54 protein-coding genes (1 of these 54 only partly in view) are annotated in these 57,671 nt (G+C 37.8%); 26 read left to right on the top strand and 28 right to left on the bottom strand.

Annotated elements, in window-relative coordinates:
- The 13 genes from ACVWYN_RS09880 to ACVWYN_RS09940 all read right to left on the bottom strand — a co-directional run.
- Nucleotides 1-128, bottom strand: the 5' portion of a protein-coding gene (locus ACVWYN_RS09880; protein WP_457288689.1) for a hypothetical protein. Its footprint begins 49 nt before the window's first position; the window shows 128 of its 177 coding nt (coding positions 1-128); it begins with the start codon at nucleotides 126-128; its stop codon lies off the left edge, out of view.
- Nucleotides 125-613, bottom strand: coding sequence for a hypothetical protein (locus ACVWYN_RS09885; protein ID WP_457288690.1), 489 nt, complete (start codon nucleotides 611-613; stop codon nucleotides 125-127). The genes ACVWYN_RS09880 and ACVWYN_RS09885 overlap by 4 nt, the downstream gene beginning before the upstream one ends.
- A 177-nt stretch (nucleotides 614-790) precedes the next feature.
- The gene (locus tag ACVWYN_RS09890; RefSeq protein WP_457288691.1) at nucleotides 791-1,462 is read right to left on the bottom strand and encodes an acyl carrier protein; all 672 of its coding nucleotides are present in this window, start codon (nucleotides 1,460-1,462) and stop codon (nucleotides 791-793) included.
- Between the two features lie 782 nt (nucleotides 1,463-2,244).
- On the bottom strand, nucleotides 2,245-4,194 hold the full coding sequence (locus ACVWYN_RS09895) for an LTA synthase family protein (RefSeq protein WP_457288692.1): 1,950 nt from the start codon (nucleotides 4,192-4,194) through the stop codon (nucleotides 2,245-2,247).
- 54 nt (nucleotides 4,195-4,248) lie between these two features.
- Complete coding sequence (locus ACVWYN_RS09900) at nucleotides 4,249-6,654, bottom strand: TonB-dependent receptor domain-containing protein (RefSeq protein ID WP_457288693.1); 2,406 nt, start codon at nucleotides 6,652-6,654, stop codon at nucleotides 4,249-4,251.
- 86 nt (nucleotides 6,655-6,740) lie between these two features.
- Nucleotides 6,741-8,015, bottom strand: coding sequence for a sensor histidine kinase (locus ACVWYN_RS09905; protein WP_457288694.1), 1,275 nt, complete (start codon nucleotides 8,013-8,015; stop codon nucleotides 6,741-6,743).
- Nucleotides 8,012-8,530: a response regulator transcription factor gene (locus tag ACVWYN_RS09910; RefSeq protein WP_457288695.1), complete on the bottom strand. Its 519-nt coding sequence runs from the start codon at nucleotides 8,528-8,530 to the stop codon at nucleotides 8,012-8,014. The genes ACVWYN_RS09905 and ACVWYN_RS09910 overlap by 4 nt, the downstream gene beginning before the upstream one ends.
- Nucleotides 8,506-8,685: a hypothetical protein gene (locus tag ACVWYN_RS09915; protein WP_457288696.1), complete on the bottom strand. Its 180-nt coding sequence runs from the start codon at nucleotides 8,683-8,685 to the stop codon at nucleotides 8,506-8,508. Before ACVWYN_RS09915 ends, ACVWYN_RS09910 begins: the two co-directional genes overlap by 25 nt.
- A gap of 3 nt (nucleotides 8,686-8,688) precedes the next feature.
- Nucleotides 8,689-9,459, bottom strand: a complete 771-nt coding sequence (locus ACVWYN_RS09920; RefSeq protein ID WP_457288697.1) for a phosphatase PAP2 family protein — start codon at nucleotides 9,457-9,459, stop codon at nucleotides 8,689-8,691.
- A 35-nt stretch (nucleotides 9,460-9,494) separates the two neighbouring features.
- Nucleotides 9,495-9,863: a hypothetical protein gene (locus ACVWYN_RS09925; protein ID WP_457288698.1), complete on the bottom strand. Its 369-nt coding sequence runs from the start codon at nucleotides 9,861-9,863 to the stop codon at nucleotides 9,495-9,497.
- A 21-nt stretch (nucleotides 9,864-9,884) separates the two neighbouring features.
- On the bottom strand, nucleotides 9,885-10,247 hold the full coding sequence (locus ACVWYN_RS09930) for a YtxH domain-containing protein (protein ID WP_457288699.1): 363 nt from the start codon (nucleotides 10,245-10,247) through the stop codon (nucleotides 9,885-9,887).
- A gap of 227 nt (nucleotides 10,248-10,474) precedes the next feature.
- Entirely contained in the window at nucleotides 10,475-11,605 is a 1,131-nt protein-coding gene (locus ACVWYN_RS09935) for a hypothetical protein (RefSeq protein ID WP_457288700.1), read from the bottom strand.
- A gap of 25 nt (nucleotides 11,606-11,630) precedes the next feature.
- Nucleotides 11,631-12,119 (bottom strand): RNA polymerase sigma factor, encoded by a 489-nt coding sequence (locus ACVWYN_RS09940; protein ID WP_457288701.1) that lies wholly within the window; start codon nucleotides 12,117-12,119, stop codon nucleotides 11,631-11,633.
- A gap of 315 nt (nucleotides 12,120-12,434) precedes the next feature.
- Between ACVWYN_RS09940 and ACVWYN_RS09945 the strand changes: the two genes are divergently transcribed.
- The 13 genes from ACVWYN_RS09945 to ACVWYN_RS10005 all read left to right on the top strand — a co-directional run bounded on the left by ACVWYN_RS09945 (nucleotide 12,435) and on the right by ACVWYN_RS10005 (nucleotide 21,759).
- Nucleotides 12,435-12,803, top strand: a complete 369-nt coding sequence (locus ACVWYN_RS09945) for a c-type cytochrome (RefSeq protein WP_457288702.1) — start codon at nucleotides 12,435-12,437, stop codon at nucleotides 12,801-12,803.
- 8 nt (nucleotides 12,804-12,811) lie between these two features.
- Nucleotides 12,812-13,363 (top strand): YceI family protein, encoded by a 552-nt coding sequence (locus tag ACVWYN_RS09950; protein ID WP_457288703.1) that lies wholly within the window; start codon nucleotides 12,812-12,814, stop codon nucleotides 13,361-13,363.
- Nucleotides 13,364-13,373: 10 nt separating this feature from the next.
- Nucleotides 13,374-14,312 (top strand): DUF5777 family beta-barrel protein, encoded by a 939-nt coding sequence (locus tag ACVWYN_RS09955; RefSeq protein WP_457288704.1) that lies wholly within the window; start codon nucleotides 13,374-13,376, stop codon nucleotides 14,310-14,312.
- A 46-nt stretch (nucleotides 14,313-14,358) separates the two neighbouring features.
- On the top strand, nucleotides 14,359-14,712 hold the full coding sequence (locus tag ACVWYN_RS09960) for a hypothetical protein (RefSeq protein ID WP_457288705.1): 354 nt from the start codon (nucleotides 14,359-14,361) through the stop codon (nucleotides 14,710-14,712).
- A gap of 256 nt (nucleotides 14,713-14,968) precedes the next feature.
- Nucleotides 14,969-15,949: a GTP 3',8-cyclase MoaA gene (moaA, locus tag ACVWYN_RS09965; RefSeq protein WP_457288706.1), complete on the top strand. Its 981-nt coding sequence runs from the start codon at nucleotides 14,969-14,971 to the stop codon at nucleotides 15,947-15,949.
- 6 nt (nucleotides 15,950-15,955) lie between these two features.
- Entirely contained in the window at nucleotides 15,956-17,134 is a 1,179-nt protein-coding gene (locus ACVWYN_RS09970; RefSeq protein WP_457288707.1) for a molybdopterin molybdotransferase MoeA, read from the top strand.
- Between the two features lie 2 nt (nucleotides 17,135-17,136).
- Entirely contained in the window at nucleotides 17,137-17,877 is a 741-nt protein-coding gene (locus ACVWYN_RS09975) for a sulfite exporter TauE/SafE family protein (RefSeq protein ID WP_457288708.1), read from the top strand.
- A 1-nt stretch (nucleotide 17,878) separates the two neighbouring features.
- Nucleotides 17,879-18,379 carry a molybdopterin-binding protein gene (locus ACVWYN_RS09980; protein ID WP_457288709.1) on the top strand — a complete coding sequence of 167 codons (501 nt, stop codon included), beginning with the start codon at nucleotides 17,879-17,881 and terminating at the stop codon, nucleotides 18,377-18,379.
- Between the two features lie 4 nt (nucleotides 18,380-18,383).
- On the top strand, nucleotides 18,384-18,617 hold the full coding sequence (locus tag ACVWYN_RS09985) for a MoaD/ThiS family protein (RefSeq protein WP_457288710.1): 234 nt from the start codon (nucleotides 18,384-18,386) through the stop codon (nucleotides 18,615-18,617).
- 3 nt (nucleotides 18,618-18,620) lie between these two features.
- Complete coding sequence (locus ACVWYN_RS09990) at nucleotides 18,621-19,736, top strand: ThiF family adenylyltransferase (protein ID WP_457288711.1); 1,116 nt, start codon at nucleotides 18,621-18,623, stop codon at nucleotides 19,734-19,736.
- Nucleotides 19,733-20,176 (top strand): molybdenum cofactor biosynthesis protein MoaE, encoded by a 444-nt coding sequence (locus ACVWYN_RS09995; RefSeq protein ID WP_457288712.1) that lies wholly within the window; start codon nucleotides 19,733-19,735, stop codon nucleotides 20,174-20,176. Before ACVWYN_RS09990 ends, ACVWYN_RS09995 begins: the two co-directional genes overlap by 4 nt.
- A gap of 1 nt (nucleotide 20,177) precedes the next feature.
- Nucleotides 20,178-21,086 carry a bifunctional molybdenum cofactor biosynthesis protein MoaC/MoaB gene (moaCB, locus tag ACVWYN_RS10000; protein WP_457288713.1) on the top strand — a complete coding sequence of 303 codons (909 nt, stop codon included), beginning with the start codon at nucleotides 20,178-20,180 and terminating at the stop codon, nucleotides 21,084-21,086.
- Nucleotides 21,087-21,174: 88 nt separating this feature from the next.
- Nucleotides 21,175-21,759 carry an RNA polymerase sigma factor gene (locus ACVWYN_RS10005; protein WP_457288714.1) on the top strand — a complete coding sequence of 195 codons (585 nt, stop codon included), beginning with the start codon at nucleotides 21,175-21,177 and terminating at the stop codon, nucleotides 21,757-21,759.
- A gap of 9 nt (nucleotides 21,760-21,768) precedes the next feature.
- On the opposite strand, the gene ACVWYN_RS10010 is transcribed toward ACVWYN_RS10005, so the two are convergent.
- The gene (locus ACVWYN_RS10010; protein ID WP_457288715.1) at nucleotides 21,769-22,140 is read right to left on the bottom strand and encodes a hypothetical protein; all 372 of its coding nucleotides are present in this window, start codon (nucleotides 22,138-22,140) and stop codon (nucleotides 21,769-21,771) included.
- 72 nt (nucleotides 22,141-22,212) lie between these two features.
- Between ACVWYN_RS10010 and ACVWYN_RS10015 the strand changes: the two genes are divergently transcribed.
- The gene (locus ACVWYN_RS10015; RefSeq protein WP_457288716.1) at nucleotides 22,213-24,126 is read left to right on the top strand and encodes an AAA domain-containing protein; all 1,914 of its coding nucleotides are present in this window, start codon (nucleotides 22,213-22,215) and stop codon (nucleotides 24,124-24,126) included.
- A 4-nt stretch (nucleotides 24,127-24,130) separates the two neighbouring features.
- Here ACVWYN_RS10015 and ACVWYN_RS10020 read toward each other — a convergent pair whose 3' ends face one another.
- Both ACVWYN_RS10020 and ACVWYN_RS10025 read right to left on the bottom strand, forming a co-directional pair.
- Nucleotides 24,131-25,963, bottom strand: a complete 1,833-nt coding sequence (locus tag ACVWYN_RS10020; RefSeq protein WP_457288717.1) for a glycoside hydrolase family 127 protein — start codon at nucleotides 25,961-25,963, stop codon at nucleotides 24,131-24,133.
- Complete coding sequence (locus ACVWYN_RS10025; protein WP_457288718.1) at nucleotides 25,963-26,811, bottom strand: dienelactone hydrolase family protein; 849 nt, start codon at nucleotides 26,809-26,811, stop codon at nucleotides 25,963-25,965. Before ACVWYN_RS10025 ends, ACVWYN_RS10020 begins: the two co-directional genes overlap by 1 nt.
- A gap of 637 nt (nucleotides 26,812-27,448) precedes the next feature.
- Between ACVWYN_RS10025 and spt the strand changes: the two genes are divergently transcribed.
- The 6 genes from spt to ACVWYN_RS10055 all read left to right on the top strand — a co-directional run bounded on the left by spt (nucleotide 27,449) and on the right by ACVWYN_RS10055 (nucleotide 34,797).
- Complete coding sequence (gene spt, locus ACVWYN_RS10030; RefSeq protein ID WP_457288719.1) at nucleotides 27,449-28,657, top strand: serine palmitoyltransferase; 1,209 nt, start codon at nucleotides 27,449-27,451, stop codon at nucleotides 28,655-28,657.
- The gene (locus ACVWYN_RS10035) at nucleotides 28,657-29,775 is read left to right on the top strand and encodes a hypothetical protein (protein WP_457288720.1); all 1,119 of its coding nucleotides are present in this window, start codon (nucleotides 28,657-28,659) and stop codon (nucleotides 29,773-29,775) included. The genes spt and ACVWYN_RS10035 overlap by 1 nt, the downstream gene beginning before the upstream one ends.
- Nucleotides 29,772-30,764, top strand: coding sequence for an NAD-dependent epimerase/dehydratase family protein (locus ACVWYN_RS10040; RefSeq protein ID WP_457288721.1), 993 nt, complete (start codon nucleotides 29,772-29,774; stop codon nucleotides 30,762-30,764). The genes ACVWYN_RS10035 and ACVWYN_RS10040 overlap by 4 nt, the downstream gene beginning before the upstream one ends.
- 253 nt (nucleotides 30,765-31,017) lie before the next feature.
- Entirely contained in the window at nucleotides 31,018-32,043 is a 1,026-nt protein-coding gene (locus ACVWYN_RS10045; protein ID WP_457288722.1) for a DUF6807 domain-containing protein, read from the top strand.
- Nucleotides 32,044-32,073: 30 nt separating this feature from the next.
- Nucleotides 32,074-33,417 carry a 3-keto-disaccharide hydrolase gene (locus tag ACVWYN_RS10050; protein ID WP_457288723.1) on the top strand — a complete coding sequence of 448 codons (1,344 nt, stop codon included), beginning with the start codon at nucleotides 32,074-32,076 and terminating at the stop codon, nucleotides 33,415-33,417.
- Between the two features lie 21 nt (nucleotides 33,418-33,438).
- Entirely contained in the window at nucleotides 33,439-34,797 is a 1,359-nt protein-coding gene (locus ACVWYN_RS10055; protein ID WP_457288724.1) for a Gfo/Idh/MocA family protein, read from the top strand.
- Between the two features lie 83 nt (nucleotides 34,798-34,880).
- Here ACVWYN_RS10055 and ACVWYN_RS10060 read toward each other — a convergent pair whose 3' ends face one another.
- The 3 genes from ACVWYN_RS10060 to ACVWYN_RS10070 form a co-directional block, all read right to left on the bottom strand.
- Nucleotides 34,881-36,566, bottom strand: coding sequence for a sodium:solute symporter family transporter (locus tag ACVWYN_RS10060; RefSeq protein ID WP_457288725.1), 1,686 nt, complete (start codon nucleotides 36,564-36,566; stop codon nucleotides 34,881-34,883).
- A gap of 117 nt (nucleotides 36,567-36,683) precedes the next feature.
- Nucleotides 36,684-38,657 carry a hypothetical protein gene (locus ACVWYN_RS10065; protein WP_457288726.1) on the bottom strand — a complete coding sequence of 658 codons (1,974 nt, stop codon included), beginning with the start codon at nucleotides 38,655-38,657 and terminating at the stop codon, nucleotides 36,684-36,686.
- Nucleotides 38,658-38,669: 12 nt separating this feature from the next.
- Nucleotides 38,670-40,103: a 3-keto-disaccharide hydrolase gene (locus ACVWYN_RS10070; protein ID WP_457288727.1), complete on the bottom strand. Its 1,434-nt coding sequence runs from the start codon at nucleotides 40,101-40,103 to the stop codon at nucleotides 38,670-38,672.
- A gap of 156 nt (nucleotides 40,104-40,259) precedes the next feature.
- Between ACVWYN_RS10070 and ACVWYN_RS10075 the strand changes: the two genes are divergently transcribed.
- Entirely contained in the window at nucleotides 40,260-42,050 is a 1,791-nt protein-coding gene (locus tag ACVWYN_RS10075) for a PQQ-dependent sugar dehydrogenase (RefSeq protein ID WP_457288728.1), read from the top strand.
- Here ACVWYN_RS10075 and ACVWYN_RS10080 read toward each other — a convergent pair whose 3' ends face one another.
- Complete coding sequence (locus ACVWYN_RS10080; RefSeq protein WP_457288729.1) at nucleotides 42,051-42,794, bottom strand: hypothetical protein; 744 nt, start codon at nucleotides 42,792-42,794, stop codon at nucleotides 42,051-42,053. It abuts the gene before it with no gap.
- Between the two features lie 72 nt (nucleotides 42,795-42,866).
- Between ACVWYN_RS10080 and ACVWYN_RS10085 the strand changes: the two genes are divergently transcribed.
- Nucleotides 42,867-45,053: a bifunctional alpha,alpha-trehalose-phosphate synthase (UDP-forming)/trehalose-phosphatase gene (locus ACVWYN_RS10085; RefSeq protein ID WP_457288730.1), complete on the top strand. Its 2,187-nt coding sequence runs from the start codon at nucleotides 42,867-42,869 to the stop codon at nucleotides 45,051-45,053.
- A gap of 17 nt (nucleotides 45,054-45,070) precedes the next feature.
- Nucleotides 45,071-46,855, top strand: coding sequence for a glycoside hydrolase family 15 protein (locus ACVWYN_RS10090; RefSeq protein WP_457288731.1), 1,785 nt, complete (start codon nucleotides 45,071-45,073; stop codon nucleotides 46,853-46,855).
- Here ACVWYN_RS10090 and ACVWYN_RS10095 read toward each other — a convergent pair.
- The 4 genes from ACVWYN_RS10095 to ACVWYN_RS10110 form a co-directional block, all read right to left on the bottom strand.
- Entirely contained in the window at nucleotides 46,842-49,706 is a 2,865-nt protein-coding gene (locus ACVWYN_RS10095; RefSeq protein WP_457288732.1) for a PVC-type heme-binding CxxCH protein, read from the bottom strand. The two genes, ACVWYN_RS10090 and ACVWYN_RS10095, sit on opposite strands and share 14 nt — an antisense overlap.
- A 102-nt stretch (nucleotides 49,707-49,808) precedes the next feature.
- Nucleotides 49,809-50,447: a 3-keto-disaccharide hydrolase gene (locus tag ACVWYN_RS10100; protein ID WP_457288733.1), complete on the bottom strand. Its 639-nt coding sequence runs from the start codon at nucleotides 50,445-50,447 to the stop codon at nucleotides 49,809-49,811.
- Between the two features lie 39 nt (nucleotides 50,448-50,486).
- Nucleotides 50,487-50,837: a hypothetical protein gene (locus ACVWYN_RS10105; RefSeq protein ID WP_457288734.1), complete on the bottom strand. Its 351-nt coding sequence runs from the start codon at nucleotides 50,835-50,837 to the stop codon at nucleotides 50,487-50,489.
- Between the two features lie 220 nt (nucleotides 50,838-51,057).
- On the bottom strand, nucleotides 51,058-51,684 hold the full coding sequence (locus ACVWYN_RS10110; protein WP_457288735.1) for a DUF6266 family protein: 627 nt from the start codon (nucleotides 51,682-51,684) through the stop codon (nucleotides 51,058-51,060).
- A 254-nt stretch (nucleotides 51,685-51,938) separates the two neighbouring features.
- On the opposite strand from ACVWYN_RS10110, the gene ACVWYN_RS10115 reads away from it, so the two are divergent.
- On the top strand, nucleotides 51,939-52,217 hold the full coding sequence (locus ACVWYN_RS10115) for a hypothetical protein (protein ID WP_457288736.1): 279 nt from the start codon (nucleotides 51,939-51,941) through the stop codon (nucleotides 52,215-52,217).
- 207 nt (nucleotides 52,218-52,424) lie between these two features.
- Complete coding sequence (locus tag ACVWYN_RS10120; RefSeq protein WP_457288737.1) at nucleotides 52,425-52,997, top strand: hypothetical protein; 573 nt, start codon at nucleotides 52,425-52,427, stop codon at nucleotides 52,995-52,997.
- 236 nt (nucleotides 52,998-53,233) lie between these two features.
- Here the strand turns inward: ACVWYN_RS10120 and ACVWYN_RS10125 are convergent, their stop codons facing one another.
- On the bottom strand, nucleotides 53,234-53,530 hold the full coding sequence (locus tag ACVWYN_RS10125; protein WP_457288738.1) for a hypothetical protein: 297 nt from the start codon (nucleotides 53,528-53,530) through the stop codon (nucleotides 53,234-53,236).
- Nucleotides 53,527-54,075 carry a hemerythrin domain-containing protein gene (locus ACVWYN_RS10130; protein WP_457288739.1) on the bottom strand — a complete coding sequence of 183 codons (549 nt, stop codon included), beginning with the start codon at nucleotides 54,073-54,075 and terminating at the stop codon, nucleotides 53,527-53,529. Before ACVWYN_RS10130 ends, ACVWYN_RS10125 begins: the two co-directional genes overlap by 4 nt.
- Nucleotides 54,076-54,848: 773 nt before the next feature.
- On the opposite strand from ACVWYN_RS10130, the gene ACVWYN_RS10135 reads away from it, so the two are divergent.
- Nucleotides 54,849-55,094 carry a hexameric tyrosine-coordinated heme protein gene (locus tag ACVWYN_RS10135; RefSeq protein ID WP_457288740.1) on the top strand — a complete coding sequence of 82 codons (246 nt, stop codon included), beginning with the start codon at nucleotides 54,849-54,851 and terminating at the stop codon, nucleotides 55,092-55,094.
- A 211-nt stretch (nucleotides 55,095-55,305) separates the two neighbouring features.
- On the opposite strand, the gene ACVWYN_RS10140 is transcribed toward ACVWYN_RS10135, so the two are convergent.
- Both ACVWYN_RS10140 and hmpA read right to left on the bottom strand, forming a co-directional pair.
- Complete coding sequence (locus tag ACVWYN_RS10140) at nucleotides 55,306-56,292, bottom strand: SLAC1 family transporter (RefSeq protein ID WP_457288741.1); 987 nt, start codon at nucleotides 56,290-56,292, stop codon at nucleotides 55,306-55,308.
- A 5-nt stretch (nucleotides 56,293-56,297) separates the two neighbouring features.
- On the bottom strand, nucleotides 56,298-57,509 hold the full coding sequence (gene hmpA, locus ACVWYN_RS10145) for an NO-inducible flavohemoprotein (protein WP_457288742.1): 1,212 nt from the start codon (nucleotides 57,507-57,509) through the stop codon (nucleotides 56,298-56,300).
- Between the last annotated feature and the right edge of the window lie 162 nt (nucleotides 57,510-57,671).

Here is a 57,671-nt window from a genome sequence, read left to right on the forward strand (position 1 = left end):
CCACTAAACTTCATTCGGAGAACTGAACTTTCGGCTACCACAAAACTGTCTGCGGAGCGCTGAACCGCCACTTTTGCCAAACGCCTGTTACCAGCTGCCCTTCTGTCTGTAACGTGAATTCCGCTCATTTTTTCGCAGTCATTTTAGTTGCCGAAACAAGTTTGAGTGAGTTGATGTAGTCCGTGTCAAACTCAATAACTCTGATGTCGCCAGTTTTAAATTTCATTTGTCCTTCCCATTTTCCTTTTGGGTTTAGGTCGTCCATTACAAGTTCTTTCTTGTCTATTGATTTTAATCGTCCTAAATAACAAGCTGTTTCTGATTTTGTATAAACTTGAAAAATGCCAAAATTGTCAGTTAGATATTTTAGAATTGTTTCAAGTTCAGTCAGAGGAATAATGTCTTTGTCAGTCGGTTGAAGTCCTTTTAAGTTGATAATTTTTTCTCTCCATTTTTCGTACGTGTCTCTGCGAAAACCTTCAATGTTTTTGTGTCGGAAAATAATGTAACCGTCAATTATGTAATCAACAGGATTATATTTCATTAAAGTCCAGTCGTCATTATAGTCAACAACATAACCATAAATGGGTGTTTTTCTGTCCGTGAATTTCACAGAAACTAATTGTCCGATATGTTTTTTCTTCTTCACTTACGTTGTCGTTTTGTAGTCTGTTAGGGTTGCTGGTAACGTTTACAGGTTTATATTGTGCCCGATTAAAAAGCACAACAGAACAAGAACCACGTCGCCCGGGCATAATTTAAACCTGATGTTACCAGATGTGCTTCTTTGTCAGACGAGCTTAGCACACCGTGTCAACTTTGTTTTTTCTAAGTCAAACTGGTCGGCAAACCAATCTGTTAAAACTGCTTCTACTTCCTTTTTATTGAATGTCTTGGGGTTTCGCCTAGATTTTATATAATTCTCTCGAGTCATTTTTTCTGCAAGTTGACCCAATGTTGTTAAGTCGATTTCTTTACCTACTTTATTTGCAAGCCAAAGTCCAATTACAGAAATAGAAAATCCTGAAGCACCAATCTTCCAATTGAAAAATACGCTTATAATTGAAGCAATTAAAATAAAAATTAATGAACCGTTTATTGAATGTCTAGGTCGTAAAATATTAAGTTTGAAACCCAAATGCTTTTCTAATTCCTTAACTTTTGAAATTCGAGTAGGTCTTGGTAAAATTTGAATTATTAAAGTCGTAGTCGTAAGGTCTGTTAGATTGAAAGATAATTCGGTCGCAATAGACTGGCGAAGTTTATAAAATGCCTGTTGAGTTGTACAATCTTCCGAGTTCTCTAGTTCAATTTTATTAGCAATACAGTCACAAAGTTCTCCGAAGGTTGTAACGTGTGAAAATTCAGTAGGTGCAAATTTGATGTCAAATGATTTTTCAACCTGTAAAAGCAGTTCGTCGATGTCGTATGAGTCGATATTGTTAAGCTGATGGTCATTCATTTTAGCATTTCTGGTAACAGTTGTTTATACGAAACCAATATATGGAGAATTTCTCAAAGACATCTCTATAGAGGCATTTCGTTTTTACATGCTAGCAATACAATTAAATCATATAAGCACTATGCTGGTTTATTTCTCGCACCTTTTGATGGTTACTCATTCTTAAAAGAAGTGGCCGTACCGGCTGTAGAATCTTTTACGAATACTGATATTCAAATCGTTCAGGAATTACCTAGTCATGAAATATTAAAACGACTATGTTTTCCACAGGGATCTTGTAGCACCTATAGCACCCTTAGAGGTACTATGGTGCGGAAAGGGGTACCTTTAGTGCTACAAGATACCTAGTAGCCTGCACGAAGCGTGCTAGAAACTACGTAGACGCCCATTGAAATAGTAGAGCGTAAATTATTAGCTCTAAAACAAGCAAAAAGTGGTGTGTAAAATCAGTAATTGTAGAGCTGTTAAAATCATATTTAACATGCTGTAAATCAACGAGTTTAATTAGTTAAAATCTCGTAATTTATTTGGAAATCTCGACTATTTTTCTTACATTTGCAGGTATAATTATACGAGCTTTGATAAGCCACAATTATATTGATCTTTCGGTTAAATCCGGTCGATTTATAAGCATCGGGAACGCCTCCGCCATCGCTGATCAGCAAAAATTAATAGGCAAGCGTTCCGGCTTCAATTTTTAATAAATCGATATTTAGATTTAAACTGCCAGCTGTGATAGCCGGCAGCAGATGTTCTTTGACGTATTAAAAGCCATTAGGGCTTTACTGATGCAAGCCGCCATTTTTAAATAGGTCGTATGCGGTTTGGTAATTGGATTTTGCCGCATTTATAACTCCTGGCGATAATGGACTTGGTTTTTGCTCGTTGCTTTGCTTGTTGTAAATGAATGTCTCTACTTTTTGTTGTGGACCCAATATCACCAGGCTATCCTTTTTTAAATAGGCCAGCTTTTGGTAGGTTCCCAATACTGCTCTTGGCTCGTAACCTGGTTCAAGTACATCTTTTCCGTAAAGACTGCTTTGATAGTTCCAGCCCAGCAGACCAAACAGTGTTGGATAAAGATCTATCTGTGAGCATATTTGATCTATAACCTTTGGTTTGTTGCCTGGAAGATTAATAACAATACAAGGAATGTGGTACTTCGAAATATCAATCTCATTTTTACCAGCACTACTGGCACAGTGGTCTGCTACAATGATAACCACCGTGTTTTTATACCATGGTCTGGTCTTTAGTTGTTCCAGAAAATGATGAATGGCATAGTCCGTGTATTTTACCGCAGCTTCCCTGTTTCCTTCCTTCCTGTCAATTTTTCCTTCGGGGAAGGTGAAAGGCCGGTGATTAGAAGTAGTCATTACAAAATTATAAAAGGGCCTTCCTGCTTTAGATTCTATATCCGCACCTTTTAAAACGGCATCGAATAAGTCGCCATCACTTATTCCCCATGCGTTCTCAAAATGTACTTGGGCATCAGCTATGATGGTTCTTTTGGTTTTATAGCTATCGTCTATCTTTAAATTCCTGCCTCGATCTGTGATGTCGAAGCCATTGCTGCCGAAATATTCGTTCATGTTATCAAAATACCCATCGCCCCCGTAAAAAAAAGTTCTGCTGTAACCTGCTTTTTGAAAAATATAGCCTACAGTGCTTAAATTTTGGTTGTCTGGCCGCCTTACGATACTGCTTCCTGGTGTCGGTGGTATGGAAAGTGTAAGGGCTTCCATCCCTCTTACCGTCCGCGTACCTGTTGCATACATATTGGTAAACAACAAATTATGGTCTGCAATGGAATCTAATTTCGGCATCAACTGTTCGGTATTACCAAAGTGAGCCAGGAAATCAGCACTTAAGCTTTCCACTGTAATCATGATCACATTTGGCTTATAAGCTACTCCTGTACCAACAATATTTCTACGGATTCCTGATGTGCTCACATAAGTGCTGTTTGGCTGCTTCAACTCTTCCCTAATCAGTTGATATGCCTGTTCTTTAGGTAACAAGGAGTAAAAATCGTAATAGTTAAGTTCGTTGTTTTTAAAGGCCGAGAAAAAAGAATAAATGCCTGCTTTTGAAAGTTCATTTTGATACCGGTTCCTGCTGGACTCTGCGTCAGAATTGCTTAACAGCAAAGGATAAGTAATGGTAATTGCCAGCAGCACTCCAGAAATAAGGAACCTGGAATAGGCTGGCGACTGAGGCTGAAAGGCCGACTGAAATACTTTCATCTTTTTTAAGGCCCAGATCACTACTATTACCATCAGCAGAACCCCGCCTATGAGTAATGGCAGTGGGTATGACTCGTTAATGTTATTGACTACTTCGTAAGTATAGATCAGGTAGTCTACCGCTATAAAATTAAATCGGCTTTCAAATTCCTGCCAGAAGGTGATCTCTGCAAAAAAGGAGAAAAAGGTAATGAGTAGCGTTAGAAACAGGCCGCCGTAGGTAATTATTTTATTTGCTTTGGAGCCAAGCCACTTTTCTGGCAAGATCATCAAGTAAATATTGTAGAGAAATGCGATCATTAAACCCGTGCCAATATCATAAATAAGACCAAGGATGTACAGCTTCCCGATCCCAAAAAAAGTGAAATCTGCTTTAGATAAGGAAGAAATCAGCAAGGCTGTGCGGATCAGAAATGAGGCGCTTACAAAAACAATTAAGTAGGCGAATAGAACAGCATACCTGCTCTTTAATATTCGTTTATGCATATGTGGTGTAAAGGCGTAAATATACTTTTAAATTTAGAAAGAACCCTGACGCCGCTAGAATTTATAGCTGTATCCCAACCTAAAAACCTGCGTTTCATAGTAATCAGTACTGATTATCCGGAATCCATTGCCTATAATTTCTTTTTTAGGTTTGAGCGTATTGAACAGATCTGTACCGTTTAAAAATATTTCTCCTTTTCCTTTCTGAACTTGTTTTTTAAATCCCATATCAATCGAAAATCTTGATCCTATTTTTCCTTGTGGGATGATGTCTGGAGCTAGATAAACTGCAGTAATTTGCAAATCTGCCTTCCGGGGTAATTTAAATAAGCCATTAAATTTGCTATTCCAGGAATGGATACTTGTTTTTTCCATACTATAGATAGTGGGCACCGGATATCTGTTAAGCACTGTAAAGGCATCAATGGTATTTTTATATAAAGCTGCACTGGCATTAAATGAAAACCATGTTGCTAATTGCTGTTGGAATGATAGTTCAGTACCGTAATTTCTGCTATTACCTGCATTTTGAAAGATATTATAAATCAAATTGCTACCTGGAACTGTTGTAGCTATTCTTGTTATTGTTGCTTTGGTTAGTTTGTTGTACCCGGCTATGTAAAAACTCCCTGCTGACCAACTTAACTTATAGCCTAGTTCTATATTTTTACTAAACTGCGGACGGAGCGTTGGGTTCCCTACCTTAATTACCTCTGGTTCATCGTATTTAGGAAAAATTCGGATATCAACTTCGTTTGGTCTGTCTACTCTTTCGTTATAGAACAAGGCAATCTTATTCTTATCGTTTAGTTTGTAACCAAACCTTAGATTTGGGAATGGCCTGGTGTAATCATAGCCATCGCTTTTGTAAGTATTGTGGTTGGGGTTTACATCGTAGTTTACTTTAACGTATTCCATCCTGAGTCCGGCCTCCAATTCAAAATTGTTGTTTTCAAATGTATAATTGCCGTAAACTGCTGGAATGGTCTCTTTGTAATCTGCAAATCCGCCTGCATTGACATCTAATGGCGAGTTGATGCCTGGAAAAAACTGCATGTTAACAGGTATGGTTCGCCTCCTGAACTTGATCCCGCCTTCTATCCTTCCGTGCTTAAGCGGCTTGGTATAGTCAACATTAAGGTCTGACACATGTTCGTCTGAAAGTAGTTTAAAAGAATCTTTACCGGTATATGTGGGCATTATATTGGTAAAGAAATACTGTTCATCTTCCCGGTGAAAGGTATAGTTAAAGCTGGCATTGAGCAGATGCCCGGGTTGTTTAAATTTATGCTGATACAATGCCGCAGCTGTAGCTGTATATTTAACCTCATCTTCCAAAAATTGCCACAGACGACTTCTCACACTAAAATCAGCATTGAAATACGGAATGTCTCCCCTATCCAGAATCTTTTCCCGGTTTAGATAGACGGAAGCTGTAAAGGAATTTTGATCATCTGGGTTCCAGTCGGCACCGGTTTTAACTGTGGAGAAGGTAGTAGTCCGGTTTCTTTTAACTTGCTGATTGATCACCGTACCATCATCATAAATACGTTGTGCAAAATCATTTCTATTGAGCGTTTGCGTGTAAAGCCAATCGGCCTGAAGAAAGGTATTTACTTTGGCTTTTCTATAGTTAACAGATAAAGAGGGATTTAATTTTGGTGTAGCCTGGTATTGCGGCCTGATATCGGGCAGATTCTCTTTGCGAATCCACAAGGCGCCTAATCCACCTGTTAATCCAATTTTACCGTTAAAGCCTTCTTGCTTATTTTTCTTATAAATGATATTGATGATGCCAGCGTTACCGTTTGCATCGTATTTAGCTGAGGGGTTATTGATGATCTCTATACTTTCAATAGAGGAGGCAGGAATATTATCTAGTCCGGTTTGGCTACCAAATCCGGTTACGGCATTTTGCTTCCCATCTATCAGCACCGCAACCTTGTCGTTGCCGCGAAGCTGAACTTTACCATCTTGTACGGTAACTCCTGGAAGGTTTTGCATGGCTTGCAATACGGATCCGCCGGATTGAGCAATATTATTGGAAAGGGTAAAAGTTTTCTTCTCCAACTTGGAGGAGATGCCCTCTGGGGTACTGCCAACGATATTAATTTCTTTAAGCAGCTGCGCATCCTCTTTCAATCGGACAATTCCGAGATCTAAAAATGGGCTTAAACTTCCTATGGTTATGGCTTGCTTAAAGGTTTCAAACCCCACCATAGAAATCTGTAAAGTGTAATTTCCACTTTTAATTGCGGGTATACTAAACCTGCCTTCGTTGTCAGTTAACGTGCCGACCACAAAAACACTGTCTTTTTGTGTTTTGATGGCAACGTTAGCATAAGGCAGACTACTTTTATGAATATCCTTTACTAAACCGGAAAGCGTAACGGTTGTATTGGTTTGGGCCTGAATAAAGAATGGTAAAAGGGTTAGAAATACTAGGATAATTTTGCGCATAGTTTTACGATATCTGCAAACCTCCATTTCAATTTTGAATAAATTTTGAATCGGGAAATTAAAAGCGATGTAATTTGATTAGGTGGCTATTTAAAGATAACCTTAAAGGTATGGAGGTTATGCAGGTATTCATAGCTAATAGTCCAGCCATATCGTTCGCAAATTTCCCTAACAATAGACAGGCCTAGTCCGCTGCCCGGCGTATGTTTAGAGGTTGATCCAAAACGCTGAAACAATCGAGCTGAATCTAATTCGGTTTCCCCCTGATTTGAAATGCTAAGCTGATTTCCATCAAGCAGAATAACGATTTCAGCATCATTTCCGGTGTGCCTTATGGCATTCATTAACAGATTGGTCAGCATGATATCAACCAGCATTTTATTTCCTTCAATTACTGGTTCTGACACGGCAGTAAGATGAATGGGCTTATCTGCCGCAAAAACAGATAGCGACTTCAGCAAATCCTTAAGAATTGGCAAAACATTAAATGTCTCTTTGTCCATAAATTGCTGGTTATCAATCTTCGCTAACAGCAGTAGATTTTTATTGATCCTTGATATTCTGGATAATGCGTTGTTGGTTTCTTCAATAATGGCAGACTGGTCGTTGGTTAACGAAGGGTCCTGGAGTAAGATGTCTAATTTAGATTGTACGATGGCTAGCGGTGTCTGCAATTCATGCGAAGCATTTTCCGTAAATTCTTTTTGTTGATTGTAAGCAGAGACATTCCCAATAATGAGCTTGTTGATTTCTGCATTCATCTCCTCAAACTCCACAATATTACTTGGTTCAAATGCGATGTTTTTATGATTACTCAAGTCAAACGACCTCATCTTTTCCAATGTTTGGTAAAATGGTTTCCAGAGCCTACCAGAAATGCGCTTATTGAGTTTAATAAAGCCAACCAGCAGGATGATAAAGAATACCACAGTGATTGCTGTAATTCCAAATATGGTTTCATAGCTCTCTTCTACATTTGTTTCTACGGTGATGCTATAAAACCTACCATTCAATTCAAAATAACTAACCAGACCATGGTACCTATCGAATCCCTTATTAGGGATATAGGTGTTTTTACGATAGATGGTATAGTTACTATCTGCAGCAAGTTTTTCTACTTCATGCAAGCGGGTTTCTGGCGTAAGCTGATTCCAGAGCTTGGTAGCCTGGTCCAGTTGAGCATTTGAGAGCTGGAGTGACTTTAAATTCTGTTTTGTAGATTCACTAACGATAAGATTATGTTCGTTTACTTCATGGATCCAAATCCAGTCTACCATTAGAAAATCAACAGGAATACTGGCCAGCAATACCAGCATAGCATATCTGGTATAGGCTTTTAAGGGTTTATCCAGCAGCTTCATATTTCCCATTTGTAGCCATTACCATAAAGCGTTTTTAGGTAATTGCCAGCGTTGGCTTCGGCAAGCTTTTTCTTCAAATTTTTGATGTGTGCGTAGATGAAATCGTGGTTATCCAGCATATCTGCTAAATCGCCGGATAAGTGCTCTGCTAAAGCACTTTTAGAAACTACGCGGTTTTTATTGCCGATAAAGAACAGGAGCATATCAAATTCTGTCTTAGTTAAGACCATTGGTTTGTTATGAACCGTTACGGATTTGGCAAGCAAGTCTACCGTTATTTCATTTTGCTGAATGGTATTGGCATTTGCAAAGTTTCTTCTTCTAATTACAGAATAGACTCTGGCAGCAAGTTCGGGCAAATGAAATGGTTTAGCGAGGTAATCATCTGCACCAAGTTCCAAGCCTCCAATTTTATCTTCCAGCGAGTTTTTTGCCGAAATGATAATCACTCCATCTTGTTTATTTTGAGACTTTAGTTCGGCCAGAAGTTTTAAACCGCTAACCCCAGGAAGCATGATATCCAATAAAATGCAATCGTAATGGTAAGCAGATATTTTTTTAAAGCTTTAGAATAGTTTTCTGCAAGCTCACATAGGTAACTTTGTCCGGAAAGATAACTTACAATACTATTTGCCAATTCAGCTTCATCCTCTACGATTAAAACTTTCATGTCTTAAAACCTGCTGCTAAAACTTAAGGTCATGTTACCTTGTTGGTAAGCAGGATTGATCATTACACTTGATGTTTTACCATGAAAAAGCTTGCGCTTGAGATAAGGATAAACCAGGTAGGTCAGTTTAGTGGAAATGATCCCTACCCCTGCACCTGCAACTACGTCGCTAACCCAGTGCTCGTTGTTATATAAACGAAGTATTCCTGTACCTGTAGCAATAGCATAACCGGCAACACTGAACCAAATAGAACGGTCTTTATATTCCTGATTAAGAAATTCTGCAGTCATAAATACCAGCGTGGTGTGTCCAGAAGGAAACGATTGTCTGTCTGCGCCATTAGGACGAAGTCGGTTGGTTATGATTTTAAGTGACCCTGCACCTGCACTGGCCACAAGAAATGAAGAAGCCAGCATAGCCGTTCTATCTACAATATTATTTTTAGCCTTAACACCCAACAAATCAAGTCCATAAACTGCTACAACAGGGATAAAAGGGGTGTAATTGTCTATCTTAGAAGTAAAGTTTGGATGATCTTCCTGAAGTTCTGCATGGGTGCTGTAATCTAGCCTTCGAAGCACATTGTCGCCGGTCAAACTTAATAAGCCATATCCTACAAAAACCCCGGGAACAATGAAAGGTTTAAAATTTATCTTTGTGTGACTCTTTACAATTCCAGTATCAACAGTAATAAGTGCCGAATTTGCACTTTGCGCTGAACTGTAGGTTGCAAATCCCATGGCAAGAAAGAAAGTAAAGAACTGTTTTAGCATCGGAACAATTTTAGTTTACCAAACCTACAAAGAACTTAATCAAGCGCCCATTTTTTTTCTAACGTTTTGATCAGGCTTTCCTGTGTTCTGATATATTTTTCCTGAGAACGAATCAGTTTATCCTTCTTTTCCAGTACCTCCTTTAAAGCCGACAACTTAAATTTTATCAAATCAACTTTCGTATTTGATAACGCAGCAGGCATTTCAGCAGGTTCGTAATAGGTAAAAAAATTCTTGTTTAGAACATCACTTACATGAACCAATATATCAAGATCAATAGTTTCATTTTGAAAAAAATCTGCATAGGCTACACCTCGTTCCTTTAATAGCTTTGTAAATTGAGCCTGGGAAATCCCCTGGCTCTTCGCCTCTTTCCAGATCAGCATTCCTATGTGTACTCTCATGAGGCATCTTAGTTTAATGCACTAAGATAGATTTGGATTCTGAATAAATTCTGAACTATGTGCTTCGTGTATGAGTTCTCTAATATCGGATTTAGGCTTTTTATGATTTGTTTGGTTGTAGTGTGGCACTTCATGGGCAATTTCTTCTTCCACTTCTTCGATCCCTAAAAACTTATTTTTAAGTGATAAAAATTCATCTCTTAAAGTTGCTCTTAGTCCTTTTGCCTTACCCGCAATTCCTTCACGAACATCTTCTCCCCGCTCAGGAGCTAATAGAACACCAAGTGCAGCTCCAACCGCTAAACCGGCAATTAACGCCACCGCAACTTCTGTATTGTTGTTTTTCTGAGCAAGAATACTTGCCGCTAGTTTTCTAAATTTCATAGCTTTTCTATTTTTTTATAGGAACACCTATAATTTAATTTTGTTTAGAGAAATGAAAAATTTTATGGTAAAAAGCGAATAACAAGCAAACATCCAGCTTCTAACAATTGTCGTATATCCCATTGTAAAAGAGGATGATTCATCTGGTTTTTAATCTGTTTGATGTTTGTTAATAGGCCGGTGAGAGGGAAATCGCCGGTCTTTTTGTATTAATGATATTAAGGTGTTTAAGGTTTAAACGGAATAACTGTTAAAGAAAATGCCAGCCCCTTAGAACTTAAATTGCTATCATGATACCCTATACCTGTTAACGGAATTTTATAAAACGGTTGTACACCTACACTTAGTCTTTGATTTATTTTGTGTTCGAAACTTACTGAAAAATTGGCCACCCCAAATAAATGTTGATTTTTATTATCTATAACAAGTGAAGAAATTTTTGTTCCGGTCTGATCTTGGTTAAGATATTTGTATTTCTCCTTTAACATCAGGTAACTAGAAAGACCTGTATTGATGCTTATAGAAAGATTATTTCTATTTAATACTTTATAATTTACATTTAGAGGTATATCCATAACATCGCAATCAGCATCAACTTCCCATGCCTTATCCGCTTTACCATATAAACCTTTATTGACTCCTGCATAATCATAATATTTCTTGGCGTAGACTACACCAGTTGTTACACTGAATCTTCTTGAAAGGGAATAATTTGCGAGAACACCAAAATTTGAACTCAGCCGCGAGTGCAAGCCTGCACTTACAGTGGAGATATCTGGTGCAGCAATGAGAGTTAGGCTTAATTGACCTTTATTATCGTTATTTGTTAATTTAAACGAAGCTTTTTCTTCTGCATGAATAGCTGTTATGGTTTCTGCATTTTGAAGCGCTGTTGTGATTATATCTGGCGATGTAACTATCGCCGAAGTAGTCACCCCCACCTTATTTACAGCAACTATTTCCTGGACTGGATCAATTGCAATGCTGAAATGTTTAGTTTGACCCTCCGCTAAATGTTTCGCCGAAGGAATAGCTACTGGACTTAAATGTTTTACAACTTTAGTTAGCTCCATTTGATTCTTTTGCTCTTCATGTAATGAAGGCTTAACAATGATCTTAGCAATTTTCGTAATTTTTTTGGATCTTAATTGCCCTGTATCTGATATGGACCAAAGTATAACAACAATCAACGCAGCAGCAACACCGCTAATGGTGTACAACCAAAGTGGAACAATACGCTTTCTTTTTTGGGAATCCAACAGACTTGCCATTTTATCCCAATCCAGCTCATTAAACGGAAGCTGAGGATCGCTTAAGCCCGTTTTAAAAAACTGATCTAATTTATTTTCATTTTTCATTGGTAGGTGTATATTTTCAAAGTCTTTAAGACCCGTATTGTATTCTTATTTCTGATAATGGAGTATCACTTCCTGAACCATTTATATAGTTAAGTTTATCCTGTAGTTTTTGTCGAGCTTTGAATAGGTTTGACTTAGAAGTTCCTACCGAAATATTCAGCATTTCAGCAATCTCTTCGTGAGAATAACCATCTATTACAAACAGATTAAATACGGTTCTGCAAGCTGGCGAAAGTCCCTGAATAAGTTTGAGTAAATCATTATAAGCTAAATGACCATAAACCTCAGGGCTACTCCCTAGTTGCTCATAATCAGCTATATCAATATGATCGCTGAACTTTAGATTGAGCCTGTAATGATCTATAGCAGTATTGGTAATAATCCTTCCAAGCCAACTTTTAAAAGGACGATCAGGATCATATTTATAGATATTTGTAAATATTTTTAGAAATCCGTCATTCAAAACATCTGCGGCATCGTCATCACTCATACCATACCTACGACATATTGCCATGCCGTAACTATAAAATTCTTTATAGAGCAGATATTGACTATTCCTGTCTTTATTAATACATCCCTTAATAATTTCCTGCACTTAAATATTGAGCTTAATTATTGATCATTTTTATTTTGTTACGTGAACCATCTTAAAAAGGTTGCCTTAGTTTGCATAAATATATTTATTAACTATAATATACTATTAATCAATTATTTGATAATAAAAATTACAAAGATTGATTTTTGCCTGGCAACTATTTTTTATCCCTTCCCGTAACCTTATCAATCAACAAATTACCTCATTAAAATCTGATATGAAATGTTACAATCTATGAAAAAGCATCAAATTGTGTATTTAACACTTATCATCGCATACATGATGATGGCCAGTTGCACCAAGAAACAGTCCCAAGAAATTAAGCCCGATGTACCTGTGGTACCAATAACCCCCGTCATAAAGATTACTTATGCAAATTTTGCCGAGAGTCTTTTCCAGAGTAAATGCAGCAGCTGCCATGCATCTGGCAAATCGGATGCTGGTTTTTTTACCTTAAACGGTTATGCCTCTATAAAAGCTAATGCCGAAAGAATTAAACAAGCTGTTCTTGTTTCTAAAAGAATGCCTAAAGCAGGAAGTTTAAGCGCAACAGAATTACAGTCGCTAAGCACTTGGTTTGACAATGGCATGCCTGAAAACTAGTCTATATTATGAAACTTACACTTACCTTATTTTTAATCTGTCTAGTCAACCAATCATTAAAAGCACAGCATATTTTAGTTAGTAAGAATGCAGCAATTTCATTTTACTCCAACACGGTACTTGAGGATATTGAAGCCAAAAGCACAACAGCCAGTTCTGCACTGGATACCAAGACTGGAGAACTAATCTTTAAAGTTAGCAATACATCATTCCAATTTAGAAAGAAGTTGATGCAAGAGCATTTTAACGAGAATTATATGGAATCAGAACGGTATCCTTTATCAGAATTCAAAGGTAAGATTATTGGAGATTGCAACCTGAATATTAATGGAACCTACAATGTAAAGGTTGAAGGAATGTTATTAATCCATGGTGTAAGTAAAAGTTATACAACTGTGGCTGAGTTGATAGTTAACAATGAAAAAATTACTGCGAGTACGATTTTTAGGGTAAGAATTGCCGACCATAAAATTCAGATCCCCTCATTAGTTTTTAAGAACATTGCAGAGTTTGTAGACGTAAAAATAATGGCGCTTTATCAACCAAAAAACCAACAATAATTATATGAACATGAAGAAACTACTAGTCATTATTGCTGTTTTCCCTATTCTAACCTGCTCCTCGCAAACTGATCTTGAAAAAGAAATTGGAACCACAAGCAGTCATGAAAAAGTGATGGGAACTTTTAAATCAACCAAACTTATTAATGGGCATACCAATGAAACTATCTATAAAAATGAATTAGACTTTAAAGTAGATCACAGGTTTGGAGATATTGCCGGCCGTAATGGCGGGATAAGGCAATTCTTCGGGCTTGACAATTCTTCTGATGTGAGGATAGGATTTGAATATGGATTATCCGACAGGTTAACTGTAGGGCTTGCTAGGGCAAAGGGTGCCACTTCTGTGCAACAGCTGTATGAAGGAAGTCTGAAATTTAAACTACTACAGCAAACAGTAGACGATCATTTACCTATTGCTGTAACACTATTTGGGAGTAATACGATAACAGCTGTAAAATCTAATCATGATGATCCGGCATCAGAGACCGCTTACAATAATTTCAACGATAGGATGAACTATGTATTGCAGGTAATTATTGCAAGGAAATTTAATTCCAATTTCTCATTTACAATAATTCCAACTTATATCCACCGAAACTTCACACGATTTAGAGATCAGAACGGTCTCTTTGCGGTTGGAGCAGGTGGCCGCTTTAAATTTAGTAAGCGGATGGCTCTCGTTGTAGACTATTTTCTTCCCTTCAGAAATAAGGATGATCAGAACTATTTGGAAAACATCAGCTTGACAAAATTCTACAATCCGCTTGGAGTTGGTTTAGAAATGGAAACCGGAGGGCATGTGTTTCATATTAATTTTACTAATGCAACTGCTATACAGGAGATTCAGTTTATACCAGAAACTAAAAGTTCATGGCTTAAAGGCCAATACAGATGGGGTTTTAGTATATCCAGAAGATTTTCATTCAACAAAAACAAAAAAGGATAGGAAAAAGCTTTCTGTAGTCCGGATTTTTTGTATTTTCGGTGATCCTATGAAATCTTCTTTTAATTGCCTATACCATCTTGAGAATGGTTCAATATCCATACTTGAGATCAAACAAACCGATATGCCCGATCAGGCTCCCAAGTCGGACACCTATAAATGGCTTTGCGTAGACAAAGCTTCCGGAAAAATTATTCAATTAACATTCAACTCAATGGATGCCTCTGGCGACATTGAGGAACGCTATTTTGAACAGGGGTATTTAAAATTCAATAACGAGACCGGAACATTTATAGAGAAGTTTAATTCTGCCCAGCACCAATTGATTAATGCTGGTAAAGAGAATTTAACACCTGCGATTTATGAATCGATTGAAGGTTTTTTAAAAGCTTATAAAATTTAATCTGTTTGACTATCAGATATTTAATAATTATTTCTTAAAAACATTTGTATATACAAGTCAGGTGTTATACATTTGTCTTGAGAGCGTTAATTTAGACGGGGGAGTTTGGTCTTTTTCTTAAAGATTTTTCCCCCGTTTTTTCTTTTAAAAACCCTACGCTATTATCCTCCAATCTTCTTGAAAATTCTTATTTTTGAAATGTTCATATCGACATCGATACGCAAATGATTATGGAATTTCAATAAGCACCCGGATAATGATAGTAGATTCTTTTGGAAGGGTACATGACTACCTGCGTATATCCCTGACTGATAATTGCAATTTTCGTTGCTTTTATTGCATGCCGGATGAGGAATACGACTTCACCCCTGCCTCCCGCCTGATGCAAAAGGATGAAATTGTTAAGTTGGCTGAGCTTTTTGTAGCACAAGGTGTAAAAAAGATAAGACTTACTGGAGGTGAACCTCTGGTACGTAAGGATGCGGCAGCTATTATTTCTGCGTTAGGGAAACTGCCCGTTGAACTTGTCATTACAACAAATGGCACCCGTATACATGAATTATTGCCTCAACTAATTGAAGCGGGTATAAAAAGCATCAATGTTAGTCTGGATACACTTCAGGCAACGCAATTTTTGCACATTACCCGACGAGATGTTTTTCATCAGGTGCGTAGTAATATTGAATTACTGCTCCAGCATAAAATAGCAGTAAAGATTAATATGGTAGTGATGAAGGGATTAAATGACGGGGAAATTCCAGATTTTATTGCGTGGACAAAGCACAACCCTATTCAGGTTAGATTTATAGAGTTTATGCCCTTTAGCGGCAATAAATGGACCAGCAATAAGATGTGTTCTCTGGAAGAGATTATGGCTATTGTGGAAAAAAACTATGTGGTTTTATCTGTTAAATCTAAACCTCATGATACTGCAAAAAATTTCATGATTCCTGGTCATGATGGCTCTTTTGCGATTATAAGCACAATGACAGCCCCTTTTTGTGATACCTGTAACAGAATGCGCCTAACGGCTGATGGAAAACTAAAAAACTGCCTGTTTTCTGAGAGGGAGACCGACTTGCTTTCTGCATTGAGAAATAAGGAAGATGTACTCCCATTAATTCAGGCTTCTATATGGAGCAAGAAAAAAGAGCTCGGCGGGCAGCTTAATCATAATTTTGAACATGTTGATGCCAGTTCTATAATTAATAGAAGTATGATTACCATTGGAGGATAGTTGGAAATGATCTCTGTTGACGAAGCAAAAGCGCTTGTTTTAAATAATGTTAGTCGTTTAAGTCCTTTAAAAATGAAACTTTCTGAGGCAGGGGGACATGTAATGGCTAGCGATGTGATAGGTGAGTTCGATATCCCTGCTTTCCGACAATCGTCAATGGATGGTTATGCTTTTAATTTTAACGAAGTTGCAGAAACATTGCTCGTTTGCGGAGAGATGGCTGCAGGAACACCTGCTCCTTTTACAATAGCCAGGAAAACTGCAAGCAGGATATTTACCGGAGGCCCTTTACCGGATGGTGCAGATACGGTGGTGATGCAGGAAAAAGTGGAGCTTGCAGCAGGCTTCATCAGCATATTGGACAACAATTTAATAGCTGGTGGAAATGTTAGAGGTATAGGTACTGAGCTGAAAAAAGGTGATCTAGCAATGCCGAAAGGTAGTTATTTGAGCCCTGCGGCTATAGGTTTTCTGGCCGGTATAGGAATATCTGAAGTGATGGTATACCCGAAACCACGTGTGGCTATTATTACCACAGGAAAAGAATTGCAGCAGCCCGGTAAGGATCTGGCTTTCGGGCAGGTGTACGAATCTAATTCTTATTCGTTACGTGCAGCTTTGCAGTGTGAAGGGATAACTAACATCACCTTATTTAATGCGGACGATGATCTTGATGTTGTCAAAAAAGTCATCAGCAGCGCGCTGGAAAACAATGATGTAATTTTGCTGACCGGTGGAGTAAGTGTTGGAGACTATGATTTTGTAGTGGAAGCTTCCAAATTATGTGGTATATCGCAATACTTTCATAATGTGAAACAAAAACCCGGAAAGCCACTCTATTTTGGAAAAAAAGGAAACCAGCTGGTCTACGGCTTACCTGGAAATCCATCTTCAGTATTGAGTTGCTATTATAATTACGTGCTTCCTGCATTGAAAATTCTGGCAAACAAAGAAAATGATGATGTAGAAATAACCGCGGTGCTGACACATGCTTATAATAAACCTGTTGGATTAACTCATTTCTTGAAAGGAACGTATAAGGATGGCATGGCAACTCCATTAAATGCTCAAGAATCTTTTCGTTTGAGTTCATTTGCAAAGGCCAATTGTTTAATACGTCTTGAAGAAGATCAGGATTGCTTTCAAGCTGGCGATCAGGTTTATATTCTGTTAATGCCAAAATAAATATGGAAACAAGTTATCTCTTATTTTATTGTTTGCTGTTTATCATCGCATTTTTATATGCTTCTGTCGGGCATGGTGGTGCGAGCGGTTATCTTGCACTGATGGCATTGTTTGCGGTAGCTCCTGCAGTGATGAAACCAACTGCGTTGCTATTGAATCTTTTTGTTTCTTCTACTTCTTTTATACAATTTTACAGAGGGGGGCATTTTAAATGGAAGCTTTTCTGGCCTTTTGCCTTAGCCTCCATCCCACTGTCTTTTGTGGGTGGAATGATGGTGATTGAAAACAATATTTATAAAAAAATACTAGGTGTACTTTTACTGATCCCAGTGGTACGTTTCTTGTTTTTTAAGAATACAGACCCGAAGGACTTTAGGTCGGTCAATATTCCACTATCGTTGTTTATTGGTGGCATAATAGGATTACTGTCTGGCATGATCGGTATTGGTGGAGGGATTATTTTATCACCGGTAATATTAATGTTAAAGTGGGCCGACCAGAAACAGACTGCTGCCATTAGTGCCGCCTTTATTTTTGTCAATTCAGTGGCTGGCTTAGGTGGTCAGCTGATTAAAGGCTTTGACTTTAACATTCACATGCTGGGGTATGTTGGTGTTGCATTTGCAGGCGGAATCCTTGGCGCTTACTTTGGCGCACTCAAATTTCCTCAAAATATATTAAAAAATGTACTGGCCTGTGTACTCGCACTTGCCGCTTATAAACTGCTATTTACACATGCATAAAATGAAATATCTATTTATTGTGCTGTTTTCAGCAATGATTTTCACAATTCAGGCACAAGAGAGCAAACAGTTTGTTATCGATGGTAAAGTAAAAAAACCACTTACCATAAACTTGGCATCTTTAAACAATTACAAAAGTATAAGCATTGACAGTATGACTGTTTATAACCATTTAATGCAACGTAAAGGCAGCATTAAAAAGGTAAAGGGTATACTGCTTAAAGATATATTAAATGGTGTAGAGATCATTTCAGAATCACCAAAAAAATTAAATGAATATTATATCGTTTGTAAAGCCAATGACGATTACAAGGTAGTGTATTCCTGGAATGAGATTTTTAACACCCCAATGGGTGATCTGGTTATGATATTGACCAGCTATGAAACTGATCCTGAAAAAACACAAGGTGGAAACATTGCAATGATATCTCCCACAGATCGGGCAACAGGCAGAAGATTTATGAAAGGATTGAGCAGCATTACTATTTTTCAGGTAAATTAGGCCGATGGAAATTGAAATTATCAGTTTTGGAAGTATATCGGAATTTATAGATAGTCAGAGGATGATGTTAGAAGGTATTTCAGATACTGATGGGCTCAATTCCTTTTTACAGGAAAGATTTCCTGAATTGCAGCATATTAAATACAAATTGGCACTGAACAAAGAACTGGTTCAGCAGAATAAAAAAATTAGCGATCAAGCCACAATAGCAATTATGCCACCTTTCTCTGGAGGCTAAATAATGAATAGCGAGCGATACAATAGACAATTAATCCTAAAGGGGTTTGGAGAGGAGGCACAAGAAAGGCTAAGCAACGCCAGTGTGTTAGTTATCGGCGCTGGCGGATTAGGTTGTCCGGCGCTGCAATATCTTGCTGGTGCCGGAATTGGACATATTGGTATTGTAGACAATGATGTAGTATCATTAAGTAACCTGCACAGGCAGATCCTTTTTACAACTGATGATATTGGAAAGCTAAAAGCTACTACAGCTGTAGAAAGAATTAGTGCTTTAAACCCGGAGATAAAAGTTACCGCATACCCTCTACGTTTAGAACGTAAGAATATTTTAGAATTGATAAGTGGCTTCGATTATGTGCTGGATGGAACTGATAATTTTGAGTCGCGATATCTGATCAATGATGCTTGCTTTTTATTAAAAAAACCTGTGGTGTTTGCGGCCGTATCAGGGTACGAAGGTCAGATAGCTGTCTTTCATGTCGCCGATGGCAATAATGCCCCGACTAACTACCGAGATATTTTTCCGGTAATGCCTTTAGCTGGCGAACTTCCCAATTGCGAAGAGAATGGTGTACTTGGCGTTTTACCAGGAATTATTGGTACCATGCAGGCTGCTGAAACAATTAAATTGATTGCAAAAATAGGGAACCCACTTATAAATAGGTTACTCAACTATAATCTATTAACTCAGGTATTTTATGAAATTAAATTAAATCCAGCCCATGATACGTATGCAATGCCTGACAATGAGTCTGAATTTATGGAAGATAAACAGGGTGTTGTTGAAGGAAATAGGATTCAACATTTTATTGATATTGATGGAGACCAATTATTAGATTTTTTAAAAATGGAATCTACATTAGTTATTGATGTTAGAGAGCCGCATGAATACCCAAAACTAAACGAGTCACTTTTCCGTCAGGTCCCTATAGCTTTATTACCTGAACTTTTAAATGAGGATTTACAACAACAAAACATTGTTTTTATTTGCCAACATGGCATTAGAAGCGAGGCTGCCGCTGAAGCAATGAAGGAAAAGTATGGGTTTCATAAAAACATTTTCAACTTGAAAGGTGGCATATCAAGATGGATGCAGCATTTTATAGCATTGACATGAGCGAAAAAAAAATCAGGAATATTTTTATGAAAGGTGCTATTGCACCCATTTTTATAGCAGATAGTATTTCTAAACATAGTTTAAAAACAGATATAGGTGGTCATGGTATTTTTATGGGACAGGTACGCAGAGATCAGATAGGAAACAAATTTGTTTCTGCCATAGAATTTACTGCGTTTGAAACCCTTGCCCTGGAAAAAATGCAGTTAATAAGAGAAAGTATATTCCAAAAATATCCATTAAAATGTATGCATATTTATCATAGTCTTGGCAGAATTAAGGTTGGTGAGATTTGCTTTTTTGTATTTACATCTGCTGCACATAGGAAGCCTGCCATTGATGCTTGTGCCGAGGTTGTAGAAAGAATAAAAACAGAATTACCTATTTGGGGTAAGGAAATTTTTGAAGACGAGACACACCAGTGGAAAGAAAACAATTAATATGGTAAACATCACAACAAAATCAAATACCCTAAGAGTTGCCATTGCTACAGCAACCGTAAACGTATCTAAACAAGAAACAATAAGCGCAATAGAAAAGCGCGAAGTACCTAAAGGTGATGTTTTCGAATTCGCCAGAGCTGCTGGTTTACTGGGTGTAAAGAAAACCAGTGATGTGATACCAGACTGCCACCCCTTGCCTATTGAATATACTGCTATAACTTATCAGATAGTGGGCTTAAGTATTATCATCAGTGTGGAAGTGCATACTATCTATAAGACCGGTGTTGAAGTTGAGGCCATGCACGGTGCATCAATAACTGCATTAACGATGTATGATATGCTAAAACCGATAGACAAAGGAGTTGAGATAACAAGCATCAAGTTATTAAAGAAATCTGGAGGAAAGACCGACTTTAACAAAGAAGAATTTTTTGAGCTTAAGGCAGCTGTAGTAGTATGCTCTGATACGATATTTGAAGGAAAAGGTCAGGACAGTTCTGGCAAAGTAATCATAGCAAGACTGGAACAATATGGAATCAATACATCCAGGTATGAAGTGTTGCCCGACGAAATAGAATTGATTAGAAATAGCGCAAAACAATTATCTGCCGATAATTATCAACTTTTAATCTACACAGGTGGTACAGGATTGTCTCCAAGAGATGTAACCCCTGATGCTTTGGAGCCATTGATGGACAGACCAATACCAGGTATTATGGAGAATGCTAGGCGATATGGGCAGGATAGAATGCCATACGCTATGCTTTCCAGAGGAATAGCTGGATTTATAGGAAATACACTAACCATAAGCCTCCCTGGATCCAAAAAAGGAGTTGAAGAAAGTATGGATGCGCTTTTCCCACATATTTTGCATGTGTTAAAAATGATAAAAGGTGGAAAACATTAGTGTGTAATAGTATATCGTACTCTATAGCGGAATAATTATAATAACGGGCTTAACATTTGTGTAACATTGGACATATCTAATTCATACAATGGTTGCTACATCAAATTATCCTATTCCTCAACAAAATTTGGTACTACATTTAAACAATGCAGAACAAAACTTAGTCAACGGAATAAAGTCTGGAGATCAAAAGGTGATTTCAATGCTGTACAACATGTACGCTCCGGCTTTGTATGGGATTATTTCCAGAATAATAAAATTTGATGAAATAGCAGAAGATGTTTTGCAGGAAACTTTTGTGAAGATCTGGAAATCAATTGATCAATATCAGGAATCACGTGGACGTTTGTTTACCTGGATGGCTAGATTAGCAAAAAATACTGCTATTGATCATTTGAGAGGACGTGGTTATATCAATACCAGTAAAAATGATGATATTGAGGATGCTTCTGCTCAGATAGATTTAAAAAATCAATTGTTATTTAATCCTGAAACGATAGGAATACGAAAGCTAACTACTACGCTTCCTTTATCTCAACGCGCAATATTAGACTTGGTATACTTTCAAGGCTATTCTCAATCAGAAGCAGCTGAAGAATTAAATATACCTCTAGGAACTGTTAAGACCAGACTTCGGATGGCAATAACAGTGTTAAGAACATACTTTAAATAAATTTTTCGATTAAAGTTCATCCTGTCTTTCATAGCGTTCCTCACCTGTGAAAATGATTTTATTGGTATCATAGTCAATCTTAAAATCAATTTTCATAGTATATTCGGTTGTATAATCTATGGCCGCACACATAGAAAATTCGTTAATATCATAACCCAGGTAAAGAAAACCTGCTGTCGAACTTGTGAATTCAATACTGTTGCTTTTAGCACTAATATTTTGAAGATTTCCTTTACCATACTCGTAATCCAATAAGAGTGTGTAAAAAACTCCGGACACAAAAATTTCTTTCAAAAAGTCTTGTTTAACAAGATTATCTGCACCTTTTAGCGCATGACTCAGCTCTTTAGTCAGAATAATTTCTCTTGAAAGTCTATACATGCTTTATTGGCGTTTGAAGTATTGGCCAAAGATATTCTAATCGATTGATAAATAACCAGTATTTTTGACCCAATGGGATACTTTGAAAGCCTGCTCGAATTACTTAAGATTGAAAAAGAGGAAGACCTTAGGTCTTATCAACTGCTCACCTCAGCTTCATCAGCTGCCGACAGGCGTCAGAATGGTTTATCATGGTATCCAATAGCCATTAGAAATAATGAATTAGGTCGCGGTGATTACTTAAGCCTAGAATTAGAACGCACTACTCACCAAGATTTACAGCACCAATTCCGTTTCGGCTCATCCGTTTCATTTTTCTCAAATCATGATCCAAATAATGATCGTTTAGAAGGGGTTATTGTATTTATTGCTGGAAATACCATGAAAATTACCTTAAAAACTGAAGAATTGCCCGATTGGGCAAAGCAAGGTAAATTGGGTATTGATCTGCTTTTCGATAACTATACTTACAAAGAAATGCAGGGCGCCTTAAATCAAGCAGTTGAAGTTTTAAAAGAATCTTCCATAAGTCCCAGATCAAAATTGGCACTTGTTTTAACTGGTGCTGCCCCGGCGACTTTCAAACCAACCGATTTTAATTACTCTATTCCAAGCCTTAATCAAAAACAGCAAATAGCAGTTGATCAAATAGTATCTGCAAATGAGCTTGCTATTGTTCATGGCCCGCCTGGAACAGGAAAAACTACTACACTGGTGCAAGCCATTAAAGCAATGAATAAGTTAGATGGCAAGCAAATACTTGTTGTAGCACCCAGCAATACCGCAGTAGACCTTTTGAGTATGAAGCTTGCTGAAGCCGGCTTAGAGGTACTTAGGATTGGTAACTCAGCGCGAGTATCGGAAGAAATGCTTTCTCTGACACTCGACAGGAAGTTATCTGAACATGATGGCAATAAAATCATCAGAAAATTAAAGAAGCAGGCAGCCGAATACAAAAAAATGGCACATAAATACAAACGTAATTTTGGTAGAGCTGAGCAGGAGCAGCGTAAAGCACTATTTAATGAGGCCCACAAAATTGGAAAAGAAGTTGATGATATGGAACAGCATATAACTGATCAATTGATTTCAAAGGCTCAGGTAATTACAGCCACGCTGGTAGGGGCAAACCATTACACCATAAAAAAACTACTTTTTGATACTATTGTAATTGATGAAGCTGGACAAGCATTAGAACCAGCCTGTTGGATACCTGCTTTGAAAGGCCAGAAATTAATATTGGCTGGTGATCATTTGCAGCTTAGTCCGACTATTAAATCAGGTGAGGCTGCAAAAAAAGGCTTAAATAAAACCTTATTAGAGAAATGCGTAGAACGACATCCTAACGCGGTAATATTATTGGAGGAACAGTATCGAATGAACAAGCAAATTATGGCTTACTCCTCTCAAATTTTTTATAAGGATAGCTTAAAGGCGCATCAATCGGTAGCTTTGCAAACCCTATTTCCTGAAGATGCTCCACTCCTATTCATAGACACAGCAGGCTGTGGATTTGACGAAAAGAGTGAGGGTACCAATACTCAAAACCCAGAAGAGGCAGCGTTTTTAATAAAACATTTAGGGAATTATATGGAGAAACTCAGTCTTCATTACTCCTCGAAAGATTTTCCTAAAGTTGGAATTATAGCGCCATATCAGGAACAAGTAAAGTTGCTTAGAAACCTTTTGAAAGAGAGCTCAATAACTGAAGAATATTTTAGCAATATTTCTATTAATTCGGTTGATGGTTTTCAGGGACAGGAACGGGATGTAATTTATTTGAGCTTAACCAGAAGCAACAATGAACAAAATATAGGTTTTCTAGCCGACATCCGAAGAATGAATGTGGCCATGACAAGAGCCAAGATGAAGTTAGTGGTGATCGGAGACAGTGCTACATTATCCAAGCTACCATTTTACTCGGGCTTTGTTAATTATGCGGATAAAATCTCAGCTTATCACAGCGCTTGGGAGTTTGCAGATTAGTACACTACATTTGCCTGGGATCAATGAGCTGTGGAAACCAAGACCTGAAAAACGTTGCGTTCTCTCCATTTCCTGCAGATGCGTAATCACATAGATCAACGCTTACTAGGGCTGCCTCTGATTCTTTGTAAGACTCAGGACTAGACTTCATTTTAAAATGCATCCAGGAATCAGTTGCAGGAACCCGCTCCAAGGCCACATAACTATTTTCAACTGCCGGGTTGATCATTGCACCGATGTTTATTCCTTTAAAACGTTCATCTCTTGCTAGTAAAATCGGTCCTCGTAGAATGGCAAAATATGCTGGTTTATCACCTATGTAAGCTACCCTTCCCCTCATGTCAAGCTCGATATCGATCACATCCCCGTCTTTCCAGGATCTGTTTATTTGGTTATAACCGGTTGTTATGTTGCCTGCAGACTGACCATTTATTTTAATAGAATTTGCTTTGCTCCAGGCAGGTATCCGTACAGAGATTTCAAACGTTTCAGATTTAGCAGGGCTTATCATAATACTGATATATCCAGATTCAGGATAGGTTGTTTGTTGTTTTATCACAACTAAATTGCCCTTAGGAGATGAGGTATGAAATATACCTCCAGCATAATAGTTAACATATATCCCATCTTTTGATTTCATCACCATGTGTTCAGGGAAATTAAACAGCCCCCTCGGTCCACTAGCTATACAACAGTTCAAGTCCATTCCACACTGACCATCACCGGGCAAGCGTAGTCCTGATAGTGGTGTATATTTAGCCCAAGTCATACCGTTTACACTCATAGAACCCAATAATGCATTATAGAAAGTTTGTTCCACTGCATCTGCATACTTTGCTTCGCCTGTTAGCCTAAACAGCTGGTGACTTAGTTTTATCCAGGTTACAGTTACGCAGGTTTCCATGTAATGGTGTATAGGATTTGCTTGCAACTGCTTACCTCCAAACCACATTTCGGATGAAGCACCAGACCCAGCTAAATTGATTTCTGTATCATAGATATTTTGCCAGGTATCTTCAACAGCTGTTTTATATTCTGGTTTTCCTGTAATGCGGAAAAGTTCCAGCAGCCCCTCATAACAAGACATCATTTCATATGCTTTTTGTCCCTGCTCGAAAGAATACCAGTTAATCGGCTTGGGAAATCGCTTAGCAACATCGGTTTTTGACTCACTAATCAATTGAGGCCCAAATGGAGTTTCCCATTGACGTACGATTTCTTGTGCAAAATCCAGGTACTTTTTATTTTTTGTGAGGTTATAAAGTATGCAGATCGGCTCTAGGATAGATGATGCTGCCATCCCCCTGTAGTTGCCCTTAGTAACAAGAATCCCATCTGTTTTTTTTAGATCATCAATCAGGTTATCTGCAATTCCTTTTGCCGCGTGTAAGATCTTTAAATCTTTGGAAATCTGATAATAGTCCAATAGTCCAAGCATACAATACTTTCGCCCCCATATGTCCCATTGTTGCAGCCTGGCCTTTTCTGCATAATTACCAATGTAACCATCAGGCGTTTGGGTTGCAATTAGCCCATATACTGCTTCTTTAAGTTTTGTTTTAAGCGCAGAAGTTGGATGGTATTTATAAGCCAAAACAGCGGAGGTACACCACTTCCCCCAAAACTCACTTTGCCAGAGGCTGGTTTCATTTCGGTGTTTAAAGGGTTCTATCAACAAATCTGCATCTTGTGAAAGGATTCTGTTATCATAAGAATGTATCAAACGATCTCCCAAAAAACCGGTGATAGTTTCACTAGCTGCAAAACTCAATTTATCCTGCGTAAAGCCAACTCGTGAAAAGCAGATTAGTAGATTAAGGATTAGTAGTTTTCGCATTAGAGCACTTTTTCAAAAAACGCTATTGTTCTCTGCCAAGCTAACCTAGCCGCTACCTCATTGTATCTTGTTGGTGAAGTATTATTATTAAAAGCATGGTTTGCACCTTCATAAATAAAGATCTTATAATCAGTTTTGCTTTCTTTGAGGGCTTGCTCATAAGCAGGGATACCAGCATTGATTCGCTCGTCCAGTCCGCCGTAATGCATCATCATACTCGCTTTTATTTTTGATACTTCTTCAGATTTAGGTTGTGTCCCGTAATACGCAACTGCAGCTTGAAGTTTAGGATCACTAACAGCCAACTTATTGGCCATTGCACCACCCCAGCAAAAACCCATACATCCAACTTTTCCGTTTCCAGATTTATGGGATCGAAGAAACTGCAAACCTTTCAAATAATTTTCTAAATTCTTTTCCGGATCAAGTTTACCTATTAATTCCCGGCCTTTGTCTTCGTCTGCCGGAGTTCCGCCGAAGGGAGATAATGCATCAACACCAAGTGCTAAAAAGCCCGCTGCGGCAACTCTCTTAGTTACATCAATAATATGAGAATTCAAACCCCTGTTTTCATGTATAACCAGTATTGCTCCTAATTTCCCCTGACCTTTTGGCTTCGCTAGTACAGCCTTCATATCACCTTCAACACCGGCATAAGTTATTTCTTCTGAAGTGATTGAATCATCATTTAACTGTGCTCCTATAGCATGATTATTTTCTAGAAGAGGTAAAACTGTTAATGCCAAAGCAGTGCTACCTGTAAGCACGGCTAACCTCTTCATAAATTCCTTCCTTTTTAGATTACTATGGGTATAGTCATCATAAAGGTTTATAATTTCCTGATTCATATTGTAGCCCAATTGATTAAACAAGATAGGAAAAACTTACAAAGAACAATTAAAACACTTTAGCTAATAATTTTATCATTGTCAATATACTGTCTGTTTTAAATTTTTTAAAACATTTGTAATAGGATTGCGTTATAGTTCTAGTTTGTTTGGTTTGGGTTAGTCTGTGGTGGACTAACCATCTATTATAACAGGGATACTTCGGATAGAATATCCCTGTTTCCTTTTCCAAACTTTTCTTATCCTTTTAAAACCATATCATTGGTTACTTCGTTTATATAATTGAGAGCGTTAATTTAGCGGGGGTAGGTCGGAAGATCTACCTCCGTTTTCTTTTTAATTCTTGCTTTTGGCAAAACTTGCATTATAAAACATCAATTTATTAACACCTGCTATAAGTATTAACAAATTATAAGTAAATTGTAATTTTTAACTCAAAAAGTAATATATTCAGGTCTTGTCAAATTTATGTTTTGTTTTATCTGTTTATGGTCTTAGATTTGGGAAGTTTATTTATTGGCATAAATGTTGATTTTTAACTAAATGTAAAAAAGGTGTTATTAAACAGAGCAAATGATCCCTTATCATAAAATAAACATCAAAACAATCTGCTCTGTAATCTAAATATAGTACTAGCATGCATAAAAAATTACAAGATAGGATAGCCGCTTTTAAAGACGCTAATGCAATCAAGGAAAAAGGTCTTTATCCTTATTTCCGAGCGATAGAATCTGGACAAGATACGGAAGTGATTATAGACGGGAAGAAGGTACTAATGTTCGGTTCTAACTCCTATCTGGGATTAACCAATCACCCCAAAATAAAAGAAGCTGCAAAAAAAGCAATTGATAAATACGGGACTGGATGTGCTGGATCAAGATTTTTGAATGGTACTTTAGACATACACATTGAACTGGAACGAAGATTAGCCAATTTTGTTGGTAAGGAGGCTGCTGTACTTTTTAGCACAGGATTTCAGGTGAACTTAGGAGTGATTTCTTGTCTTTTAGACCGAAATGATTACTTAATTCTAGATGAATATGATCATGCTTCGATTATTGATGGCAGCAGGCTTTCGTTTTCCCGATCTATTAAGTATGCGCATAATGACATGGATGATTTGCGTAAAAAACTAAGCAGACTACCAGAAGATGCTGCAAAACTAATTGTTGCTGATGGCATTTTCAGTATGGAGGGTGACTTAGTAAATCTGCCTGAAATCGTAAAAATTGCTGATGAATTTGGTGCTAATATCATGATGGATGATGCACATAGTTTAGGTGTAATAGGGTTTAACGGTTCAGGTACAGCTTCTCATTTTGGACTTACAGATAAGGTTGACCTGATCATGGGTACTTTTAGTAAGTCATTGGCTTCTTTAGGTGGGTTTATAGCTGGAACTGAGGAAACCATAGAATTTATAAAACATAGAGCAAGATCTTTAATGTTTAGCGCTAGTATGCCACCATCTGCTGTTGCTAGCGTAATAGCTGCATTGGACATTATTGAATCAGAACCTCAACGTATAGACCAGCTTTGGGCAAATACAAATTATGCAAAGAAGCTACTTCTTGATGCTGGCTTTGATATTGGCCATACAGACAGCCCGATTATTCCGGTTTATATTAGGGATAATGATAAAACATTCTTAATTACAAACATTCTGAGCAATAATGGAATATTTGTTAATCCGGTTGTTTCTCCTGCTGTTCCATCAGATTCTTCTCTAATTAGGTTCTCCCTAATGGCAACTCACACCTTTGGACAAATTGAGGAAGCGGTAGATAAACTATCAGCTGCGGCAAAAGAGGTTCATGTTCACACTACATCTCAAGTTAGCATTTAATGAAAAAAATAGTTGCAGTAAGCACTAAAAAAGAACTAGCCACTTTTATTGATTTCCCGCATGACCTGTATGATGGCGATCCAAATTACGTACCGGAACTCTTTATAGCACAAAGAGATTTACTAACTACTCATCCTTTTCATAAACACTCATCTTTGCAGTGTTTTCTACTTTTTGATGGGGGAAAAATAATTGGTCGTGTTGCTGCAATTTTAAATAATAGTCACAATAAGTTGAATAATACCAGCGACGGTTTTTTTGGGTTCTTTGATTGTATTAATGATCAGGAAGCAGCAAACCTACTGATGCATACTGCTGTGAAATGGCTTAAAGAAAAGGGAGTTAAAAATAAAATTATTGGACCAGTTAATTTCTCAACAAATGAGAGTTGTGGCCTATTGATAGAAGGATTTGATTCGCCACCTGTTGTAATGATGCCATATAATGCAGAATATTATATTGCTTTATTAGAAGGCGCAGGATTAGTAAAACAGGTAGACCTTATTGCGTGGAAATTTACAGGGGATGCTTACGATGATCGCTCTGTAAAGTTATTAGATAGACTTGAGGAACGCCTGAAGCGCGCAGACATCACCATACGAAAAATCAATCTTAAAAAATTTAAGGAAGAGGCAGCCAGTCTGCGTGAAGTATACAACAAAGCTTGGGACAAAAACACAGGATTTGTTCCTTTGAACGATGAAGAATTTGATTACCAGGCTAAAGATTTAAAACTTGTACTTGATCAGGATTTTTGCCTCGTTGCAGAGCAACACGGAAAATTGGTAGGTTTTGGAGCAGCTATACCTGACATGAATCAGATCCAGATCAAAATTAAAAAGGGCCGCCTATTACCTACCGGTATATTTAAGCTCTTGTTTGGAAAAAAGAAGGTCACAGGTATTAGAATTCTCTTATTAGGAGTGATTGATGGATATCGTAAAATGGGTATCGAAGCATGTATATATGCAAGAATTATTAAGGCCTATCGGGATAAAGGCTTGAAGTATGCTGAGGCAGGTTGGACACTCGAACACAACGATATGGTAAATAATGCCATTAAAGCAATTAAGGGGGATCCTTATAAGAAATATAGGATATTCGAAAAGAAAATATGAGTAAAAAGGTACTGATAACCGGTGCCACAGGCTTTCTAGGATTTCATTTGATTGAGCAATGTCTAAAGGCTGATTACATAGTCTATGCTGCAATACGTGCTAATAGTGATACTTCTCATCTTCGAGCCTATGATATTAGTTATATAGAACTTGATTACTCCGATATAGAAATGCTTATCGCTTTATTGAAAGTTGAAAGATTTGACTATATCATCCATGCTGCTGGGAGCACTAAAGCCAAAACTGAGGCAGATTACAATCTAGTTAATGCGGAATATACCCGTAACTTAGCTTTAGCAGTTCACGGTTTAAAGTACCCAGTAAAAAAATTCTTATTCGTTAGCAGTTTGGCCGCAATAGGACCTTTGAAAGTAATAAACGAGAAGATTTTACCCACCTCTCTACCTCAACCGGTTACTTATTACGGAAGAAGTAAATTATTAGCAGAAAGGTATTTATCTGAAATAGCAGGTTTGCCGTTGATAGTCATCCGCCCTACAGCAGTTTACGGGCCAAGAGAGAAGGATCTATTTATCTTATTTAAGAGCATAAATAATGGTCTTGAGCCTTATATTGGTAAGTTTAAACAGCAATTAAGTTTCATCTATGTAAAAGACCTTGTTAAGATTATAATCTTGGCTCTTGAAAGCGAAATTGTATCCGGAAAGGCGTACAATATTTCAGATGGTAAAATTTATGATAGGTACGCATTAGCTATTTTCATCAAGAAAGCACTGGGTAAAAAAACCTTGTTGTTTCATCTACCTATAATATTAGTTTCAACATTTGCTTTCATAATGGATATTATATACTCAAGTAGTAAAAAGACTCCAACCCTGAATAAAGAGAAAATGGCTGAACTCACTGCCATAAACTGGGTTTGCAGTATAAATGAGGCAAAAAACGATCTAAACTTCGACCCGCAGTACGATCTGGAAAAGGGAATTGCTGAAACGGCACACTGGTACAAGCAAAATAACTGGCTATAACTGCCCGACTCGTCAACATTAAATATATTTGTTAACAGCAATTTAGTTCATAGTTATTAAATCGGTGATCAACAGTAAAATCGAAATCGCTCCAATTATAACAGGTCTTATTGAACACAATCGGTAGATTCTTGCGCAATCGTTTTCGTAAATTTTCAATTGCAAATGGCATTTATTGAGCCAATTATAGGATGAGAAAGCTATATTTAACTATACTTTCGGCCGGCAACTGAAATTGCTACAACCAAATATTATGAAGAATTTTTTCCTATTCAGCTGTTGCTGTGTAAGCCTCAATCTCATTGCTCAAACCAAAAAAGTTGATGTTGTTAAAAGCAACTTAGGGCATAAGGTAGATGTCAATATAGATGGCAAACTATTTACCAGTCTAATTTATCCGGATAACATGGAAAAGCCAGTTCTATATCCAATTAATGCAGCAAATGGTGTAATCGTTACCCGTGGATTTCCTTTAAAAAGCAGAGATGGGGAAAGAACTGACCACCCGCATCATGTTGGCTATTGGCTTAATTACGAGAGTGTAAATGGTTTAGATTTTTGGAATAATTCTTATGCCATCCCGGCTGAAAGAAAATCTAAATTTGGCTGGATAAGAAATGTTGAAGTAACCAACACAAAAAGTGGTAAAAAAGAAGGGAAAATAAGCTATACCGCCAATTGGGAAAATCAGTCAAAAAACATCTTGTTGAAGGAGAGCACTACATTTATTTTTAGCGGAACATCTGATACAAGGAATATTGACAGGATTACTACCCTAACCGCACAAAAAGACACAGTACTATTTAAGGATATTAAAGATGGAATGCTTGGCCTTCGCGTAACCAAGGAACTAGAGTTTGCATCTGACAAGGTTGAAGAATTTACCGATAGCCATGGTAATGTGACCAAGGTACCGGCATCCGGCAATGGAGCAAGTGGAAACTACTTAACGAGCGAAGGGAAAACCGGGACAGGCGTCTGGGCAACACGTGGAACTTGGTGCCTACTTACTGGAACTAAGGAGGGAAAACCGCTGTCGGTAGCAATTATTGATCATCCTAAAAACCCAGGTTATCCTACCTATTGGCATGCCCGTGAATATGGATTATTTGCTGCTAATCCGCTTGGTCAGGAGATTTTTAGTAATGGAAAGGAGAAATTGAATTTAAGACTAAATCCCGGGCAGTCGGTTACATTTAGGTACCGTATGATTGTTACTTCCAATGAAGAAGTTAGACCAGAAACACTCAATAAACAAGCCGCTGAGTTTGGTAAATAAAAAGAATACATTAAATATAATAGCATAGAAATGAAAACAAAAAGATTATTGATTTTTGCCGCTTTAGCATTTGTATCCTGCCCTACAGTATTATTGGCACAAACTGGAAAATGGCAAAGTCTTTTTAACGGAAAAGACCTTAGTGGATGGCATCATCTCAACGGCAAAGCAAAATACACAGTCGAAAATGGAGAGATTATTGGTTCTACTGTCCTGAATGAGCCCAATTCTTTTTTGGCAACAGATAAAAACTATGGAGATTTTATCCTAGAACTAGAACTATTGGTCGATAATTCAATGAATTCTGGTATTCAGATCCGGAGCGAAAGTAATTCAAATTATCAAAATGGCCGGGTTCATGGTTATCAGGTAGAGGTCGATCCTTCAGATAGAAAGTGGAGCGGTGGAATTTATGATGAGGCAAGGAGAGGCTGGTTGTATCCCCTTGGCATTAATCCCACTGGTCAGGCCGCCTTTAAAAAAGAAGCATGGAATAAATACCGTATAGAATGTATAGGTAAATCTATAAGGACCTGGATAAATGGTATTCCAACTGCAAACCTAATTGATGAGGCAACGCCAAACGGCTTTATTGCACTCCAAGTACATGCAATAGGTAAAAATGATAATCCTGGCAAGCAAATACGCTGGCGCAACATTCGTATAAAAACAGCCGACTTAAAACCAAGCAAGGCCAACAATATATTTGTTGTAAATATGATTCCTAATGATTTGTCTCCACAAGAAAAGAAAGAAGGATTTTCTTTATTATGGGATGGTAAAACCACCAATGGCTGGGTTGGCGCTTATAAAGATAAGTTTCCAGAAAAAGGCTGGAACATACAAAATGGCGAGCTAAGTGTGGACAAAGCTACCGGTGCAGAATCAACAAATGGAGGAGACATCGTTACCGTAAAGGAATATGGGGCGTTTGAATTGAAATTCGATTTTAAATTAACAGAAGGTGCAAACAGTGGTGTAAAATATTTTGTAACCCTTACTGAAGGCAATAAGGGGTCAGCAATTGGAATGGAATATCAGATTTTAGACGATCTGCGTCATCCTGATGCCAAGCTTGGTAAGAACGGAAACAGAACTTTAGGTTCGCTTTATGATTTAATTGCAAGCAAGAAAAATGTAGGCGCAGATCGCCCTATAGGCGAATGGAACCGGGGATATATACGTATTTACAAAGACAACCGCATAGAATATTGGTTAAACGGTATAAAGATAACTGAGTTTACAAGGGGTACACCAGAGTTTTATGAACTTGTTGCGGCAAGCAAGTATAAGGACTGGAAAGGTTTTGGTATGGCACCAAAAGGTCACATTTTGTTACAAGACCACGGGGATAGGGTTTCCTTTAGAGTATAAAAATAAAAGAACTATAAAATTATGGAAGATTCCAGAAGAAAATTTATAAAGCAGTCCGCAATAGCTACTGCGGGTACTTATTTGGGTGCTATGGGTTGGAGTGCAAAAAGCTACAGCAACATCATAGGGGCAAATGATAGGGTGAGGGTTGGTATAGTCGGGTTTTCCGATCGATTTAAAGATGCCCTGCTACCCAGCTTCCTTAATCATAACAAGGAGTTGAATTTTGATATTGTGGCAGTTTCTGACCTATGGAACTACAGAAGAGGGTTGGGTATGGATCATTTAAAATCTAAGATGGGTCATGACATCAAAGGTTGCAGAAATAATGATGAATTATATGGCACCAAAGATATTGACGCGGTAATTATCAGCTCTCCTGATTTTGCACATGCTTCGCATGCAGCGGAAGCGGTGAATAACAAATGTGATGTCTATTGTGAGAAACCATTTGCAGAAACTATGGAAGATGCCCGTGCGACTTTAAAAGCCGTTCGTTCAGGTAAGCAGATTCTCCAGATAGGATCACAGCGAAGAAGTGGAGATAATTACAAGGCCGCTTCGAAATTTATAAAAGATGGCAAATTTGGAGATATTACCATGGTTGAGTTAAGCTGGAATGTAAACCAGCCGGGTAGATGGCGCAGGCCGGACCTTGTTGCCAAACTAAAGCAAGAAGATACCGATTGGAAACGCTTTTTATTGAATCGGCCATTTGAAGAATGGGATCCGCGCAAATACCTTGAATTCCGTTTATTCTGGCCCTTTTCCTCAGGTATGCCCGGACAATGGATGTCACACCAAATTGATACTGTACATTGGTTTACCGGCCTTAAACACCCCCGCAGTGTAGTGGCTAATGGAGGTATTTATCAGTGGAAAGATGGTCGCCGTAATTGGGATACCACAACTGCTGTGTTTGATTATGGTAAAGAGAATGATCCCAATAATGGCTTTCAGGTTGTATTTACTTCAAGAATGCACAATGGTGATGAAAACCCTGCAGAGATCTATTATGCCAATGGTGGCGAGCTGAACCTTAACACAAACACGGTATCACCTAGAGGTGGTCTAACAGCAGGTGCAGCAAAAGCAATGAATATGCAACCTAACTTATTGCCAGAACTTAAACTTACAGATATGGTTGAAAAGGTTGTTGCATCTGCCAATACTGGTGGTGATAAATTGACCTCAGCACATATGAGAAATTGGATGGAATGTGTAAGAAGTCGCGAGCAGCCAAATGCTCCGGTTGAAGCTGGTTATTCCCATTCCATTGCCAACATCATGACCAACGCCGCAATTCGAACAGGGCAGAAAGCTACATTCGATGAATCGAGACAAGAAGTGATGGTAGGCGGTAAAATATTTAAATTTTAGAAATACCGAAATCTCAATAAAAATAGTATAAAAAAGGCCGGATAATTTAAATCATCCGGCCTTTCTATAAAAAATATTGTCTGTTACCAGAATGCAGAATAAAGTGCAACGATCATCGCTATTATAATTAAAGATCCAACTAAAAAAGAAGTTGAAACCTTAAACATACTTGAATCAACTTCCAATCCATTGGTTTTAACACCTTTCTTGTTTTCATAGATACTGATGAAGTACATTCCGATGATACACACAGCAAATACAATCACCATTCTATCCATAAAAGGAATCTCAAAGACACCGGTAGCATTGGCAGCAGCCCATCCAAATTCATGTAATGGAGAAAGATCTATCCATCCTGGTAAAAACTTAAGCACTACAGAAACTAAGAAACCTCCGATAGTAGCGAAAAGTGCTGCATTCGATGTGGTCTTTTTCCAGAAGAAACCGAGGATGAACATTGCAAATATACCAGGGGACACAAATCCTGTATATTCCTGGATGTATTGAAAACCTTGCTTTCCTTCTCCCATAAGTGCATCACCCACAATAAGTGAAAGTACAACTGCCAATAGCATGGCCACAACAACTGTTACCTTACCAACATTTACAAGATTCTTTTCACTTGCCGCAGGATTAAAAGCTTTTTTGTAAATATCTAATGTGAAAATGGTGGCAATACTATTTGCTTTTCCTGCTAGAGATGCTACAATTGCAGCAGTAAGTGCCGCAAATGATAGTCCTTTTAAGCCCATCGGCAGTAAACCCAATAACGCCGGATAAGCTTTATTTGGATCCTGAACACCAGATGATGTCAACAAGTCTGCACCAATTATTCCTGGTATCTTTTCTTTGATAATATAATAAACTGCAATACCAGGAATCACGACAATTACAGGCATCAGCATCTTTAAAAAAGCAGCGAATAATAAACCGGCACGTGCGGTGGGTAAAGAAGCACCAAGAGCTCTTTGTGTAATGTATTGATTACATCCCCAATAACTCAAGTTAGCAATCCACATACCTCCTATTAATACGCTCAAACCAGGTAAATCCATATAGTTCGGATTATCCTTTTTGAAAATTAGGTGAAAATGTTCAGATGCACCATTTGTTAAAATAGAAAAACCTTTAACTATACCTCCATTATTGGATATTAGATTTAATGCAATGTAAGTAGCTACAAGGCCCCCCAGCACCAAAAAGAACACTTGGATAACATCTGTGTAACCGATAACCTTCATGCCTCCTAATGTGATTAATATAGCAAAGACCGCTAAACCTAATATACACATCGTTATCGGAAGATCAGAAATCCCGCTTATTGCAAGTGCACCAAGATATAAGATAGACATGAGGTTTACAACAATGTATAACATCAGCCAGAACACCGCCATAATCATTGCCACCTTTTCATTGTAGCGTTGACTAAGAAACTGCGGCATAGTAAAAATCTTGTTCTTGAGATATACCGGCATAAAAAATACTGCAACAATAATCAGAGTTCCTGCAGCCATCCATTCATATGCAGAAATTGCTAGTCCGAGTTTAAAACCAGATCCGCTCATCCCAATCATTTGCTCTGCTGAAATATTAGATGCGATCAGTGAGGCACCGATTGCCCACCATGTCAATGAGCCTTCTGCAAGAAAGTAATCTTTAGAATCGCTTACCGCAGATTTTTTTTTGTAATAGATCCAAAATCCATAAGATGAAACGATTATAAAGTATATGAAAAATACAATGTAATCGTAGGTTTGAAGTTTATTCATTGGTTATATTGGTTGTTTGATAATATGATGGGTTAAAATAAAATATTTATTTGGTATAACCATCAATTGTTAATGATTATACCAAATAAATATCCGTTTAAACTAAACCAGAGCAGTTTACTTGTTTAATGAATTAATCCAGGTAGCAATTTTTAGACCATCAGCTTTAGTAACTTGAGGCATTGGAGGCATTTCAGTAGAATAGCCAGGCCAGTTTTGAGGCTGCGGATTGTGAATCAAAGAAAGGATCTTTTCAGTTGTGTATTTGCGTTTAGCAACATCAGCGAAAGCCGGACCAATTTGTCTCTTTGATGGGTTATGACAAGCAACACAAGTGTAACTAGTCAAAAGGCCCTTTACTTGAGCGTAAGTTGGTGCAGCAGTTGTTGCCGTCTCTGGGCTTTTAAGTTCCGGAGCATTTTTTGAAGGTGAAAGCACTTTACCTTTTAAAGTTGTACCAGCGGGTGAGCTTGGTAAAGCAGAAGCCATTTTATCGCCTCCAGAGTTCTTAGTACTCAGCTCACTCATTGAAAGTTTATCCCCGTTAGGGATACTGTTCAAAGTGTAATAAGCAATAGGATGAAGTGGTAATACACCACTACTCTTCTCTTTTACACCATTAATAGTAATGGTATGAATGTAGTACTGACGTAAGTTATCAACAACTAACCTTGCTCTTAAGCCATCAGAAGAAACTTTAACTCCTTTAATTTTTAATTTTTCAATATTAATCGGAGGAGATCCATAAACTGGTTGGTATTTGTATAAATAACTCTCTACGCTATAAGAAGCGATATCATTTGCCGTTTTTGAATCAACTGGACTTGTAAATTCAATATCGAATCCATCAGGCATTGCCCTAACTGCTTTCATTTCGAAAGGAGTTTTACTTGGATTGTAAACTAAACGCTCTAAGCCTTCATTAGCATCACCTGCAGAGCCCCAGCCACGGTTAGTTTCTCCTACAAATAATGAATTATCTGTACCAAAGGCCAATCTCAATACGCCAGAACGGAAACCGCTTCTAAACATAAATGAAGCACCTTGTTCAACACCATTAACGGTTTCAAAAAAGATACGTGCAATAATACTCATACCCTGATCACCTACTAAAATCTGACCCTCGAAAGGACCAAAAGCACCAGCAGGAATTTTAACAGGCTCTGAAGTAGAAATACCCAAGATACCATAAGGAAGCCATACGGAAGGCAATCTCAATTCTGGAAAATCTTTTTTCATCTCCCAAAGCATTTTGAATTTCTCATCTACCCTGTTTTCAGGCTTAATAGCTCTTCCTTCTGCAGTAACATCTCTTCTTTCGCTAATTTTAGAACGGAAATATTCCTCAGTCAATTTAACTGGCGAATCTGATCTGCCCGTCCATCTTAAACCAGCAGGGTGACCAATGAAATCTCCTTTATTCACTTTCCAGATCGCACCAGAACCTACCCAATCTCCTTGGTTATCAGTATAATAAAACTGTCCGTCTATCACGGCTGGACCAGCTGGAGAACGCATCCCAGTAGCCCATGGCTGCATTTTACCGTCTTCAGTAATATTCATTGCCCATCCACGCATTGGTACACGGCTTTCTCCACGATACCACATCTCATCACCAAAAGCAACGTTACCTGTTACAAAGAAAGATCCATCAGGAGCAATCTTAGGACCGAAACTATATTCATGATAATGTCCGCTTAACGGCCATGCATAAACTGTTTCATAAACGTCAGCTTTACCATCCATATTGGTATCAACCAATTTAGTTAGTTCACCTCTTTGCGCACAATATAACGCGCCATCTTTATAGGCTAGTCCTAATATTTCATGTAAACCACTTGCAAATTTGTGAAAATAAGGTCTTGAACTAGTTGGATTCTGTACAATATACACATCCCCTCTCCTGGTTGATATTCCCAGGTCTCCGTTTGGTAAAGTAACCAAACCACCAACTTCAAGGATCACTCCTTCTGGTGTCCTTACCTTATTTATTTTGAAGAAATCTTCTTCCTTTGGCGTCTCTTGCGCAAAACCCGTCGTAAAACTAAAGCTTAAAGCCAGCATTGCCAGCATTTTAAAAGTATATTTCATTATCTAACCTTCTTAAAATAAAATAGAATAATTTAACTTACCACGAACAAGAACAACTAAGTCCTTCTTGCCATCTACATCTCTGATTACAGGTTTGTCTTTGATGTCGTCAAATTTTATATAAAAGGACTGCCCGTTTATCAGGTACATTCCTTTAGAAAGATCCTGAATGTCCGATGCACCGCTCACAACCAGAGCATAAACATTATCAACAGGATTATTCAAAGTAATTTCTCTGTTTAAACCTTGTCCACCGTCTAAAACTTTAATTGCATCAGTCACTTTAGCTCCATACATATTATAGGTAAAAGTAGGGCGATCATCTGCGTCTACCTTATAACCTTTTGTTTTAAATCCTGTACCCGTGGTATCAGTAAGCCATGCACCCTTAGGATCAGCTAATTTTGACAATGCCGGAACTGGCTTTTTAGTAAAGGTAGTTACACTTCCGCGAGGCCTTGAAGTACCGTTACCTCTGCCATCCCACATTGGTGTAGCATCAATAAAATCACCATGCCAAGCCTGGAAAAGATAACCGTTATCTAAATCGTAGCTATAATTAACCTGAGTTGGGCTACTTACAGATATTGCATGAACTACTTTAGAACCACCAGGAATATCAACAAAACTGCGAATATTTGGTGTGGTAGTACGATCTATATAAATAGGATCTGTATTGTTCTCTCTTTGTCTTGTGGCTGCATCAGCTGGAAGTTTAGAGAATTTAATGTCTTTAAAAGCTACAGCTCCATGATCGCCTTGAAGACGCAACGGACCTAATGGTTTTTCAAAACCGGCTGATCCTCTTGTAGAACCAAATAACTCAATATTATCCTGTATAACGACACCATTTAATTCAATTGAAATGATTCTTGCGTTAGCAGTCTTTTTCATTGAGCCATCAAATTTAGCCGCCTGAAAAGCAATTCTGATGTGTTGCCACAAACCGGGTGCTTTACTTGCATTTTGACGTGGCGCATGTCCTTCATAACCTTGTTTGCCTTCACCTCTCGCATCATCCCATCTTGCATAAATTGCACCATTATTAGCGGCTGTTGGATTCAACATCCCCCATGAGTCTTCCAATTGAATCTCATAGTTTCCTTGTAAATAAATACCAGAGTTTGAACCTTTGGCCATCAGGTAGTCGAGTTCCAAAACGATATCTCCATGCTCACCTAAAGTGAATATGTCTGATCCTCCAACTTTTTTAGTAGGCTGGTTAACCAATACCCCTGTTCCTTTGGTAGCATTTAAAACATTTACCTCATTCAAGTTTGCGGTAACACCTCCAGCTACAGACCAAGTCTGCCCAGGCTTTTTAAATGCAGATAGATCTTTAAGATCGATACCCGACTGGTCGGCTAATTGCTGACCAGATACAAGTGCAGTTCCTAACAACCAGACAAAAGCTGTTGTTCCGAACTTTAAGTAATTAAGTTTCATACTGTGTTTTATAGTTTAAAAGTTTAAAAGTAAGAATTTCATGTAGTATTGAAAGCATTACTAAATAATGATTTTGTTACAATTACTAATATAGATGAAAATTTTGAAGATATCTTTCTATATTTAATTCTTGAAACCAACACACATAAACTTTAAATGAAAGCACCTATAAAACTATTGCTGTCAGGCGTTGCCCTAACTTCACTTTTTGCATTCACAGAATTCAGAAATCCTGTAAACAGCACAAAAACAAACAAACTAGCCATTGATACTCCAGACCAGAACCGATTTGTAAAGGTTACCCTTTCAAAAGGCCAGTTCACAGAGCCAACAGAAATTGCTGTACTACCTAACAAAGATGTACTGATTTCTCAACGCAGAGGCGAATTTCTGATCTATAAAAATGCTACCAAAACTTTAAAAGATGCCGGTAAACTGGATGTTTATTTTAAGACTACTGTTAAAGATGTAAATGCAGAGGAAGGTCTATTGGGTATTGCTTTAGATCCAAACTTTGCTAATAACAAGTTTGTCTATGCTTTTTACAGTCCTACTGCTCAGTCTGTAAACAGACTTTCTCGTTTCAAAATGGTTAATGATAAAATTTCTTTAGCATCAGAAAAAATGATCCTGGAGTTTTATTCTCAGAGAGATATTTGCTGTCATACTGGCGGTTCTATCGCTTTTGGTCCTGGTAATTTACTGTATGTATCCGCTGGTGATAATTCTACTCCATTTGACGCACCAAATCAAAAATTTACAAATAAAGGTTATGCACCGTTAGACAATCGTGCTGATTTTCATCAATATGATTCGAGGCGTTCTGCTGGAAACACCAACGACTTGCGAGGTAAAATTCTAAGGATAAAAATGAATGCGGATGGTACTTATAGCATCCCTGAAGGAAACTTATTCGGTAAAAATGAGCCTAAAACAAAACCAGAAATATTTGTAATGGGTAACAGAAATCCTTACAGAATCTCTGTAGATCAGAAAACAGGTTATCTATATTGGGGCGAAGTTGGTCCTGATGCTCAGAATGATGATCCGGACCGCGGACCAAGAGGTTACGATGAAGTTAATCAAGCTCGTAAATCTGGTTATTTTGGCTGGCCATTTTTTATTGGGAACAATTATCCTTATCGTGCTTATGATTATAACACTGGAACGAGTGGAGATGCGTTTGATCCTGCAGCTCCAATAAATAACTCTCCAAACAATACTGGTTTAACTCAACTTCCTCCTGCTCAACCAGCATTCATCTGGTATCCTTATGCAAAATCCCCTGAGTTTCCTGAAGTTGGTGAAGGTGGCCGTACTGCTATGGCTGGTCCCGTTTATTATGCGAAACCAGGTATCCCTTCTTACCCGGCTTATTACAATGGTAAATTACTCATTTATGAATGGATTCGCGGATGGGTTAAAGCAGTTACTATGGCTCCAAACGGTGATTATAAGACCATGGAACCATTTATGGCAAATGTAGAACTAGCTGCTCCAATTGATATGGAATTAGGACCAGATAACAAACTATATATACTTGAATATGGTAAGGGCTGGTTTTCTAAGAATCCTGATGCTGCACTAATAAGGATAGATTATAATAATAGTAAGACAGTTGCAAAAGCGGCGTTGCCAAAAGCAGCAGAAGCCACAACTATGGGTCACCAAACTAAAGCTACTAGCCCGGCGGTAGCGGCAGCGGCGTTAATTGCCAAAACAGACTGCGCTGTTTGTCATAAGACTTCTACTACATCTATAGGGCCTGCTTTCATAAAAGTTTCCGCTAAGTACAAAAATGATCCTAAAGCAATGGCGTATTTAACCAATAAAATTGCCAAAGGCGGTGCTGGTGTTTGGGGCGAAGTTCCTATGCCTCCTCATGCTTCGCTGAAAGAAGCAGAGCTACAGACCATTGTTAAATGGATATTAACCCTCAGCAAATAATTATTTTTTACCTCCTAAATTTACAACTACACCAATTGTAAATAAAGAATTTCCAGCACTTATGAACTTCCGGCTATTTAGCCCGAAGTTCCCGCTGGAGGTATATTGAAGTTGTACCTGCTCATTTAACTTCATCCTTGTAAAAAAGATAGGTTCTAAGAACAAATTACCTTCTCTAAGCTGCCCTATTCCATTGCGCAGGAAAGTCTTCATGTCAACCTGACTAATTCTAACAGCTGTTCCATAACGTATTGGGAACTTCTTCCCAAATAATGTAAAACTATCTGATAGCCTTGAGCTATAATTAACCTGTAAAAACGTTTTCTTATAAGTTACTTCCTGCTTGTCAGTCCCGCTTAGCACATCTTTGTTATCATAGCTATAATAAGTTCTGTCGGTATTTCCACCACCATAACCTGCATAAACTTCAATAATACGGTTATCATCAGGCCCAAAAGTATTGAAATACCCACCTCCAACTTCAATAAGGCGTTGTTTAAAATCCTTGCGTTTACCAGTATTATTAATATAAGAACCACTGCCGATTATCCCAAAGTGGTTTGATGCAGCATAAGCACCATTTAAGCTGAGATTTCCGTTATAAGCAACATGCAACCCTCCACTAATCTCTCCTTGTTGACTAAGCATTGGTGTATTAGGAACATTGGGCATATAAATGGATGAGCAAGAACTCACTGTAATAACAAACAAAATGGTAGCAAAAGAATAAAATTTACGAATCATAATACGGGTTCTGTTGGGCCAAATTTAAAAGAAATTAAACAATTTGGTTGTTATACCGTTGTTTTATCAGATATGATAACGGAAATTAAAACAATAATAGTATCAAATCGCCTCCCCGTAAAAATTACAGAACACAATGGTGAGTATATTTTAAGACCAAGTGAAGGTGGGTTAGCTACAGGTCTGGGGTCAGTTTACAAAAAGGGCAATAACATTTGGATTGGATGGCCTGGAATAGAAGTTCCTGAAGAACGTCATGACGAAGTAAGGATTAAACTTGCAGTATTAAACCTAATACCCGTATTTCTTACCAACGAAGAAATCAACCTATATTACGAAGGATTTTCCAATGAAATATTATGGCCAATATTTCATTATATGTCAACCTACGCAAACTTTGATCAAACGTATTGGGAGACTTACAAAGTTGTTAATCATAAATTTAGCGAAGAAATTAGCTATCACTTAAACGATGGTGACACGGTATGGATACATGATTATCAATTGCTCCTATTACCAGGTTACATCAGGTCTAATACTCCGCAGGTTACCATAGGTTTTTTCCAGCACATTCCTTTTCCATCTTACGAAATTTTTAGGTTAATACCTTGGAGAGAAGAACTAATAGAAGGAATTCTGGCTTCAGACCTACTTGGATTTCATACGTTTGACGATGTAAGGCATTTTCTTAGTGCTGCGTCTAGGTTATCTTCTGCAAAGATATCTGAAAATGTACTTATTCACAAAAATAGGCAGATTGTTGTAGAGGCTTTCCCAATGGGAATAGACAGTGATAAATTTAATAACCTGACCAAAAACCTAAAGGTAGCCAAGCATGTGGCATCATTTAGAGATGCGCACAAAAGCCAAAAAATAATTTTGTCAATAGATAGGCTTGACTACTCCAAAGGAATCATTCAACGCCTTCAAGCGCTTGAACTCTTGCTGCAGATGCATCCTGAATATATAGAAAAATTAGAGCTCTTTATGATTGTGGTTCCTTCCAGGGATACCGTACCAAAGTACAAGGAACTCCGAGAAAATATAGATCAGATGGTTGGAAATATCAACTCAAGGTTTCGTACAATGCATTGGGTTCCTATACATTACTTCTACCGCTCATTCTCTATAGAATTTTTATCAGCGCTTTATTCCATTTCAGACATTTGTTTGGTTACACCAATGCGAGATGGCATGAACCTAGTCAGCAAGGAGTATGTGGCCTCCAGAGTTAATAATGATGGAGTGTTGATTTTAAGTGAAATGGCAGGAGCATCTAAAGAACTTAATGATGCCTTGATCGTAAACCCAAATAATGTAGGTGACATCATGCGGGCAATTGTGGAGGCCATCAATATGCCAATTGAAGAACAACAAATACGCATGACAAGCATGCGATATATCGTTAACAAATTCAACATCAACCTTTGGGTTAAAAACTTTATGGACAAATTAGCTGAAGTTAAACAAATGCAGCAATCGCTATTGACAAAGCATGCTGCTCAATCAATACGTGCAACTATCGCATCAGATTATAATAACGCAGAGCAGCGATTCATTTTTCTGGACTATGATGGTACATTGGTAGGTTTCAATGCAGACATCAATAAGGCTATGCCAGACGATGAACTTTATAGCATATTAACCGATCTAACTGCAGATCCTGCAAATCGTGTTATACTCATTAGCGGTCGTAATTACCTGACACTCGAAGAATGGTTTGGCCACCTTAAACTGGACATGATTGCAGAACACGGCGCATGGCAGAAGCACCTCGGAGAAGAATGGAAATCGCTCCCACTTTTAACCGATAAATGGATGTCGGAAGTGCGTACAGTTCTGGATACCTATACAGATCGTACTCCGGGTTCGTTTATAGAAGAGAAGAGTTTTTCTCTTGTATGGCACTACAGAAAAGTAGAGGAAGGATTGGGAGAATTAAGGGCAGGTGAGATCACTAATCATTTGAGAATGCCTATTTCCAATAAAGGTCTGCAAATGATGGAGGGTAATAAGGTAATTGAATTCAAGAATATAGAGGTTAACAAAGGTAAGGCAGCACGTAATTGGCTTCACAACAACAACCCCGATTTTATTATTGCTTTGGGTGATGACCATACGGACGAGGATATTTTTAAAGCACTTCCAGAAAAAGCTTATACCATTAAAGTAGGGAGTAACATATCCGCTGCCAGGTATTATTTAAAAGATTATAAAGAAGTTAGAGACTTGCTGAAAAGCTTTACGAGTAATAAATAAGTAATTAGACATTAATAATGCAAGAAAGACATACATACAAAACAGGAATCATCGGCAATTGTGCATACTTAGCGCACATTAATAAGAATACAAATGTAGACTGGTTATGCTGGCCTCGTTTTGACAGTACATTTGTCTTTGGTGGCCTCCTGGACGAGGATAAAGGAGGAGAATATTCCATAAAGCCATCGGGCGAATTCACTTCCTACCAGTTTTATCTTGAAAATACCAATGTAATCTGTACGGAGATCAGCAACACAGAAGGTAAATATCGTATTACGGATTTCGCACCGAGGTTCTTTCAATACGAACGTTACTTTAAGCCCTTAATGCTAATCAGAAAAATAGAGCCAATAGAAGGTAATCCACGGGTAAAAGTAATCTGCAAACCAGTAGCGGATTACGGAAGTTTGAAACAAGAAAAGCACCGCGGTAGCAACCATATAGAATTTACGGGCGCAGATGAAGATATGCAGCTTAGCACTAACATATCTTTAAGCTATATAGAGGATGAAAAATATTTTGCACTGAACGAAACCAAATACCTCATTTTAACTTATGGCCACGAATTGGATGCCCCTATCGGCAGTACTGCCGAACGCTTTCTTACAGAGACCATTAACTACTGGAGACGCTGGATAAAGCACTCCAATATAGCCAGCTTCTATCAGCACATCGTGATCAGATCATCATTGGTGCTTAAAATACACCAATATGAGGATACAGGTGCAATTATAGCTGCAAGTACCACCAGCTTACCCGAATCTCCCGGCAGCACCCGCAATTGGGATTATCGTTATTGCTGGATGAGAGATACGTATTATGTGATCAATGCCCTAAATCACATCGGGCATTTCGAAGAAATGGAAAAATACTTTGGTTACGTAACAGATATTTCCTTTCGAGACGATGAACGATACCAACCGCTATTCGGCATTGCAGGGGAAAGGGTACTTACTGAACGAATCCTGGAAAACATTAAAGGCTACCTTGGCAATCAACCGGTAAGGATTGGCAATCAGGCTTATGAGCACATTCAAAATGATATTTATGGTCAGGTTCTAGTTTCTATGCTGCCATTATATACGGATCACCGGTTTATCTTCAGGGAGCGACAAGACTCAACGCAGTGGCTGGATTACCTACTCGGAAAAATAGAGCGTACAATAGACGAAAAAGACGCTGGGATTTGGGAGTTCAGGAACATTGCAAACATTCACTGCTACACTAACCTTTTCCAATGGGCTGGGGCAAGTGCTGCACTAAAAATGGCCAAAACAATCGGGAATACCGTATTTGAGGAAAGAGCGGCTATCCTAATTAAAAAAGCTGCACAACATATTGAAAATTGTTATGATCCAGAAAGGAAGGTATATAATCATGCTGTTGGCAGTGCTCACCTTGATGCAAGTACCCTTCAATTGATACTTATGAATTATCTTGACCCCAATTCTCAGAGAGCAAAAGATCACCTCACCGCACTAGAGCTTGAACTTAAAGGAGAAAATGGGCTCTTTTATCGCTACAAACACACAGATGATTTCGGAAAGCCAAAAACAACGTTCCTTATTTGTGCCTTTTGGTACGTAGAGGCACTTGCCTGTGTGGGCAGATTAGATGATGCAATAAAAGAATTTGAATCAATCATTAAATATGCAAATCACTTAATGCTTTTTAGTGAAGACGTAGATGAGAAGGATGGCAGTCAATGGGGCAATTTCCCACAAGCCTATAGCCATGTAGGGCTAATGAATGCAGCCAATAGGATAGCAATAAAACTTGACAGACCTATTTTTCTATAGTATGGTTCATATGCATCTCACCCCCTACGACTGGCTTGCTATACTTTTTTTCAAAGTCCAGTAAAGCTTTCTTAGAATCAGTTGTGTTCATAGCCACAATTCTTCTTTTAGTAAACGGCAATATATTGGCTTCTTTAGCCCTATTAGCCAGTTCCAAAGCCTTAGGCACATCAAGCGGAACGGCGGGCTCTAAGGCATACCAAAGCATTAACGGCAAGTTATGATCATCCTTATCTTCAGCGTGTTGAACAAGCCCTTCTAAAGTAGCACAACGTTTAGCCGGTTCTACGCGCTGTAATGCTGAAGCCAGATAAAGTCTAACCAATGGCGATGGATCTGAAACCGCTAGTTCTGCGAAGCGTTTCAATGCAGCATCAGAAACATTTTTGTCTTCTGCAATCAACTGGATGCTCCAGCTTCTAATGTATTCGCTCTCATTATTCATTAAATCAAGCAAATCTTTTTCTTCTAGGCCTTTAGTTACATGCAGTGCCCATAATGCCCTTAATTTCCTGGTAACGTCCGGATTGTTAGCCAATATTTCTTTTAGCATTTTGTGTACCTTTTTATTCGGCCCACGTTCCTGAAGTATTTGGCGCGCCTGCCTTACATACCATTCATTTTTGACGAGCTGGTAGTTTACCAGTTCTTTATCAGATGCTTTGTACAGATCTACTTTTACCCATTTGTCTGACTCGTGACTAATCTTAAAGATCCGCCCCATCGTTTTCTGATGCACATCTGGATTAGGACTATGACATTGGTTTTTATCATACCAGTCTATCGCAAACACTGATCCGCTTTGGTCGTATTTAAAGTTAAGCCATTGAGACCAGCTGTCGTTCATCACCAAGAAATCTTCCCCATGGCCCACAGTATATCCTGAGCCTTTACGGGTAGGTATATCCACATTTACACGAGCACCATGAATATTATTCATAAAAATATTATTCCTGTACTCTGCAGGCCAGTTTTCACTACCTAAGTAAATCATAGCCCCAGCATGAGCATGACCTCCTCCTTTTGAGGCCGATCTAAAGTTACCTGCATGTGGGCCTCTATCTCCTATCCAATGGACGTGATCGCCAGACTCTTTAATGTCATCATAAGTATAAGGATTAAAATGATTACCGGCCTGGCGCAGGTACCTTGCTCCTTGAATAATATGGAACATGTGCGGTATCACACATACCGTTACAAAAGGATGCCCATAGTCGTTAAAATCAATTCCCCATGGGTTACTAGTGCCTTCTGCAAACAACTCAAATTTCTTAGTAGTTGGATGATAGCGCCATACACCTGCATTTAATCGAACACGTTGTTCATTTGGTGCACCAGGGGCTCCTACGTTAGATTGTGTAAATATGCCATGTGTTCCATATAACCAACCGTCTGGTCCCCATCTTAAATTGTTAAGAATCTCATGCGTATCATCATAACCCCATCCATCCAGAACAATCTGAGGCGGACCAGCAGGTTTATCTGTTTTCATATCAACAGGAATAAACAACAAGTTAGGTGCTGCACCCAACCAAACTCCACCCATTCCAACTTCTATTCCACTAACTAAATTCAGACCCTCCATAAAAACGGTTCTTTTATCAAGCGTTCCGTCACCATTCGTATCTTCAAGTATTAAAATCCTGTCTTTACCCTGGCCTTCAGGTGCCCTTACTGGGTAAGTATGTGCTTCAACAACCCACAATCTGCCACGGGCATCAATGGTAAAGCTGATTGGACGAATCACATCAGGTTCAGCAGCAGCCAACTTTACAGTAAAACCAGGTTTTGTAGTCATTGCATCAGCAGCTTTCTGCGGAGATAAACCCGCATTGATAATAGGATCAAGCGGCGGTAAAATGATGATGTCCTCTTTTTTTAACTCATTAGGGAAATTTGGCTTAACTGCATAAAAAAGGAAATCGTCAAAATTGATATGTCCCCATACATCATCACCAATATAAGGGATCTGAGAAATACCGGTCTCGCTATCTACCAAACGAATAAAAATTTCCTTATTCAGTTGTTCCTTCAAATCTACAATTACAGGCTGCAAAGCAGCGCGACCAGCACCTGTGATTTGAAAAATCACTTTGTTGTTATCTGCTTGAACCAATTCTACTCTTGTATCCTGCAAAGCTCCACCAGAAACTTTAAACGAAGCATAAGGTTGCGTAACAGTAAAAGGGACAGATGTTAAAGTGCCTGTTCTTTTATAATTTTTAGTACCACCACTGCTTACAAAATAGTTGCCGGAGATTCCAGTATTAATATCCTTTTCATAAACCATGGATTGATCTTTTGTTACCAGGGGATTACTGAATGCATCGCCAGTAGCAGTCCAGTCTTCCAGAGTACCTTTTTCAAAATTAAGGTTAATCACTTTGTTGCCTTTTTTTGGAACTATCCCGGCTATAACAACTTCCTTTTTAATGGTGCCCTCTACCACTTCTATCTTACCAACCATACCCGCAGCACGATGCCCAGGAATACTGCAATAATAGATTTCATTTTTATCAGCACGGAACACTACGCTGGATGTATCTCCTTTTTGCACAAGGGTTTTACTTTTGATGGCCGCCTTTTCTAGGGCAATATCATGGGTCATTAACTCGCCGTTTACAACTTTAATGCGAACCAATTCACCTTTAATAACTTTTAGTGTAGGATTACGCTTTCCCTCAGGACTCATATAACCCAACATGGTCGTCTCTAGGGTATATTCCCTATCGTACTTAATGTCTTCCTTAGCAAAACGAGAAATATGGGGGGTATTGCCTTTAAATGCAAAACTCAAAGTAACTAAGAAGAGCGCAATTGGAAGTGAAAAAAGTAACCTTTTTAAGTTCATATTATATTTGGTTCTATTGTGCAATAGCTAAATTAATCATTTTACACAACCAAGAGTGGCATAATTATATCAAATAATGATACTATTATACCTTCAAATATTCTATTTAACTGGGTAAAGCATTATATTTTTGTATAACACCTCTGTTTTGCCACCTCCATGAAGCTGGAATGCAATACGCCCTGATTGTCGAATCGACTGATCTGCTTCTGTGTAATCTACAGTTTGTTTACCGTTTAAAAAGATCTGAATTCTGCGTCCGGACGAACGAATCTCATAGTCGTTCCATTCACCTCGTTTTAATAAACGTTTAACCAAAATAGGATCAGCAGTAACCAGTAATTTATCTCTACGGGATTCATCATATAGCGATGCCCAAAAGCCATCCCCAATATCCGCCTGGTATCCCTGCATTTCAAAATCAGGATTGGAAATACGTTCGCTATGGAATTGTACACCCCCATTCACAAAGCCTTCTGTACCGAGCAATTTGAATTTAAGCTTTAGTTTGTAATTGGAATATTTTGCAGTAGTTGAAATGAATTCATTATGAGGAACCATTTCGGCAAGCCCACCTCCTACTAAAGCGCCATTTTCAATTCGCCATGATTTTAAAGTATCGCCCTCCCAGCCTGTAAATGTTTTTCCGTCAAATAATTTGATCTTCTTTTTTACGTCCTGGGCTTTTAGAAAAGTACCCTGTGCCAACAAAACAGCCAGACATATATATATAATTCTCATTATGTTAATTCTATGCTGAAGACTTAATTTCGCTGCTGATTAACTCAGCTCGTGGCTATATTCAACTTTACTGATCCAGAAAAATACAGTTTCAATTCTTGCCGTCATCCTAAATGTTTCAGTAGCATTTGCTGTTGAAACATAAAGAAACACATAAATGGAATTAATAACAGATCCATTTGCAATAATGGGACGTATGGAGAGTGCCTCCTCCTGAAAATCGCCAATGTTAAAAAACCCAGCAAACCCGAAGTCTTTAAGGACGTATTTGGTTTTTTGCAAAGCAGGAATTATAAAACACTTTATAGCCTGATTTACAACAACTTTATAAAACAATACGCTTAAACCAAAAAGTAAGGTAATTAAACCTCCAAATATCACTATTCCCATAATTGAAAATTTACCCGCTAGTGGTTATTATATAAATGTACCTGTTTTATAGCACAATTGTTTTAAATCATTTCATATTAAACATTTAATGAAGTTTTTTTAATTCATTTGTTTAGTGTTAATACTCAGTATCAGCCAAAAACAATCCATGGCTCAAAAACTATTTAATAAAATGACCGGGCACATACAGGAATATAAAATAGCTAATTACATGATCGTATTACTGAACTATGTAAATGCTTTCACTAACACTGTTACCATCCCAGGCCAAAAAAAACATGTAGCTCTCAAAATAACCATTTATTATTTCTTCAGGTAATACAATTAGCTGTTTACCGTCAGAGCGGTTTGCTTCGCAATTAAGAATAGTTTGTCCACTCTCCGGATAGTAAATTAGCAACATCGCTTTATCACTTCTTCGTGCGTATTCATTAAGCGTAGAAGTATCCCATATAAATTCCACACCTTCAGTTAATCTGTTTATTGCAGCATTTACAGGCATAGGAAGCTCACCCGCGCTTAATTTTACCTTTGCATAGTCGAGCGAATGATTTGGGTATTCCCCTATTACTGCATTTTTCTTATGATAAGATACCGCCTCATTGTACTGGTTCCTGTCTGTATCTTCTACAACAAACTTAAACCCTACATTGATAACAGATTTTACATCCCTTACAAAATCGTTAGCAACTTTCATCCGCTGCCTGTTTGCCAATTGTTTAATAGTTGGGGGCTTAGAAATAATGCCGCGCATCCTGATTACATTTTTGCCGTTTAACATGTACTGCACATTGTTACCGATTTTTCCAGTGGTTGGCCCGTAAGGACCTGCTAATAATTTCCCCATTTGAGTTTTATCTACAATTGTTTTTTGTTTAATCTAAGGTAAATATTAATTAGTGTTTTATCAAATATTGATTAGTCCTCTCTTAGATATTACTTCGTCTGTAATTGGAGTGAGGACTAATCAAGGACTAACCAACGACTAATCAAGGACTAACCAACCTGTATAAAAACACAAAAATGATATCCAAAGAATTATGTCCCCATTTAGATTATAATATGGTAGAAGCTATTATATTGTAATCACCATTTCAAAAAGTGTCTGAAGAAAATCAGGAAACAACGAAGGATCACGATGAAACTTTAGCCCCAGTAAAAGTGACCGCACCAGAACATGAATTAAATCGTGTAGAAAAACACCATCAAAATCTGCGAGATAATCGGGTTGGTGCACCAGGAGCATTGCATGAAAAATCACAATTATTCAGCAACAAGACGCATTATAACCCTCATGACCTAGATGTCCGTATATCAACAATTAAACAACTTCTGCAACAGCCAAGAGGGTTTTATGATAGATTTCTCTTGTGCTTTTAGATAGGAAGTCGAAGGAATATAGCTTTAAAATTGCTGGTATTGGCTGTGCCGATGAACAGCAACAGGGCAATTACTAAAAAACTATCTTTCATACGCGTAATTATTGAATGGTTTATTATATTTGATTATCGCCAAATTAGCATTTACAATGCGCTCACCATCGTTACTTTTATCATTTAAGTAACGATAATTGCTTAAACATTTACTATGAAACACATCTTCCTCTGTTTATTGATCTTTTCTGCAAGCACTGCATTTGCACAGGATCAGGAAATTATTAAACGTGATTTTCAAACAATCATTAAATATACTTCACAGATGAAGATTGACGAGGTCCTCAACATGACCTATCCACAACTATTTAATGTAATGACAAAGGCTCAGATGAGTGCAATGGGAAATGGTATGCTATCAGGTATGGGTATAAAAATGATTTATGAACAGGTTCCCATAAATCTAAATATGACGCCGATTAAGACTTTATCAAAAAGCTCCATCTGCCTTAGTAAATATAGTCAAAGTATGGTTTTAGAAGCAGCGGATGCCAGCCTGCTCGGTATGTTAACACAAGCGAAGTTGAAGGACAACGTGATTGAGAAGCTTGGTAAAAACAAAGTAAGAATTAAGGGTAGCTCTTATTTACTCGCGATAAAAGATGGCTACACCAAAAATACCTGGAAATACTTGAGGTATGATGATGAAAACGCTGCAACAAACTCAAAGATTCTATCCAAAGAAATCCTCAAAACTGTTGAAGTGATGAAAACTTCTATAAAGTAGACTGGCTTAAATCAATCAGTCCATTGCTTTAATTTCAGGATGCTCCGGAATATTATAGATTGGTTTATACGGATAGATTTAGGAAAGCTGACTCCTACTTGCGGAAGTGGGCGACCCCATGGCAATGCATTTTGAGTAAGCTCGCTTCAAAAACAGCGAACAGACCTACTGGCCTGCTCCTGCTATAGAAATATCCGTGCTCATGCTCTCATGTGTTTTTTGTGTGTATTAATTTATTAACCCTGTATCAAAATACAGAGGCTGTCTTCCACAGCTTCCAGGGAGTGGTTAACATTAACAGGAATCTCCAGATCATCGTGTTTATTAAGCCTAATCTCGATATCAAAGCTTCGGTAAATAACGCATCCTTCTGTAACTAGCAGGACAGTTGGCATAAACGCTTTATGTTCTTTCAAATTTACCCCGGCTTTAAGCCCTATGGCAATAGTTTTAAAGCTATTACTGTGTTTAATTATTTTCACTGCCGGTTTTGTTGCGGTTGCGATCTCCGCAATTATGTTTTTAAAAATCATATTTCAAAATATAAATTAGTTTGGCTATCATTTATTGTATTCGTGGCTGATAACGGCACCACTTTAGGCAATATCCAAAACTCATCGGGGTAATTTTCTTTAAAGGGGTTAAGGTGTATCTTAAACAAAATATCACGGATGCCGTTTAAAGTATGCTCAGCTAACGCGGTTTCTAAAAACGGGAATAGTTCACGCTCCTCGAACCGGATATGACTTATCAATATTTCGCAGAATTGTAAATATTCTTCTTTTTTGGGGAGATCACCATTTTTTATACGCTCAAACCATTCAGCAAGCATCAAATGTTCCAAGATAGCACGTTTGGTATTCTCACTTTCAATCTGATTAAAAAGTAATACCTCCTCTTCCTGGAAATGATCCAGCAAATGGTTGTTCCAATAATAAATGATATAGTTATTGATTCTTTGAAAGGACGCTCCTTTTTTAAGGCCTTCTTTAATTTTCCAGCAAAAAAGTAGGCCAGAATGATGATCACGAGATAGAGCTACCACATAATCGCTTCTTTTTATCGGCTTTGATTTCATATCAATTTTGGATTTTTTTCAGAGTTGATGTAGTTTATTTCAGCTTCATTTGTAAGTATAATACAGCCTCTTAGGTCTTCGATGACTTTCAGCATATGTTGTTCATTCGCCGGAATACCGGCAACGAAATCTGTGCTAATTCCGAGTATAGATCTCGATAGATCATCAAAGCAGTCCTTTTTTCTATCACCAAGTAAGCATCTGAAGTTGCAATATGCCACGGCGTACAGGCCCCTCCTATATATCCAATATTGATGACCTGCGCCTCCCCCGAATTTAAAAATTGTGTTGCTTTATTCATAATAGTTCTCCTTTTCTTTAAAAACCCAAATTGTACTCAAATGCTTATGATGGAACATTCTCGTTTTCTATTCCAATTATCGAGTTTCTTAGGATAATCTCAATTCTAATTGGCTTTCTGTAACCAAAGATAAGGGTTGCTTTAACAATTAAAGATATTAAGGTCTTTTATTATTTTTTCTGACATTCTATTGACTAACTAATTTTTTTTAAAGTTATTACCGTTCGGAAATCGTTGTGGAAAAATCCAGCATTTAAGTGTATATGTTTCAATATAAAATGATTTCACTTGATTACTATTTATGAAAAAAAGATCTCCGAATTTGAATCGCCATCTATAATGCATTTCTGATAAAATAAACCTATATGAAAACCAATACTTGGCTCGACAAGGCAGTTAGCGAAAATTGAAAAATTATGTTTAAATTGAGCCATAGTATGGCGATAAAACAAAAAAATCAACCATTAAATATATGAACGATACAATTCAACTTATCCCCGGTAATACGCTAATTACCCCAACGCCTGAAGAGGGAAGAATGCTAGCTGTAAAAATGTCACGGCTGATTATTAAAATAACTCAACCTGATGCGGAAATGAGGGAAAAGCTAAGGCCTATATATGCTTCCGATGCAGCGATGCTTATTGCTATTGGACAAACAGTTGCAACTGAATTTGCAACCATAGCTGCAGCTAACAATTACTGGCGTCCATTGTAGTAAATAATATAGAAACCCGGCTAGGCAGGGTTTTTAGCTACGCTTAATTATTACTACGTATTAAGGAAAATATCTATTAAAAGTTACCCACTAAATTTCCCACACTATTTTCGTTCTTGAACTTGCAATTTTTGGTGGACGTGCCTAAAGATGGCTTATCATCATAGGAATATCCCGTAAGTTATCGGAAGTTAGCATGTCTTGTTTCTATTCATTCTGATGCACTGAAAAGTGTGTTATTGAAAAATTTGATTATGGTTTGAAAGAACATGTAGCTTATTAATACTCCGAGTGTTATTAGTAAAATTGCGGAGATTGTGATTGAAAATATACGATGATCATTTATAGCACATACGAGTGAGCAATTGGTTAGTGCGGCCATCGGGAAAGATACTGACCACCAGGTATGGATGAATTTGTACTGATGGTTAAATATTTTTATAAAAAAAATACTAAATAAAAACGATGCAAAATAATACAACAGTGTAGAGAAAAGATCAACGTGGGCAGAAATATTGATATAAGCTAAAAAACCAACGGCAAAAGGACTCATTAAGATCATTAATGAAGGTTTTAATGCTAAACTGAGGGCTTGCCCATAAATGATCTCTGAAAATATCAAGGTAAAAAAAACGATGGCGAGAATCCCGCCGACCGCCAATGAGAGTAAACTAACATCATGCGCCCAAAACCATGGAATCTTTCCCGATGTTACTGCCACATTTAATACACCTACTACCGGCAGGATTAAAATCGGTGTAATTTCCCGTCGTTGCTTCCCACCACCCAAAAGTCTGTAAAAACTTATATAGGCTAAAACAAAAATTAACAGGGTGCCTAAGCACCAAAGTATTTGATACCCTATTACAGAAAATTGATGTACAATTGTAGAAACCAAAAGTATAGATATTGGTATAGTTCCATAAAAACTACTGTTCAGGGGGTGGTTAAAATCATCCAACACCATAACGGGAAACAACATAAACTTTAATAAAAATACTAAAAGCAATAAAAATAGAAGTCCACAAGCCATTAACCCGCTGATGCTTCCAAAATAATAATTTAAACGGAAAAGGTGCTCAGCCAGACGAAATGCATTACTGAGACCTGAAATACCCATTATAATTCCAAAAATACTTACAGGTATCTTTTGTAGCAATGTTACCTTAGCATCGTCAGATTGTAGAGCATTTGCCATTTAAATTAGTTGAGGTTTAAGGTTTGCGGCCCAAATTCTTCAAAGTAAATAAGATTCTTATTTATCCCTTTTTTAATAAGTTGTTGGTAATGGGTTTCGATAAACACGGCCGGTCCGCAGATGTAATATTCACTTCCGGGAATAAAAATCTCTTCGCCTAAAGAATTTAGATCTACCCAACCTCCATAAGCATCACACGTGGTTTCTTCACATTTTAAGTTGTCATAAAAAATGTGTTTATTAAAATCATCATTCAGTCCGGTCCAATTTTCAATAATGTCTTTAAATGCATGTACACTTTTATCTCGGCAACCATGTATCCACGTTTTAGGCCTTTTAACACCACTTTTAATTAAGCTTTCCATCATGCTCATTAAAGGTGTCTGTCCAACACCCCCACTTATAAAGAATACCGGATTGTGATTATCGGCATTAAATACAAAACTTCCAGCCGGTGCAGATACTTCTAAGACATCACCTTCATTAACAAAATCATGAAGCCTGTTACTGATCATCCCGTCTGGTAAAAGATTTATACCTGTTTCTTTCTTAACTGATATACGATAATATTCACCGTTAGGGGCACTTGAAATACTATATTGCCTTGGTTGAAGCAAGTTGATTTCGGGCAAAAATAAACGCACACTAATATATTGCCCTGGGGTAAAATCTGCGATGGTACCGCCATGGGAAGGATATAAATAAAACGATGTAATTTCCGAAGATTCATCAATTTTTCGCTTAACAATAAAAGGTCTCCAGCCTGTCCATCCACCTTTTTTATTTATCAGCTTTCCATAAAGCTTCTTTTCATGCCCGGCCATTATATCAGCCAACTGATTGTATGCAACGGCCCAAGCTTCCAGCAACTCCGGAGTTGCGGCACTTCCTAGCACTTCGCTGATCGAAGCAATTAAGTGTTCTCCTACTATGATATAATGCTCCGGCCTAATATCTAAGCTGATATGTTTCTGTCCAATGCCGTCTATTACAGGCAACAATACGCCCGGATTTTCAATATGTTCAGCATAGGCAAGCACAGCCATGGCTAGCGCTGTTTGCTGTTTACTATTTTGCTGATTCCCCATATTAAATACATTTTTAAGCTCCGGATTGCCTTCGAACATTCTGCGGTAAAAGTGTGTCGTCAACAATACACCATGTTCTTTAAGAATTGGAACGGTCGCTTTCACTAATTCAATTTGATCTTTAGTCATCGTAATTGTAATAAATTGTTATATGTTATCAATAAGCTTCTAAAAGCTCTTTGGCAAAACTAAAATTAAAGCCTCATAATAAAGGATGTTTTGATCCTTTATTATTTATATGACTATTTTTTGACTTATTTAGATTCTTATAAAATCTCTCCAATCTAATTT

It is taken from the genome of Pedobacter sp. UYP24, assembly GCF_054057295.1.

Excerpts from the sequence above, each read along its gene's own strand:
- ACVWYN_RS09890 (WP_457288691.1), bottom strand. The coding sequence starts at position 1,462 with ATGAATGACCATCAGCTTAACAATATCGACTCATACGACATCGACGAA.
- ACVWYN_RS09895 (WP_457288692.1), bottom strand. The coding sequence starts at position 4,194 with ATGCATAAACGAATATTAAAGAGCAGGTATGCTGTTCTATTCGCCTAC.
- ACVWYN_RS09900 (WP_457288693.1), bottom strand. The coding sequence starts at position 6,654 with ATGCGCAAAATTATCCTAGTATTTCTAACCCTTTTACCATTCTTTATT.
- ACVWYN_RS09905 (WP_457288694.1), bottom strand. The coding sequence starts at position 8,015 with ATGAAGCTGCTGGATAAACCCTTAAAAGCCTATACCAGATATGCTATG.
- ACVWYN_RS09910 (WP_457288695.1), bottom strand. The coding sequence starts at position 8,530 with ATGCTTCCTGGGGTTAGCGGTTTAAAACTTCTGGCCGAACTAAAGTCT.
- ACVWYN_RS09915 (WP_457288696.1), bottom strand. The coding sequence starts at position 8,685 with ATGAAAGTTTTAATCGTAGAGGATGAAGCTGAATTGGCAAATAGTATT.
- ACVWYN_RS09920 (WP_457288697.1), bottom strand. The coding sequence starts at position 9,459 with ATGCTAAAACAGTTCTTTACTTTCTTTCTTGCCATGGGATTTGCAACC.
- ACVWYN_RS09925 (WP_457288698.1), bottom strand. The coding sequence starts at position 9,863 with ATGAGAGTACACATAGGAATGCTGATCTGGAAAGAGGCGAAGAGCCAG.
- ACVWYN_RS09930 (WP_457288699.1), bottom strand. The coding sequence starts at position 10,247 with ATGAAATTTAGAAAACTAGCGGCAAGTATTCTTGCTCAGAAAAACAAC.
- ACVWYN_RS09935 (WP_457288700.1), bottom strand. The coding sequence starts at position 11,605 with ATGAAAAATGAAAATAAATTAGATCAGTTTTTTAAAACGGGCTTAAGC.
- ACVWYN_RS09940 (WP_457288701.1), bottom strand. The coding sequence starts at position 12,119 with ATGGCAATATGTCGTAGGTATGGTATGAGTGATGACGATGCCGCAGAT.
- ACVWYN_RS09945 (WP_457288702.1), top strand. The coding sequence starts at position 12,435 with ATGAAAAAGCATCAAATTGTGTATTTAACACTTATCATCGCATACATG.
- ACVWYN_RS09950 (WP_457288703.1), top strand. The coding sequence starts at position 12,812 with ATGAAACTTACACTTACCTTATTTTTAATCTGTCTAGTCAACCAATCA.
- ACVWYN_RS09955 (WP_457288704.1), top strand. The coding sequence starts at position 13,374 with ATGAAGAAACTACTAGTCATTATTGCTGTTTTCCCTATTCTAACCTGC.
- ACVWYN_RS09960 (WP_457288705.1), top strand. The coding sequence starts at position 14,359 with ATGAAATCTTCTTTTAATTGCCTATACCATCTTGAGAATGGTTCAATA.
- moaA (WP_457288706.1), top strand. The coding sequence starts at position 14,969 with ATGATAGTAGATTCTTTTGGAAGGGTACATGACTACCTGCGTATATCC.
- ACVWYN_RS09970 (WP_457288707.1), top strand. The coding sequence starts at position 15,956 with ATGATCTCTGTTGACGAAGCAAAAGCGCTTGTTTTAAATAATGTTAGT.
- ACVWYN_RS09975 (WP_457288708.1), top strand. The coding sequence starts at position 17,137 with ATGGAAACAAGTTATCTCTTATTTTATTGTTTGCTGTTTATCATCGCA.
- ACVWYN_RS09980 (WP_457288709.1), top strand. The coding sequence starts at position 17,879 with ATGAAATATCTATTTATTGTGCTGTTTTCAGCAATGATTTTCACAATT.
- ACVWYN_RS09985 (WP_457288710.1), top strand. The coding sequence starts at position 18,384 with ATGGAAATTGAAATTATCAGTTTTGGAAGTATATCGGAATTTATAGAT.
- ACVWYN_RS09990 (WP_457288711.1), top strand. The coding sequence starts at position 18,621 with ATGAATAGCGAGCGATACAATAGACAATTAATCCTAAAGGGGTTTGGA.
- ACVWYN_RS09995 (WP_457288712.1), top strand. The coding sequence starts at position 19,733 with ATGAGCGAAAAAAAAATCAGGAATATTTTTATGAAAGGTGCTATTGCA.
- moaCB (WP_457288713.1), top strand. The coding sequence starts at position 20,178 with ATGGTAAACATCACAACAAAATCAAATACCCTAAGAGTTGCCATTGCT.
- ACVWYN_RS10005 (WP_457288714.1), top strand. The coding sequence starts at position 21,175 with ATGGTTGCTACATCAAATTATCCTATTCCTCAACAAAATTTGGTACTA.
- ACVWYN_RS10010 (WP_457288715.1), bottom strand. The coding sequence starts at position 22,140 with ATGTATAGACTTTCAAGAGAAATTATTCTGACTAAAGAGCTGAGTCAT.
- ACVWYN_RS10015 (WP_457288716.1), top strand. The coding sequence starts at position 22,213 with ATGGGATACTTTGAAAGCCTGCTCGAATTACTTAAGATTGAAAAAGAG.
- ACVWYN_RS10020 (WP_457288717.1), bottom strand. The coding sequence starts at position 25,963 with ATGCGAAAACTACTAATCCTTAATCTACTAATCTGCTTTTCACGAGTT.
- ACVWYN_RS10025 (WP_457288718.1), bottom strand. The coding sequence starts at position 26,811 with ATGAATCAGGAAATTATAAACCTTTATGATGACTATACCCATAGTAAT.
- spt (WP_457288719.1), top strand. The coding sequence starts at position 27,449 with ATGCATAAAAAATTACAAGATAGGATAGCCGCTTTTAAAGACGCTAAT.
- ACVWYN_RS10035 (WP_457288720.1), top strand. The coding sequence starts at position 28,657 with ATGAAAAAAATAGTTGCAGTAAGCACTAAAAAAGAACTAGCCACTTTT.
- ACVWYN_RS10040 (WP_457288721.1), top strand. The coding sequence starts at position 29,772 with ATGAGTAAAAAGGTACTGATAACCGGTGCCACAGGCTTTCTAGGATTT.
- ACVWYN_RS10045 (WP_457288722.1), top strand. The coding sequence starts at position 31,018 with ATGAAGAATTTTTTCCTATTCAGCTGTTGCTGTGTAAGCCTCAATCTC.
- ACVWYN_RS10050 (WP_457288723.1), top strand. The coding sequence starts at position 32,074 with ATGAAAACAAAAAGATTATTGATTTTTGCCGCTTTAGCATTTGTATCC.
- ACVWYN_RS10055 (WP_457288724.1), top strand. The coding sequence starts at position 33,439 with ATGGAAGATTCCAGAAGAAAATTTATAAAGCAGTCCGCAATAGCTACT.
- ACVWYN_RS10060 (WP_457288725.1), bottom strand. The coding sequence starts at position 36,566 with ATGAATAAACTTCAAACCTACGATTACATTGTATTTTTCATATACTTT.
- ACVWYN_RS10065 (WP_457288726.1), bottom strand. The coding sequence starts at position 38,657 with ATGAAATATACTTTTAAAATGCTGGCAATGCTGGCTTTAAGCTTTAGT.
- ACVWYN_RS10070 (WP_457288727.1), bottom strand. The coding sequence starts at position 40,103 with ATGAAACTTAATTACTTAAAGTTCGGAACAACAGCTTTTGTCTGGTTG.
- ACVWYN_RS10075 (WP_457288728.1), top strand. The coding sequence starts at position 40,260 with ATGAAAGCACCTATAAAACTATTGCTGTCAGGCGTTGCCCTAACTTCA.
- ACVWYN_RS10080 (WP_457288729.1), bottom strand. The coding sequence starts at position 42,794 with ATGATTCGTAAATTTTATTCTTTTGCTACCATTTTGTTTGTTATTACA.
- ACVWYN_RS10085 (WP_457288730.1), top strand. The coding sequence starts at position 42,867 with ATGATAACGGAAATTAAAACAATAATAGTATCAAATCGCCTCCCCGTA.
- ACVWYN_RS10090 (WP_457288731.1), top strand. The coding sequence starts at position 45,071 with ATGCAAGAAAGACATACATACAAAACAGGAATCATCGGCAATTGTGCA.
- ACVWYN_RS10095 (WP_457288732.1), bottom strand. The coding sequence starts at position 49,706 with ATGAACTTAAAAAGGTTACTTTTTTCACTTCCAATTGCGCTCTTCTTA.
- ACVWYN_RS10100 (WP_457288733.1), bottom strand. The coding sequence starts at position 50,447 with ATGAGAATTATATATATATGTCTGGCTGTTTTGTTGGCACAGGGTACT.
- ACVWYN_RS10105 (WP_457288734.1), bottom strand. The coding sequence starts at position 50,837 with ATGGGAATAGTGATATTTGGAGGTTTAATTACCTTACTTTTTGGTTTA.
- ACVWYN_RS10110 (WP_457288735.1), bottom strand. The coding sequence starts at position 51,684 with ATGGGGAAATTATTAGCAGGTCCTTACGGGCCAACCACTGGAAAAATC.
- ACVWYN_RS10120 (WP_457288737.1), top strand. The coding sequence starts at position 52,425 with ATGAAACACATCTTCCTCTGTTTATTGATCTTTTCTGCAAGCACTGCA.
- ACVWYN_RS10125 (WP_457288738.1), bottom strand. The coding sequence starts at position 53,530 with ATGATTTTTAAAAACATAATTGCGGAGATCGCAACCGCAACAAAACCG.
- ACVWYN_RS10130 (WP_457288739.1), bottom strand. The coding sequence starts at position 54,075 with ATGAAATCAAAGCCGATAAAAAGAAGCGATTATGTGGTAGCTCTATCT.
- ACVWYN_RS10135 (WP_457288740.1), top strand. The coding sequence starts at position 54,849 with ATGAACGATACAATTCAACTTATCCCCGGTAATACGCTAATTACCCCA.
- ACVWYN_RS10140 (WP_457288741.1), bottom strand. The coding sequence starts at position 56,292 with ATGGCAAATGCTCTACAATCTGACGATGCTAAGGTAACATTGCTACAA.
- hmpA (WP_457288742.1), bottom strand. The coding sequence starts at position 57,509 with ATGACTAAAGATCAAATTGAATTAGTGAAAGCGACCGTTCCAATTCTT.